This window comes from Sphingobacterium sp. JUb56, from assembly GCF_014191365.1.
In the GTDB taxonomy this organism is placed as follows: Bacteria; Bacteroidota; Bacteroidia; order Sphingobacteriales; family Sphingobacteriaceae; genus Sphingobacterium; species Sphingobacterium anhuiense.
Genome location: NZ_JACHWL010000003.1, coordinates 115,343 through 173,013, shown reverse-complemented (window position 1 = coordinate 173,013; position 57,671 = coordinate 115,343). Strand labels below are relative to the sequence as shown.

Below are 57,671 nucleotides of genomic sequence, written 5' to 3'. Positions count from 1 at the left end.
ACATATCTTCTATACTATCACACAAAAAACCGATTGCGCCACACGCTTCAAATATGGATTCAAAATAATCATTACGTAGCGCAATAAGCAATTTACCGTGCTCAATTGCATCAAATATCGCACCACTTGCTGTATATTTATACTGTGCGTTATTATAAAAAAATAAAATATAATCTAACTGGCTTACAGCTTGATTAAATAGTGACCGCTCTAAAAAAATATGTGCTGGAGAAGCAAATTGGATACTTGGATATGCATCCTTCGGAAAAGGATGCCACCCCACCAGATGAGCCGTAAACATATGATTATAGCGTTCACAAAAATCGCGTACCATTGTAGCGAAAATAGAAAACCCTTTTGCTTCTGAGGCTACCCCAACCCATCCAAAATGTACCACCTGACCTTCTTGTGAACGTCGAATCTCAACTTCATCGAATATATACGGATGAGGGATGCTCACAATATTGGGAAGCAATTTCGGATAATGAACAGTGAAATTCCGAACTATGGATGGTCCTAATAGGATTAATTTTAATGTGCTCGGTAATAAACCCGAAAAAAACGGCCGTAAAAAAGACGCATACCAAAACAAAGGACTTATCTTACGATAACTCGTAAATAGATAGCTCAATTCGCCATGACAAACCACATAAGTTTCTGTTTTTTGTATTTTTAAGATCATTTTCAAAAAAATACTAAAAACGGGATTCAAAGCTGGAAACATAATCCGATCGCGTCGGTATCTAAATAAATAAAAAATGTTTAGCAATGCTCCAAAACAGTATCTAAAAAATATGGCATAGAATGAAAGTCCTTTAAGTAAACACTTCTCCTTAAAGGTTACGCGTTCCAGCATTTCATGAAATTGACTATTATTTTTCAGCAGTTGCTTAATAGACTGTATAGCAGTCTTATCTGCAATGTAAGTTATAGGCCCCTCTGTGCTATTAAAAATAACATATAAAAAGGATGCATTAAACATTTCATGAAACCCGCCTATTGAAAATGTATCAATAACAACTGTTTTTCTCATCTGCTATTTTTTAATAGATTAATAAACTGTCGCCTTTTAATAATCCTAATATAGGTAAACCATAATTTAAAATTACCGATGTTTAATGTTGATTTTCTAATTAAATTCTGATATTCTGCATAGCTAATTTTAGCTCTTAAACTCACAATCTGCATAGAAATCCAGTGTAAAAATAAGGTATCAGAAATAACAATGTTATAATCTCTCGCTGTTGCTTGGATCCATTTAACATACTGAATAGCCGCTGCTATTTTCTTCTCTACAACAAGTATAGACTTACTGTCAGACGAAATATTGATACCACTATAACGCCAGTAAACATTAGTGTCTAAAATGCCAATCTGTCTATGATTCACTAAAGAATATAATAACCAGGTAGCATCATCAGATCCCCATGCCAGTGGAAAATCTATAAATCCAAATTTTTTATAAAAGGATCTGTGAAATATATACTCGACCGCAAAACTTCGAAAACCATTGCATGCTAATCTATTACGAATAAAATCAGCTGAACTTATAACATCTTTAAAATTATTGCGATAATCAAATTTTTCATAAAAAGGATTTAAATCTCCATTTTCATCAATGACTTGAGTATGAAACTTATATAGCATACAATTCTCATTAACTGAATCATAAAAGACCTGAACGGCATTTTTATCCATAATGTCATCATCGGAGAAAAGCCAGATCCATTCTTCATTTGACAAATCAACACAACGTTCCCACTGTTTTGTTAATGAGACAGCTCCCAAATTTGTTTCAAACCTACAATAAATTATAGATAGCTTATCTTCGAAACGAGCTACAATATCCCTAAGATCATAGGGGCTCGCGTCGTCACCAATATATACGGTAAACCGCAAATCACTTTGCTTACATAGAGAAGAAAGCGTTTCTTCTAAAAATTCAGCTTTATATGCAGGAATAATAATTGCTAATTTATGACCATTCATAATTAAAATATCTAAATAAGAAAATAAACTATAATGTGGCTAAATTAACTTTATTATTTTCAGACATTAACATTTGAATGATATCATTATTTTTAACACTCTTCTTGGGTTTAAGACCTTCAATATTAAAGCATTGAACACTTTCATATCCATATTTTTTGAAATCTCCTATATTATCACTCAATATAATAGGAGTAATACCATAATAAAGATATTCAATTAATTTTGTTGGGCACGCAACATTATTTACTAATATATCATCCCTAAGAACGAATCCATAATGACTTTTTAAATAGATAGGGAATAGTTCTTCAGGCTCTACAGACCTAACCATTATATGATGACCAGATGGGATATATGCATCTACTAAGGATTGCATTTTTGCTTGTTCTCCGGTTAGAATTAAAAAATTATAGTTACAAGAGCCAAGATTTTCAGCTATTATTTTAAGCATTAATTCAATATTCTGCCATTTTTGCGTATTACCAGAATAGACAATATTTACTAGATCATCCGCTTTCTCTGTATCAGAAAAATATTGATCTTTCTGTTGATTGTAAATATTCTCTGGAAAAATAGAATACCGCACAAATTTTGCATTCGTATTTATATATTTCGATTTAAAATGATTAATCATAGCGTCTGTAACGCACACAACTGTCAATTTTTTACGACTAAAGATAAATGACTCACATTTATTATAAATTATTGAACTAAATTTCCGGCCTTCCATTTCCAGCTCTTCAGGCACGACACCATGCGCATCAAAAATATATTTCTTATGGAAAAATAATAAGTAAAAAAGTGAATAAATCACATTATACAAAGAGTGGATATAAATTTTGGTTGATTTTGATATTAAACTCATTATAAAGAAAAAATCTAAAATGATATGACATCTGTAAATATCAACTAAATCTCCTTCCTTTTTGTGAAATCGTTTAAAAGCACGAATAGTAGAAAAGGACAAGTAAACGCGAGGGACATCACTAAAACAACGATCAACACTTGCAATTCTCTGAATCATACCGTCCTTCAAATTTTCTTTCTTGGGGTATGCCGCCAAAAATAATACCATTATAAAATATGTTTAATTTCTATATTTATTTTTTTATATCAATTACAATTTTAGAAGAATCTCCATTACCGTAGTTTTTTTTTAAACTCCTCATCATTTCGCGATGCTGAGCCCTAACACAGACCTTCGTTTCATAGCCTTCCTTTTTTAAAAAGCTTTTATAAGGGGAGCCATCTTTATAGCTTCTGATCGAGTACCAAAAATTATTAAATTCTGAACCATTTTTTTATTTTAAAATAAATTGATTTAATGATAAATAGCTGTCTATATTTACCAAAATTTGAATTATTTACATCTAATACACGAACATCTACAGCGGTTAAAAGTGAGCAAAATTTATTTACTATACTTTCCTCTGAATGCTGGGATAGAAAGTAATCATAACACTTCTTAGCATGAGTCGTAATTTCACCACTCTTTAAGTTATCCAAAATCGAACGTAAATCATGATTATATTTATTATTATCGTGAAATTCATCACCTACCGAATAACCTTCCGATTCATACAAATATCTAAAACGATTGTTGCTGGGAATTTCAGTAAAAGAAAAATCAACTAGAATTGTTGCAATACTTAATGAGGCGGCTTCTAATGCTGAAGTTCCCATGGCAAACATAAGATCAACATTCATAAGCATAAAATTGCGTAATTGTTCACCATTTAAGATACCTAAAAATTGAAGTTCAAGATTTTCATGAATTTTATAATTTTGAACCATTGTTTTTTTATCGCCATCACCAATGATATAAAATATAATTTTTTCATCCGGTCTTGTCTCCAAATAATGATTACAGTGCTCTAAGACATTAATTACTGCATTAACTTTTTCGATACAAAGCCTACCTAACCATCCAAGATGTAAAATCCTCGATTTAGTTTCTTGATATACCTTCATATCTATGGTATCTGAAGAAAATATTGGTAAGTAATCTACGTGAGATTGTTCAATAGAAAATAGTGCTCGTTGAATATCAAAATTTGGTTTATCCATAAAAAATAAACCTTTTTTGGCAATTAACGCTGTCAGATCTTGACCATATTTTTTATATGATATGGAAGGAATATGAGAAGGTAAAAAATCAACCGCTTCCTTTAATCCCAACGGGTGAATAGACCAGAACATAACATACACATCTTTATAAAAAAATCGTGCAGCTTGAAATATTGAGGAAAGAGGCGTCACTAAGAGGCTTCCACTCTCTAATTTTATGCGACGATTATTATCAAAAGGAATAATTTTTATATTATACAAATTCTTCTCTATTTCAGAGGCAACAAATCCATCTACATAATCAACATATTGTATCAAAATTTGGTTTGATTGGCTTAAATTAACTGCCAATCTCAGGAAAAGCATTTCAGCCCCCCCGATTATCTTACTTGGATAACAAAACGTCACGGTTTTGAACCTATCACTTATCACTTCTTATTCTCCTTTCCTTGAAATACTAATTTTCTGAAGTATATAATCATTAAGCAGAGATAGCCAAAATAATTAATACAAAAGGCTAAGGAAGAACCCTCTAACCCCATCAATCTGGTGAAGAATATACTTAGCAGTATATATGACCCAGAAAATAAAATTTCCGTAATAATATAAAATTTTGTTTTTGCTTGAGCGACCATTAGAAATGCCAGAACGTATGAACATATCTTAAAAAAATCACCTAATATTTGCCATTTGAACAAATGTTCCATCGGCAAGAAATCTTTAGTAAATAAAATTTCGATAATATATGTACGCATTAGAAATACAGATAAGCACAAGACTACTGTTACAGGCACTAATAATTTATACCCTCTAAATATCTCTTTTCTCAGTAAGGAAGTGTCTGAAATTGAAGATAATTTGGGAAGATAATAAGTAACTAAGGCCATATTAACAAATGTCAGGTAAGCATCTGATAGACGTGTCATACCTTGCCAAATACCCGCATCAGAAATTCCAAATTCTTTAATGATATAATTTCTGACCAAAATCTGGGAAACTGGAACAGTAAGTGCAGTTACTATTGCCATACTTGAATATTTAAATAAGCTCTTACTGATTTCTTTATCTACGGTACTAAATAAATAATCCTTATTTAACCAATACTCTTTTAATAATAGTAAGATGGATGTAAAGAAAACTAGTGTCTGAGATAAAATTAAAGCATATAGTGCTCCCTTTACTCCCCAATAATGTACTAAAATCAATGTTAAAATTAATCCAAAAACAGCCCCGACAGTATTAACAATTGTATAGCGACCTATCTTACCCAAACCATTTAGAATGGATACTAAAACAGAATTAAGAGAATAAAAAAATAGCGACAACCCTAAACAAATAATGACATCATAATAACCATCACTTCCAAACAAGAGCTGGGAAATGTAAGATGATAGTATAATAATTATAATCCCACATATTAAGGAACAGATGAGTGTAATTCGCGTTGCTGTAGAAAATAGAAGTTTCTGTTTTTTCTCATCATCTGCATATTCAGCTGTATACTTTATTATACCCGAATTAATGGCACCATTAGAAAATGTTAATATAATACTTAAAAAATTTGAAAAAGCCCCTACTGCAGCGATGCCGGAAGGACCAATAATTGATGCGACAATTTTTACAGAAATAAAACCTGATATGATCCTAACAAAAGATATAAAACCCGAATAAAGGGTGGTCTTTATTAACTTCATTAAAACTTATTGATCATATTAATTATCTGGTCAACCTCCTCATTACTTAATATCGGACTTATGGGTAAGCTTAACACTTGATCGTGAATCATCTCACTTAATGGAAAACTATGATTGTTCCAAAATTTATAAGCTTCTTGCTTATGTGGTGGAATAGGATAGTGAATTAATGATTGAACACCAAGTTCCATCAAAAACTGTTGTAGTAAATCTCGCTTCTGACATCGAATCACGTAAACATGCCAAACATGTTCACCGCCATCCTGAGGTGCAATAGGGAGTATAATTTTACTGTTCGTTATTTCATTATTATATCTTTCAGCAATTCTTCTTCTAATATTATTTTCATCATCTAAATATTTCATTTTAACATCTAATACAGCTGCCTGAATCTCATCAAGTCTTGAATTTAAACCTTGATATGTATTGACATATTTCTGATTCGATCCATAATTAGCTAAGGCCCGGATTGTATTAGCTAATTCGACATCATTACAAGTTACAGCACCACCATCACCTAAAGCACCTAAATTTTTGCCCGGATAGAAACTAAATCCAGCTGCATCTCCCAGGTTTCCTGTCTTTATACCATGCCACTCCGCACCTATCGCTTGTGCATTATCTTCTACAATTTTCAACTCGTATCTTTTAGCAAGCTGTACTAGCTTCTCTGAAAAAACAGCTCTTCCATAAAGATGAACAATAAGGATAGCTTTAGTTTTTGACGTAATTAAATTCTCGATATTATTAACATCAATATTATAGGTATCTAAATCTGGTTCGCACAATACAGGAACTAGACCATTATCGGAAATAGCCAATATAGAAGCTATATAAGTATTTGAAGGTACGATCACCTCATCTCCTTCACTCATGACGCCAAGCTCAATATATGCTCTAAAAATTAAACGTAACGCATCTAATCCATTGGCCACACCAATTGCATTAGGTGTCCCAATATAACTAGACAAATTTTTCTCAAAAGTCTTTACTTCATTTCCTAAAAGATACCAACCACTACGAAAAACTCTCAACAAAGAAGCTTCAATTTCAGCTTGATATTGCAAATTGACTGCCTGTAAATCTAGAAATTTAATCATTACCTAATTCTATAATTTTATGTGTAATTCCATTCTTATCTTTAAACCCTAAATCCAAAAGAACACCTTCTTTTGTGACATATCCCTTATGTTCGGCTGGGTTTCCATAATAAACATGAAAAGGGAGAATTGATTTTGTAACAACACTTCCTGCTCCAACAAAAGCGTACGCGCCAATAATATTTCCTGCTACAATTGTTGAATTTGCTCCAATCGAACACCCTTTACTAATAATTGTTTCCTTGAATGATTCGGGATATTGCTTTGATCTTGGCACTATATCGTTTGTAAATGTTACGTTTGGTCCAACAAAAACATCATCTTCGATACGCACTCCATCCCAAACTTGAACACCTGACTTTATGGTAACATTATCGCCAATAATAACATCATTTTCAATAAACACATTAAAATTGATATTACAATTTTTACCAATTTTAGCTCCTGCAAGAATAATTGAATACTGCCAAACCATAGTATCTTCTCCGATACAATTAGTGTGTACTTCAGCAGTAGGATGTACTTTTATCATTTATTACAATACTTTAAATAATCCTCGTAATTTCTTATATAATCAACTTCTGAGTAAGTATGAGATGCCAACACTAAACAAATAGCTCCCGAAGAAAAATTCATTTCACTAGCCCATATACCAGGAGGAATATGAAGTCCCATATTAGGTCGGTTCAAAAAAACTTGACGTTTATATTTACCATCATCCAATTGAACTTCAAAACTACCACTAGCAGCTATTAGAAATTGATGACATTCTTTATGGGCATGTGCTCCTCTACTCTCACCTCCAACAATATCAAAAAGGTAAAAAACACGTTTCACCGGAAAGATAAAATCACTGCTCTCCAAAACAGTAATATTTCCTTGGTCAGAATTGATCTTTCCTAAATCAATAACAGCACAATCATATATACTAGACATCTTCATCAACTTTAATCAATTGCATAAATTCTTCAAAATCCCTGATATAATCTGACTCTTCGAAATTTCTATCAGAAACTATTAATGCTAATGAATTAGTAGAAAAGTTATCTATTTTCCTCCACATCATGCGCGGAATATATAATCCAGAATAAGATCTATTCATTGAATAAGTCCGTTCTTCGTTTCCGTCGTGCAATACAACATCAAAACTTCCTGATAATGCTACAATAAATTCCTGTTGCTCTTTAAAAGCATGGCTTCCTCTTGTTTCTCCTCCAGGAACATCATATATCCAATAGGTTCTCTTTATCTCAAATGGGATTTGATGGTTATTTTCAAAAAAAGATAAATTGCCTCTTTTATCTAATATTTTCGGCAAATCAATAAGTTTAACTGTATTCATATCATCTATCTTAAAATCTGGAAATACAGTTTTCTGACGCATAAAAAAGCTATTGTTAAAAATGCTAAAAGTACACATCCAATAATAATTCCCTTGATTTTGGCAAATTTTGAAACGGGTAAAGGATAGATAGGTTCATCAATTTTCTCAATTAGCGGTGCCTCTTTCATCAATTTCATTTTCGAAATTTCCAGATTTTGTACCAATTGGCTTAAAATGGCTTTATTGGTTTCTGTCGTAAATTGTGACCGTTGCATCGGTACTGTTCGCTGTGCTTGTCGAGTTGGATTTAAGTTGGGCGTGACATCAATAGCTACAGCACCTGCACTTATGCTTCCAAACATGACCGACTTCACAGAATCGGTTTTATGCTGTAAGATTGCTATGTTATCTAAAGACTTTTTTGTTTTTGTTTTAATATAAAAATCATTTACTGTATTGACAAGAACTTCGTTAAAGGACTTTGAAAAATCTTCATTTTTAGAATTGATTTCTACCTTTATAATCGAGGATTTTTTATCTACTTTGTCAACGACTAAATTATTTTTAACAATATTCTGAATTACTTGCGTTAAAAGACTGTCGCGCCGACGTAAAGTAGGACGATCTAATGTTTTGGGATCCAGTTTAAAATCAATCATACCCTCACTTTGTCCTTCCTTGTCTTTAATATCCAGCTTATTGAACCGAATATACTGATTGATCAGTAATTCTGTTGTGTCTAAAGGATTAAGGCTAAGAAATGCCTGTTTCAGCATTGTTCTGGATTTATATAAAGCAAAAAGATTGTCGCCCTGAAATAAATTATTAGTACCACCTGGTATATCTAACCCCGCTAAAGCAGCCAAACCTGCCATCTGACCCAAATTACTCCCCGATTCACCCGCCTCCAAAACAAAAGTTGTAGTTGCAGTAAAAATCGGTTCTTTTCTCTTGGCATAAAAATCCCCCAATAATCCCCCAACGATAAGAGAAATCATTAAAATGTACCATTTTGATAACAAATATTTTATCCAATCTTGTACAATTAATAAGAGCTCCTTAAAAGTAAGCTCTTTCGTCTGCTTCAATTCATTCATACCCTATCTTAAAAGACTGACAATAATCGCTGCTAAAGAAGCAATACCTGTACCTAAACCAACCCAAGCCTGTACATTCATTTTCTCACGTGGTGCGCGTTTAGGAACTACGATCTCTGCTCCTGGTTTTACTTCGGGATAACCACCTGACTTACCTTTTACCGAACCATTCGCATACTGAACAAAAACACGTTTCTTCAAAGCATTGTCAGTAAAACCTCCTGCTTGATTTACATAATACTTAAGGCTCTTCCCTTTTACATAAACCACATTATTTGGATTTAAAACTTCTCCCATAACTTTTACTGTTTCCAACTCTTTAGGAACCATGATAATATCACCATCAAGTACTAATAGATCACCACGCTGATATGGATTGGCAAGAATTTTATTTAACTCAATCCCAACTAGATCGCTTGGTTCGATATCCGGAGCTGAAACTCCTTGCTGTGAAACTTTTGCTAGCGCTTTATTCTTTACTTTTAAATCAGAGTTATATTGTTTTTCCTCTTTGTCTGAATCATCTGCAGTATCTACGTCCGTATTCCTATCTTCTTGAACACTATCCTTATTCATTTCTTTTTCAAGTCGTTCCTTCTTCTTTTTCTCTTCAGCTTTTAATTTGGACTCTCCAGTACGTTTCAGAGAAGCACCTTCTGTATAAGCATAAGAAGTCAATCCGCCAGCTCGTTTAATGATATCTGAAATACGCTCATCTTCTCTAGAAATGGTGTAAATTCCTGGAAATAACACCTCGCCTTCAATCTTAACCTGTCTTTGTGTTCGGAAACCTGCATCGCCTAAAACGGTAATCACATCATAGGGTTGCAATGCTATACTTAAATCCGATACAGTACCATCATTGATATCAACAAGAATTGTTTGTGATGAAGTGGGATCAGTGACATCGCGATTATTTAAACGTCTGGCAATTTCAATACGTGCATTTTTAGCAGATTCATTCAGACCGCCGGCCTTTTGGATCAGATCTCCTAATGTCGCATTGCTCGCGAAAGGAAAATCTCCCGGTAAACGAACTTCTCCCTGAACCGTGAATTTATATTCGTCCCGTAGGTCAAAAATTGAGGCAATCTCAATCTTGTCCTCTCTTTTTAATGGAATATCAGCTCCTGTTCCTGCTAATACTTCCCGAACATTGAAATTAATCAATTCTGCGGTATTATCAGCTCTTAATCTATTGATAATTCCTCTTTCCAAAAAAGCATCTTCACGTACACCATCCGCCTGCTCTAATAATTGCTTAAGAGTCATTCCTGGTTCCATTCCGTACAGACCCGGACGAAAGACTGCTCCTAAAATACTGACACGATTTGCAAAGCGTTCTAATATAGGCTCTACAATAAACTGATCTCCTGCTTTGGGGCTATAATCAGCAAATTGATCGGCGTAAATATCTTTTACACTACGTTCTTTGTCTGTCTTTTGCAATACCTTAACCTTTGCGGTATAAGCATTTTCACTAAAACCACCAGCATATTTGACTAAATCCAAAAGTGACTCCCCTGCTACGGTTTCAAAAATAGCTGGACGTTTAACTTCGCCTTCAAATTGCACGCGACTACCATAGACAGGAATATGAATGATATCCTGATCTTGGAGACGGATATTACCGCGTTGGATGCCATTAGCCAAGAAATCATATAAATCAATAGTCGTAACAACCTGATTGTTGCGGACTACCTGTATCTGACGGTAAGTTCCCTTTTCACTAGGACCACCTGATGCATATAGCGCATTGAATACAGTCGCTAAAGAAGGTAAAGTATATGTACCTGGTTTTGTCACAGCACCGGTTAGTGTAATCCGGATACTACGGATATTACCAATATTAACATCAACCTGTGTATTACCCGAACGGATAGCTGGGTAAGTACCGCTCAAACGTTGTTGTATCTTACTTTTTGCAGCCGAAACTGATAACCCAGAAACAGCCACTTTGCCAACATATTCGACCGTGATGGTACCATCAGGACTTACGTGAAGTTGGTAAGATGCTTCATTATCCCCAGTAATATCCAATAAGATCTCATCATCAGGTCCTATAATATACGAACTTGGTGTAGCCATCCGTAAATTGGGTTCGAAAGTGATCTCGCTGTTCTTAAATAAGTCGGAACCAAAAATTTTCAACTTATCTTCATCAATTTTTAAAGAATCTTGATCCTTCTTTTTATTTTTTAAAGAATCTACCTGTAAATTGCCATTGACCTGACGACCTGAAGATGAACTTGTATTGTTTTGTTTATCTTTCAGTTGCTTAGGCTGTTGTTTATTTCTCTTAATCTTTTGCAAACGATCTTTTAACTTTTGAGTTTCAACTGCAGATACGCCTTGCGCACGTGCAAATCCATCCAACTGTGATTCACCATAACCCATAAGTTCAGCTCGCTTAACATATTGCTCAATTTGAGCATCCGTTAAATCATCAACTTTTATATTTGCTGGATTGATCTGCGCATGTAAAGACCCAAAAAGACTCATCACACACAACAACAATATTACTCTTTTCATTCTAATTTGAAATTTTCACAAAAATAGGTAAATTTATTTAATTGAGAGGCACAGGTATTCGCCGTAACCCGATTTACGCAAAGGTTCCGCGATCTTTAATAACTGTTCCTTACTAATGTAACCCATGCGATAAGCTACTTCTTCAATCGCTCCGATCTTCATACCCTGTCTTTCCTCGATGACCTGAACAAACTGGGCGGCCTGCATAAGGGATTGAATTGTACCCGTATCCAACCAAGCTGTACCCCGATCAAAAACAGCCACATTCAACTTTTCACGCTCCAAATAGACTTTATTAATATCGGTAATCTCTAATTCTCCCCGTGGCGATGGTTTTATTTGTTTTGCAATAGCAACAACATCGTTATCGTAGAAATATAATCCCGGAATAGCATAATTAGATTTTGGGGATTTAGGTTTTTCTTCAATCGAAATCGCCTTTTTATCTTCATCAAATTCCACAACGCCATATCGTTGAGGATCTGTAACTTGATAAGCAAACACCATTCCTCCTTCAATATCGACACAGGACTGTAATAACTTGGACATCCCTGAGCCATAAAAAATATTATCGCCTAAGATCAACGCTACTTTATCATCACCTATAAATTCTTCGCCCAAGATGAAGGCCTGCGCCAAACCGTCTGGACTTGGTTGCTCAATATATTCAAATCGGCATCCAAGTTGCGATCCATCACCCAAAAGTCTTTGGAATTGTGGTAAATCCTGTGGTGTCGAAATAATTAAGATCTCATTGATTCCCGCCAACATTAAAGTGGATAAGGGATAATAAATCATCGGTTTATCATATACCGGCATCAACTGCTTGCTTACAGCCAATGTCATTGGATGTAAACGTGTTCCTGATCCGCCTGCTAGTATAATTCCTTTCATTTTTTTGTTTTTTTATATGGTGAGAAGGTGAGATGATAGTGAGAAGGTTAGAATATTGTTAAAAGGTTAAATGATGGTTAGTAGATTAGAAACTTTCTAACGTTCTAACTTCTTAACCCTCTAACTTCTTAACCCTCTAACTTCCTAACTCTCTAACTTCCTAACTTCCTAACTCTCTAACTGTTTCTTTAAACTATCTTTCCAAAATGGTACTTCCACTCCGAATGTTGCTTTGATTTTCGTTTTATCTAATAACGAATATTGAGGCCTTTTTGCCGGTGTAGGATATGTTGTTGTCGGTATCGCCTGTATCTCACAGTTCAAACCTTTAATATCCCTGATCGCTACAGCAAAATCATACCAGCTGATTTCGCCTTCGTTGCTATAGTGATAGACACCGCCTTTCCATTTGCCTGAATTCACAATATCCACAATTGCCTGTGCTAAATCTTGTGCTGAGGTCGGAGAACCGATCTGATCGTTAATAACAGAAATAGAATCACGCTCGGACAGTAGACGTAGCATGGTTTTTACAAAGTTTTTTCCAAAAGTGGAATATACCCATGATGTACGGATAATAACCGCCTCGGGACACCACTTCTGTATGGCTTGCTCACCTTTTAATTTTGTTGCACCATAAACATTAATTGGCCTGACTGGAGCATCTTCGGTCAAGGCAACACTGCTACTTCCATCAAAGACATAATCAGTTGATATAGCGATCAGCTTTGCGCCATGCAATCGACAATATAGCGCAATCTCCTCACTCGCCAAATGATTAACCTGATCAACAAGCTCGGCATCTGATTCGGCTTGATCGACGGCAGTATATGCTCCCGAATGAATAATCAAATCGGGCTGATACATACTCAGTATATCCTGAATAATCGAAATCTGATCCAAAGGAAGCTGTTTCCGATCCAAGAAAAAACATTCTTTAGACACATCTTTGTCCAGTAGCACTTTCAATTCTTGACCTAGCTGTCCGGATGCTCCCGTAATAACAATACGCTTTTTTTGACTAACCGATTCCATTTTTTTCTTTAAATGCTCTAAAGGATTGCGCTTCTTCATCTTTCACAGAAAGAATCATCTCTTCCCGAGGTATCTGCCAATCAATACCTAGTTCTTTATCTAACGGATGAACTCCGTCTTCTGCTACTTTGTGATAATGATTATCGCACTTGTAAAAGAAAACAGCATTTTCTGATAATACCGAAAACCCATGTAAAAATCCACGTGGAACATAAAATTGGAGTTTATTTTCAGCAGATAATTCCACTGATACAGATTCCCCATAAGTAGCTGAGCCTGGACGAACATCAACCACTACATCCAACACTCTACCCTCCAAAACACGTACTAATTTTGCTTGCCCATGATCGCCGGATTGCATATGCAATCCGCGAACAACACCATACTGCGATTGGGATTGGTTATCTTGAACAAATGCTGGTTTCGACCCTACAATCTGTTCAAACTTTTGATTATTAAAGGCTTCAAAAAAGTATCCTCTTTCGTCTTCAAAGACTGTCGGTTCTAAAATAAAACAGCCTTTTAATTTTGTTTCGGTAAAATTCATTTTTTTATATGGTTAGATGGTTAAGAAGTTAGTAGGCTAGATGATTGTGAGAAGGTTAGAAGGTTAGATGATAGTGAGCAGGTTAGAATTTTTCTAACTTACTAACTATTTAACCTATTAACTTTCTAACAGTCTAACTTTCTATTTATCTATCTAAACTCTTAATCAACTTCGCTAACATAGTTTTTATATAATATACTCTTTTAAATATTTCTTCGTCGCGTTTCCAAAAAGAAAGTCTTTCTGCTAGTTCAAGTTGTGTATCCAATTCACTTAAAGAACCCATCGCAATATATAGAAATCGCATAAATTCAGTTTTACCCCTACGTCCAGCTCCTTCAGCAATATTAGAAGGTACTGATACTGAAGATCGTTTTAATTGACTAGTCAGACCAAATAGCTCTTCTTTCGGAAATGTAGCTGTTATTTTATACACATCTTCCACAAGAATCATCGACTCCTGCCAGACCTTTAAGTCTTTGTGAGACTCTATCATAATTAACTTTTTAAAGTGAGAAGGTTAGATGATGGTGAGAAGGTTAGAGGGTTAGAAGGTTAGTAAGTGAGAATGGACTAACTAACTAACTAACTAACTAACTAACTAACTAACTAACTAACTAACTAACTAACTAACTAACTAACTAACTAACTAACTAACTAACTAACTAACTAACTAACCTTCATACTGTTTATCGTAATATTTTTGGTAATCTCCGGAAGTGACACTTTCTAACCACTCCTTGTTGTTCAAGAACCAATCGATTGTTTTGGAAAGACCTTCTTCAAACGTTACAGAAGGATACCAGCCGAGTTCCTTATTGATCTTGGAGGCGTCAATAGCATAACGTAGATCATGCCCCGGGCGGTCTTTAACGAAAGTAATCAGTTTTTCTGCTGTACCTGCTGGACGGCCTAATTTCTCATCTACCTGTTTGCATAACTCTTTGACCAAATCAATATTTTGCCATTCGTTGAATCCACCAACATTATACGATTCACCATTCTTACCTTCATGAAAAACAAGATCTATTGCTGTAGCATGATCGATCACAAATAACCAGTCACGGGTATATTTACCATCACCATAGATCGGTAATGGTTGATTGTTCAGTATATTATGAATACATAAAGGAATCAACTTCTCCGGAAAATGGTTGGGACCATAGTTATTGGAACAATTGGTCAATACGATAGGCAAACCATAAGTATCATGATAAGCGCGAACAAAATGATCGGAACTAGCCTTCGATGCGGAATAAGGTGAATGTGGATCGTAAGATGTTTCTTCTGTAAACAGACCTTCTGCTCCCAATGCCCCAAATACCTCATCGGTAGAAACATGATGAAAACGTTTACCTGTAAAATCATCTTTCCAGATCTCGCGTGCGGCATTCAATAAATTAACAGTACCGATCACATTGGTCATCACAAATGCGGTAGGATCTGCAATGGAACGATCAACATGAGATTCTGCGGCTAAATGAATGACACCGTCGGGTTTATATTGTTCGAAAACACGAAACATATCCAAGGCATCGGTAATATCGGCCTTTACAAAGGTATAATTCGGCTTTTCTTCGATATCCCGTAAATTTTCGAGATTACCGGCATAAGTCAAAGCATCTAAATTGACAATATGATAATCCGGATATTTAGTGACAAAATTTCGTACAACATGCGAACCTATAAAACCCGCTCCACCTGTAATTAGGATTGTTTTAGTCATAATATGAGCAAAATATTTCTTAACAGCTTAAAGCCCCTTAACGATAATTAAGGGATTAGCATCAAAAGTAATAAGATTTTATGAACAATCAACCACAGGCCCAAGCAAAACAAGCTAAAATGCGGTTTTCAGCTTATTTTTTGTCAAAAATCTATTTTTCCATCTGATCCTGGTATAGTCCGGATATCGGTATGGCAACGCGAAAAGGTTTCGTCTTTCCGCCTTCAAAATGCAATTTCCCAGAAATAACAGTAAGTATTCCGGTCAGATCTAGGTTGCTAATATCCTTATCCAATACTTTATAACGGATGGATACCTCAGGTTGCGTTAAACTATTGTATTGAAAAGGAAGTGATAAAGACTGATCAAGCTGTATATTGACATCAGGGTGTTTTAAATTGACACTTTTTAGCGTTGCATGCTTCAATTTTTGATCATTGCTGCTGGTATGGATCACAATCACGCCGCTCTTCACACTACGATCACCACTGTACTGTCCCGGCCGCTCCTGAAAAAGATAACTGACCGATAAAGCTCCGTGCTCCGCTAATCGTTGCTTGGTCTGATGTGTTGTCCAAAAGTAATAACTGCCAAATAAAAATAATACAATTAAAATAATTACAATAATCATTGTGGGTAAAGGTTAAGGGTTGTAAAATAAAAGAGCATTTATAGTGATGAGTAACGTAGTGACCAGTAACAGAGACATATTGACAATATTAACCTACTAACTGTCTAACCAGCTCACCTGATAAACAGTAACACTGTAATGCTCAAAATGGTTTTGCATATAGTAAACATGATTTGCATATAATAACGTAATCAAAAGCCACATCGTATGAATTTAAACAGATTAATTACATCAATTTTGGATACCCTTTTAAAATCACGTAAGCGACATTTCGAATAGCACAAATGTAGGCCTCAAACATGAACTGTACTTTCCTTTAAAATTAAGTTTCGATGAAACTAGCAAGACGAAAATGCTTATAAACAAAAAAAGACGCGATAAACGCGTCTTTAATACTGTGATATATTTGATACTGCAACGATTACTCGCCAATAGCATAATATTGAAAACCTAGTTCCTCCAACTCTTTTCTATTCAAAATCTTACGTCCATCAAATACAAAGGATGGTTTTTTCATTTTATCTTTTACTTTACTCCAATCATAATGCTTAAATTCATCCCACTCGGTCAATATCGCGACAGCATGTGCCTCCGCTAATGCTTCATAAGGATCGCTGACAACCGTCAGCAACCGACGGTTGTCCGATGGAGAACGTGTGCCCAAGTAATCCAGATCACGGTAGATCTGCTCAGCAGACACCTTAGGGTCGTAAACAACAATCTCCGCTTCTTCTTCTAATAAATGATCGGCCACATAAATGGCTGCAGATTCGCGGGTATCATTGGTATCTTTTTTAAAGGCCCAGCCTAAAAACACGATTTTCTTACCATTGACCGTATTGTACATGGTCTTAATGATATGCTGTGCAAACCGTTCTTTCTGATGATCATTTAACAAAATGACCTGCTCCCAATAATCGGCCACAGCAGTTAAGTTGTAGGAACGGGCGATATAAACGAGATTTAAAATATCCTTCTGAAAACATGAACCACCAAACCCGACAGATGCCTTCAGGAACTTAGATCCAATCCGGGAGTCATAACCAATGGCACGAGACACTTCATCGACATTGGCGCCTGTCACTTCACATAATTCGGAAATGGCATTGATTGAAGAGACACGCTGTGCTAAAAAGGCATTTGCCACTAATTTGGATAGTTCGGAAGACCACAGATTAGTGGTCAATATACGCTCCCGTGGTACCCAAGCTTCATAGATCTTTACCAAAGCTTCAATAGCCCCGGCATCTTCACCGCCGATCAGTACACGGTCCGGATGATGCAGATCGGGTATAGCAGTACCTTCTGCCAAAAATTCAGGATTGGAGAGAATATGAAAATTGACACCGTTTCCGGTATTATCCAATATACTCTTCAATGTTGCGGCCGTGCGGACGGGTAAAGTAGATTTTTCAACAACAATTTTATCGTCTTTTGCAACTCGTGCAATCTGACGGGCACATAATTCAATGTATTTTAAATCGGCAGCCTGCCCTTTTCCTTTACCATATGTTTTGGTGGGCGTATTGACCGAAATAAAGATCATATCTGCCTCTGCAATCGCTTTGTCAACATCAGTAGAGAAAAAAAGATTGCGCCCTCTGGCTTCACCAACAACCGCATCTAAGCCGGGTTCGTAGATCGGTAAATTGTTTAAATCTGGATCATTCCACGCATCGATACGAGATTGATTTAAATCAACAACTGTAATCGTGATATTTGGATTTTTCTGCGCAATAACCGACATCGTCGGCCCACCGACATAACCCGCCCCGACACAGGCTATTCTCTTAATTTCTCTCATTTATTTATATGTAATATAGCATACAACGACCTAAAAGTCTTAACCAACAAAATATAAGGACATTAAAGTAGCTATATGGATGTCGAAATTACTCATTTATTTACTAAATTTCAATACGGAGAGGAATAAATTTGTCAGACAACGGTGAGATCTATATCTTCGTAATGTTCAACTTTTTAGAAGAAAAGAGATCCATGAAAAAGAGAATATTGATAACAGGCGGAGCAGGTTTTATCGGCTCGCACTTATGCAGAAGATTGCTGGATGCCGGCAACGAGGTGATTTCTTTGGATAATTATTTTACAGGATCTAAAGAAAATATAGCTCCACTATTATCAAACCCATACTTTGAAGCGATCAGGCACGATGTGACTATGCCTTATTTTATCGAAGTGGACGAAATTTATAATCTAGCCTGCCCAGCCTCGCCGATACATTATCAATTTAATGCGATCAAAACGGTCAAGACTTCGGTGATGGGCGCGATCAATATGCTGGGATTGGCAAAACGGTTAAACATTAAAATCTTGCAGGCTTCTACAAGCGAAGTCTACGGTGACCCGATCATCCATCCGCAAACGGAATCATACTGGGGAAATGTCAACCCCATCGGTATCCGCTCCTGCTATGACGAAGGCAAAAGATGCGCAGAAACATTGTTTATGGACTATCACCGCATGAACGATGTTAAAATAAAGATCATTAGAATATTTAATACCTATGGCCCGAACATGCATCCGAATGATGGCAGGGTCGTATCGAACTTTATCATTCAGGCGCTAAACAATAAAGATATTACCCTCTATGGAGATGGTTCGCAGACCCGGAGCTTTCAGTATGTAGATGATCTTATCGATGGTATGATCAAAATGATGGAAAGCCCTGTTGAAACGATAGGTCCCATTAACATGGGAAATCCTAATGAGTTCAGCATACGTGAACTGGCAGAAAGGGTAATCGCGCTGACAGGCTCCAAATCTAAAATTATCTTTCAGCCTCTACCCTCTGACGATCCTAGACAAAGGAAACCGGATATTGATCTGGCAAAAGCAAAATTAAACTGGGAACCAAAAATCCAACTGGAAGAAGGACTTATAAAGACCATTGCTTATTTTAAAAATCTGTCTTAACTATAATTGCACGGTTCTTCTTACAGATAAACCGTGCATCTTTTATGTAAAAATTAGTTTAGACAGATAAATCGCCGGTACTGAGTTTGACTTTAAAACCAAAACGTGAACCGACATTTTCCTCCGATTCAAAAAAGAATTCACCCTGGTGTGCATGAATAAAATGAGAGACTACCCATAGTCCCATACCCGTACCTTTTTCTCCCATCGCGGTGACCGCATCATGTCTAAAAATCTGTTGCTGTAATTGCTCTTGAGCTGATGCACTCATACCGATACCGTTATCGATAACCTCTACAACGGCCCAATCCTCATCTTGATGTAAAGTCAGTCTAACAACAGAATCTTCGTGACTGAATTTAACCGCGTTGATCAACAGATTTCGGAGTATACTTTTCATAATATCCACGTCAAAAAAGATTTCCAGTCCCTGTTGCAGTTCCAGATCGAGATTGATATTTTTTAAATTTGCAGAAGGCTGAAGTGTTTCTACAACTCCCAATATCATATCTTTTAAGTCAATTTGCTGCGGTATAAAACTGAGTATGCCAAGACTTGATTTGGTCCACTTGAGTAAATTGTCCAGCACACTAAAAAGTTGCTCGGCAATATCATTTCCGGTGTTGACCATAGCTGAATAGCCATTATTTTCTTCCTCCGCTTTGACCGCTAATATATTAAAGATCATCTTAAGTGAAGAAATGGGACTGCGCAGATCATGTGCTAAAATGGCATACATACTATCGCGGTTTTTAATGGCAGCTTTAAGTTCTTCGGTCTGCTTGGCGATTGTTTCATTGGAAGCTAGTATCCTGATCTGATGCTTGACACGCTGTAGTAGCTCTTTCCTATTAAAGGGTTTTGGGATATAATCCACGCCGCCACTGTCAAAGCCCCGTACGATATCTTCGGGCGACCGTAAATTTGTAATAAAAATTACGGGAATATGCTTATACAGATCCATTGATTTTAACTGCTGGGTAAGTTCATAACCATTGGTCACACCCATCATCACATCCATAAGAATGAGGTCTATTCTTTCCTTTTGAAGTACTTCAAATGCTACAGAAGCACCGGGCGCAGGAAATACATTGAAAGACTCCCGTTCTAGAATCTCCCTCAATACGTAACGGTTTAGTTCTGAATCCTCAACAACAAGGATATTATAATGTGAAAAATCAATTTCCATAGACTATCTGCAAATACGAAAATACGAACATAAGTAATTTCGTTCTTAAATATAATTATTAATTACCAACGATATAATCCTTTAATAACATTATCTAACAAAAAAATGAACAGGAATGTTTTTATTTGATATTAAGATCCACTAAAACAGGCAAGTGGTCACTAAAATCAACATCCCCTGTACGATATTTTAATGCCTGAAAGTTGTCTCCATTAAAAAAAACAAAATCAATACGGAACAATTTCATAAAATAACGGTAGGTGTATCCGTACCCATTGCCAGCCTCGCGGAACGCATCTTGCAAATCTCCTTTTATCGTATTGTAACTATAAGAAAAAGGTGTATTGTTAAAATCTCCGCTCATGATCATCGGATAGGGCGATCGGTCCATGATATTTCTTAAGCTATCTACCTGACGTCCCCTGTATCTAAAATTCTGTGAAATCGTGCCTAATGCATCCATCCAATTGCCTTTACTTTCCTGCTGTGGGATCAATGCCCCCTTTACCTGATTCCAGTTTGTGGTCTGCAGGTGATAATTCCCAAGACGGATTTTTTGATTTTTCACAATAATATCTGCAAATAACGCACAATTAACACGTTCTTCGAAAGACACTGTTCTAACCGAGTCAAGCGGATACTTGCTTAAAATTGCAAGCTGAAGTTGTCCACTTTTCCCGCCGGTAGTGACGACATGTGGCATCGTGGTAAAAATACGTTGAAGAGTAGCAACGGAGTAATCTCCGGGAACTTCCTGCAGACAAACGGTATTGACACCGTTCTGTGCTAAATAATCGGCAATCTGTTCCATTGATGATAAATTGTAGATCATTTTAAATTCTTGAACATTGAACGTCGCAAATTTAATATCGACAGATGGTGCTTCTACCGGCGTATTGAACTGGATCTTCTGAGGAAAGTAATGAAAATTTGCCAAGATCGCTACAAGTGGACATATACTGTACCAACTTCGTTTATAAAGTGCAATGATTAGAAAAATAACGTTACAAAATAATAGAAAAGGTAAGCAGACACCTAACCATTGAAAAAAAACCAGCGTCTGCGGCGGCACGTACAGCGCTAAAAAGGATAGCGAAGTTAGAAGCATTAAGACTAGATAAGCCGTTTTAGCAAAAAGTTTATGCAAACGTATAGGTTTAGGTTCCGGGAAGCTGTGCATAGATCAATATGATTATAAACTTTGACTATTTAAGGGAAGCTTTATTCTAAAAGTCGACCCCTTACCTTCTTCAGACTCTACCCAGATCTGGCCGTCCATCTGTTCCACAATACTTTTACAGATCGATAAGCCTAGTCCGGTACCTTTATCTAACTCATTGATCTTGAAAAAACGGTTGAATATAGCTTCTTGCTTATCTTTTGCAATGCCAATTCCAGTATCTTTCACATAAAACTCAATATGATCTTGATGTAATAAATAGCCGACGTGAATCGTTCCACTGGAAGGTGTAAACTTCATGCTATTATTAATGAGATTGACCAGAACCTGCATGACCCGCCCGCGATCTAAGTAGGCAACAACTTCTTTTTGAGGTATATCAAAAAAAAGATCAGGTAAGTCGTCGGAAGGACCAAAGCTTAGGGAAAGCTCATTAAAAATTCCGGTGAGCGAAACAGGAGCTGATTCAAATCGTACTCTGCCGGCATCCATCTGCGACATTTCCAGCACATCTGAGACCAAGCGCAGCAACTGGCTACTATTGGCCATCAAAATCTGACCATATTCTTTTCGCAATTCGGGATCAGGAGTTTCAGCGATAATATTCCCAAAACCAATAATAGCGCTCAATGGTGTGCGAATTTCATGATTCATATTGGAAATAAAGGCTGATTTTAATTTTTCAGATTCCTCTGCTGTTTCTTTAGAACGGAGCAACTGTTCCTCATACCTGATCTGATCAGAAATATCGCGCTGGATGGTCCAGACAATATCGTCGCCATTTCCGTTCTTGATAATCAAGGAACTGCATTCGGAACCGATGATATCCATTTCAGGATAGGGAATATCGCACCGGTACTGTAAATAGCCTGAAGATTCTTTTATTTTTTGGAAAAACAATTGCCATTCTTCTTTACTGGTGAAATTTTTTAAGCGCTCATAAACCTTCATATGATCAATTGCCTCTTCTTCGGAGAGACAATTCTGTTGGCGGCAAGCTTTGTTTGCAAAAGCCAGCTGACCATCGGTATGACAGGCAAATATACTGTAAGGTGCATTGTTGACAACTGCTAAAACCATTTCCAGCTCATTGCGGTTCTTCATGAAATCACTCACATTCTGAGAAAAGCCTTCAATGATACAATTGTCATTCTCGCTATATTTGGCATATTTAGTGGTCCGAATATAAGTGATGGGCAGATCGGAAAGTACCATCCGGTATTCCATCGTACTGTATTCGGCTTTGTCGTTATTCACAAAATCGCGCATCTTCTTCCGGTCATCGGGATGAACGGATGCCAGCAGATCATTCATGGTTGTGATTTTCGGTTCCATCAGATTCACTCGCAAAAGATTGGAATAACCGGTGTGCAAAAATTCTTGTTGCCTGACATCAAAACGCCAATGACCGATCATAGCAACTTTACCAACCTCAAGCTGTGCTTTCAATGCTGATTTGAGACGGTGTTTCATATTGCTCCGTTGCGTGATATCACGATATTGACAGAGCAGATGCTCTTCATCAAATTTATGGATAATAAATTTGAAGTAGTAAGTCTGATCTTCTGTTGGTAAATCGTAATTCAGGTTGGAAGTTTCTCCCGTTTCACGGCATTTCGTAAATTCCAGCGCTAGAAGCTCCGAGGTGGAAGTCGGCAAAAGAGTAAGAAAATTAGTGCCGACCAACTGAATCCGCGAATTAATGATCGGATTGTCGGTCTTAACAATAGCATCGGCACATACATTGTCCTGATCGATCAGGAATAAGGTATCGCTGGTAAGATCTAAGATCTTTTCCAAATATTTTAATTGATGTAATGCTCTTGGCTCCATGCTGTCGCTAAATTATTTCCGCTGTGATTTCTCCCATCCGCCACGGTGTTGCTTACTCCATAAGTAGTAAATTCCGAATAGGACATTTATATTCATAAATATAAAATAGTAGGGAACATAAAAAAGTTTGGATACATACGGATTTTCTCGCTTCAGATATCCTAAACCTGCGCAAAGGTAAAAGATGACCTGAAGAACAAAAATGATATTAAACACATTTAAATATGAGCTGTATCCTATTCCAATAATAAAGGATAGCGGAAAAAGTGCAAAAAGTGCAAATGGTGTCACGGACCAGCGTAACACCCGATGAGAGATATACTGGAAGCTTAATTTACCATAAGTAAAGACATTCAGTAATGGTAAGAGTCTCTTGATCGATTGCCAACCTCCTGCTGCAATACGTTTTTTTCTTTTTGCCTCTTCCTCCATATTAAGTGATCCTGATTCTACGGCATACGCATTGGGTGTATAGGCAATGCGATAACCTCGTTTCGCAATCCCCATAGACAGCATAAAATCGTCCAACAGGGTATCTTCCGGCATAACGGTAAATAGTGAGCTACGAATAGCAAAAAGTTCACCCGCAGCACCTACGGTAGAATAATACTGATAATCAAGTTTCTTTAACAGTGATTCATATTTCCAGTAGGTGCCCTCTCCTTTAGAGGATATGGTATCATCATCTGTAAAAGCCACCCTTTTCTCTCCGGATACACAACCAATGCTGGGATCGCTAAATTGATGTGCAATGATTTTTAAAGCATCGGTATTGAGCAAACAGTTTGCGTCGGTAAAAACCACAATCGGTGTATGGACGGATTGCATTCCATGATTGATAGCGGCGGTTTTTCCTTTTCTGAGCGGAGAATCAACAACCTCTACATCCATGTATTCTCGCAATAACAATGCGCTATTGTCCGTACTTCCATCAATTACCCAGCGGATCTTTAATTTTTCTGCAGGGTAAAGCAAAGCGCGACAATTAGCCATCTTTGCAGCTATGATCGAGGCTTCATTGTAAGCGGTTATAAATAAGGTCAGTTCAGGTAATTCTGTTTCTTGATAGGTGTTATAACCTTTATCTCTTTGGTAAGGTTTGTATTTGGCTAAAGCAAAAATAAGCATTCCATAACCCACATAGGTATAGAGTACTAAAAAAATACAGCACCAAAAAACAACCTCAAGCATAAGACAGATGTATTTAAGACAAAAATATACTAATTATTTGTTATTATTTATAATATTGGTTTCATCGTCCAGGTATTTTTCTTTCTTTGAAAACAGACCACCTAACGAACGGAATGCTTTGCGTAGCCGAATGAAAAAGCTATTCATCAGAGATCCATCTGCCCCTAATGTATGTTGCCCGGTGACTGCTCGTGCCTTGCGGCTTCGGATAAAGGCAATCTTTCCAAATGATTTAAGTCCTAGCGCCATCGAGCCATCCTCCCCGCGTTTAATATCGGTACGAAAGCCGACATTTCGTCCCTGCTCCGTACGAAATGAGAAAACCATACCCCGTACACACAGCTCCGGTCGTTTGATCGCCTGTAAGTTGAGATACACATCTCTTAATGCTTCATAGCAGGTTAAAAAAAACTGCGATTGGCCGGGCTTGGGTAAAAAACTCCATAAACTGAAAGTAGCGCTTATACCTTTTTTGCATAACGCCTTTAAATGTGTTTCTGCATAATAAGGCGGATATAGGGTGTCGCCGTCCACACAGAGCAGATACTGCCCCTTGGCATGATCCAGTCCGCACTGTCGCGCAAAGCCAGGCCCTTGCTTGGATTCATTATAATAATGAGCTCCCACCCGCTTTAGAATTTCTTCGGTCCGATCTGTTGAGTTATTATTGACGACAATAATCTCGATCGGCTGACTGCAAAGCTGATCGGTCAGCGACCACAGACATCCCAGCAGATGCTGCTCTTCGTTGTAAGCAATAACAACAATACTCAACAAAGGTTGTTGATGCGAAAACTTTTGCAGCTGCCATCTAACCTTCTCAAAAATATTTTCTTTGATTTGACCTACTTCTATATTAAAGGCCCCTAAATAGGGCTTATACCATTTCCCCATGATCGTCTATTCTATAAAGTTATTTTGTAACGGCACAACTGATTTTAACAGCTTGCTCATCTGCGCTTGCCACGAAAGTTCTAGTATGCTGTTCCGAATGGCATCTGGAGACAGCTCATTTATTTCCAAAAAATTTAAAATCTGCTTGATATCAATTGGAGATTCGTCCGGTGTTGCTTTGATGACATATGCCCGGTGATCAAAATCCGGATCAGATTCGGAATACATAAAAGGAATACCGCGGGCAGCATATTCACGATTTTTCAACGTTCGGATGACATCTATTCCTGTTCGGTGCCTTCCTAAACTGCCGATAGCAAAGTCGGCCAGATCAAAAAGATGATCCAGTGATTCGCCCCAAAGAGCACCGTGCAAGATCACCTCCTGCTCAAGACCATACTGCTGCAAAGGGACGAGGATTTCCTGACGTTCACGATCACCGCTCAATTCACCAACAAGATGAAAAAACACTCGACTGGACGGATGCTCCCGCTTATAAATCGAAAGCCCATGAACCAAACGATCAAAGCCATGCCAATAATGGATCTCGGCTACCGCTAGTAAATGAATCTCTTTGTTACTTTTTGAAACCGGACGACGAATAGGAATAGCAGCAAAATCAATCCCGTTAGAGATCTGTAACGTAGGCCGACCGAAAATAATCTTAAAATCGGAAAAAGTAACCAATGCATTCAAATGCTCGGCTAACTGCCGGCGAAATAATCGATCTACGAACAAGTCAATCTTCATCTTAAAAGTATCATATTCCTGATCGTAAGGATAAGTTGGAATCTCCATAACAACGGGTGCTCCGGATTGACGCATACTTTTGATCAAATTGATCGTGAAAGGATTGGCATTATGATCCGAACGGATATAAATAAGGGAAAAATTGTTTTCGTAAACATACCTGCTGATGGCGCGATAGTCGATCCGTTTCCTAATTTTGGCACATGTTCCTGTCCCGAGATCCACAAGAATATCATCATTGACCTTCCATACGCGGTGCCCATTTGCCTTTACGGTATAAGAGCATAGGATAACCTCGGCACCATTTTGTTTTAAACCATTGACCTGACCCCAAATCTTTTTGCTGATCCCGTTATATGCACTAAAACCATGAAAAACAAAAAAAAGCACCTTCAACCCCATGATATCTTAGAATAATTAAATTACACCTAAATGGCTCGAAGAAATTACAAAAAAATAGATAAAAATTGCTATTAAATAGTCAATAATTTAGTTCTTATTTTTTTTTCTGTTGACAAACTGCATGATATCGGCCTTATAACCTCCAAACCAGACCAATAGCGCAAAAGAAGGAATAAATACCAAGCTTTTGAACATGAAATTATAAAGTTGATGCTCTGAAGTGCAAACTGAATTTGTACCATATAACAGGACAGCTAATATCCCGGAAAACAAAAGAGGTTTCCACAGACATGCTGCAAACACAAGTATACTTTCTTTAAAGATGACGCTATACATGAGCCAATAGGTCTGGATAAAATTGATCGTAAAGGTAATAAGAAGACATTGTGCTACCGCTTCAATACTTCCGAAATGAAATACTCCTAAAAGGATACCGGTCACATTCACAACTGCAGAAAACAGGCCGCAGATAAATAAACTCCGGGTATCGCCGGCAGTTTGAAAGATAGAACCCGACGAAGATAATATCAATTGAATACCGACACTCAAGCTTAATATTTTAAATGCAGGGATCGCAAGTTCCCATTGCGCACCGAAAAATAATAGGATAAGCTCTGCGGAAGAAAAATACAGGAAAACGGACAGTGGAAATCCGATTAAAGCGAGGAAACTAACCAGTTTCAAGTTTACGCGATTTAAATATTGCCGATCTTGACCATGCAAACTCAAAATCGGATGGATAACCGGTGTGATGACCTGGGTAATATTTTGCAAGGGGAGTGACATCAGCCGGTATGATTTATCATAATAACCTAAGGGTACCATGCCCAGGTATTTACCAATTAACAGCGTATCCGCATTACGGCTGAAGTAATTAATGATATTGAATAAAAATTGATAGAGCGAATAGGAAAAAATATGCCGCAGTGGCTGCAGCGAGAACCTGAACGTGAATTTTAAGGGAAATCGCGCATAGGAGATCACAAAGATAAGTAAAGATGAAAATATCGGATTGACCAGCAACGCATATACGCCCATACCATTGAAAGCGGCAACTATAGAAACAGCCCCGCCTACCAACTGTATAATAAGACTGCGCAGGGCAATAGCCTTAAACATACGTTCTCTAAAAAATAAGGCATTAGGTACGACTGTGATGCCGGAAAGAAATAAGCTAATCGCGAGCAACTGGCAGATGGGCCGAAGGATAGGTTGATCATACCAGTCGGCAAATACTCCGGCACAGAAAAAGAAGATCAGAGCAAGGATCAAGGCAATATAGACCGAAAGCGAAAATAAAGCACTGAGCGCATTGCGGTCCAGATCTTTGTGCTGTATGACTGTTGCCGACAATCCAATATCGGCGATAAGATTGAGAAAAGCGATGGCGACGGTTGCGATAGCGACCACCCCAAATTGATCGGGCGCAAGCAAGCGCGCCAATACCGCTGTCACCAATAAAGAAATGACCAGATTGGCATATTTGGCCACTGCCGTAAAAAACACTCCCGATAACAGCTGTTTCCTTAGATCATTCATTTTTCGGAAAAATAATTCTTAAACATGAGCACCTGCAGTGACCGAATCTGCACGTAGCTCCTCCAATTTTTAAGTACTGTATATAAAATTTTACAGCGATCGGCAAAGGGCAATACATGTGCTTTCCAGACAGCAGCATTTAACATATTTTTTAAATAATGGTCTACTGTATTTTTGTGCTGATGCTGCCTATGCGCAAAATCGGAGAGGTATTCGGCAATCTTAAAATAACATTGTATATTAAACAGTCTTAGACTGCTGGTCATGATGGAATCGGGACGTACACGTCTTAAAAAGTACTTTTCAGGCAAATATGCGACGCGTGCAGCCTGAAGATATAGTAACATGGTAAACAGTTCATCTTCGTGAAGAAGACCGACTTCAAATTTCAAACCATGCTGATCGAGCAGTTCTTTCTTGATCAATACCATACAGGCAGATGAAAAAAACTCTCGCCTCTCCAATTGGCCTGCGACAGCAACAGGTCCGGTACTCACATCATAGGGAATTGTGTACGTTCTTGCATAATTGAATCCCGCTAAAAGTTTAGCATCAGCTTCTTCTCCAAAAACCGTTGCATCGAAATACACAAAATCCAGATTGCTGCTTTCGCAATAGTCGATACAAGAAGACAACGTATCTGGACGCAACTTATCGTCACTATCCATAAAATAGACATACTTTCCTTTGGCATAGGAAAGCCCTTTATTTCTTGTTGCAGAAAGCCCCTGATTTTCTTGAAAAAAAAGATGCACCCGCTCGTCCTGAACAGCCCACTGTTCCAATATAACCCCACTGCCATCACTTGATCCATCATTGATGAGCAATAACTCGAAATTATGAAAGTCTTGCTGCATAATACTATGAATAGCCTCGTCGACGTACTTTTCTGTATTATAAACAGGCATAATGATGCTGATCAAGGGTTGGTTTTTCATACTTTAATCCAACTGTTTAATTGAAAATCATACACTTTAACCACTCTAGCGGGATTGCCTACAGCTACGCTATAGGCAGGAATATCTTTGGTGACAACAGAGCCTGCGCCGATTATGGCATGCTGACCGATACTGATTCCAGATAGAATAACCACATTTCCACCGATCCATACATCATCGCCAATAGATACCGGTGCAACAGTAACTCCCTGCGATGCAATAGTAGTCTGGATATCTTCATAATTATGATTCAGCCCCGAAATGAGTACATGCTGTCCAATATTAACCTCGTTTCCAATTGTAACAGGACCTATGATCGTATTACCGATACCTATTCGCGTATGGTCGCCAATAAAAAGATCGCCAACGGCATTGTTGAGTACAGAAAAGGACTCAACCACCGAACGTACTCCTAAGGAACATTGACGAAATGGAACAAGATCGCGGCGGACACTGCTGTAAATCACAGAGCCACGGCCTCTTTTGACATACAGGAACTGCAGCATACGTACGTACCAGCGTGGCCGTGTCCGTACTGGACTCATAATGAGCCAATGAACCAATCGTTTTAATGATTTATTTTGATAGATGTACTGCTTCATAAATATCCAATGTCTTTGCCGCTGTTTGATTCCAGTCAAACTGTGCACTTCTCACGAATCCTTTGCCAATTAAAGTATCGTATAATATAGCATCTTTTTCCAGCTTTAACATGCCGTCGCCAATGGACCTGATATCATTGGGATCAATATAAACAACCGCATCTTGAGCGACTTCCGGTATCGCGGAAGTATTGGAAGTAATGACAGGTGTGCCACAGGCCATCGCTTCCAAAAGCGGTAAACCAAAACTTTCCCGAATGGAGGGATATAAAAATGCGAAAGCCTTATTATATAATTCGACCAGAAGATCATGGGCAATATACTCTTCTACAATGAGGTAATCTTTTATGGCATGTAAATCCAGCTCGGTAAGCAGCTGATCCAGATGCTCCTCATCCAGATCTGCCAGTAGCATTTTCTTCTTAAAGGCACTCTCCTGCAGATAATAGGCATAGGCGCGCAATGTGTTTTTAAGATTCTTTTTAGGATCTGTATTTCCCAAAAGAAGCCAATAACTTCGATTTTCCAACGCTGAAAACCGGGAATCGGAAAAACTGATGAGTTGCCGAAACCGCGGGCTAACACCATTATAAACGGTTATGATATGCTGACTTAACTGCGGAAAAGCAGCCTTAATATTGTGCTGTTCATAATCCGATACCGTAATCACCTTGTGCACCTTTTTTAGCACTTTAGGAACGATCCAACGTCTGTAGATACGACCCAGATTCTGGTACATCGAAGTATTGCTCCCGATCTTCTTTTCCATAAAGATGATATCATGAAGGGTCAGTACAAGTGGGATATGCATGCACAAAGGCGCTGTATTTGACGTACAGTGTAAAAGATGGGCCTGCTCTTTTTTAAGTAGACGGGGCAATAACACCTGTTCCCATACCAGATAATTAGAGCTTTCCAATACAACAATGCGGAAGTTTTCTGTTGCTGATAGACAATGGTCTTCTCCGGGACCGACTGCAATAATATACTGATTAAACCGATCTAACTGCTGTAAGCTCCGAATCATTTCCAAAGCGACAAAGTCCATCCCATGCTTATTTCTTCGGAATATCCGTTGTGCCTCAATTACTATAATCTTCTTTTTTTTCGCCATGTGGTGTATGAACAAAAGTGGTACGCCCTGATTTAATACCCATAAAACTACGCAAGATAGCCATAAAAATAAACGGTAGTTTTAAAAAGGATATTAATGTTCGCTTATTGTAATATCGATCTGGAACAGCTAAACAAAGTGCTATAAGAAATAAGATATAAAGCACAAACCATTTATACATCAATATTGGCGCCAATATATAGAGAATGAAAATCCAGAGGGGAATAAAGCCCAGTAAAATAATACGCGGAGGAATGGACCACTGTACTAGTTTATCCAGCATGGGCCAATTGCGCGTGCGAAAAATAGTACCTATATTCTTAAAAGTAAGCAAAAATGTATCGATTTGTGCGGCTATCCACCTTTTCCTTTGATTGGAAAGATCTTTTCGGTTCTGTACTTTCTCATCCAGCACATATACCTCTTCCAAATAAGTGGTGAAAATTCCATCTAAAAGGAGGTGATATTCCAATTCTTTATCTTCTCCCATCGAACTAATTTTGGGCATAACCTGCTTAAACCAATTGATTTCAAACAGCATTCCCGAACCGGTCAATGCCGCCGGGAGTCCCAGATTGACATGGCCTTTCCGAAAGATCGAATTGTTGATCTCTTCACTGATACCGTCCAAATAGGCCGTATCCGTATTAGCATTTTTAGCGATACGGTGTGCCTGTATTGCTTTGCAACCTGAGGCAAAGCTTCGATTAACCTGCTGTAGAAAATCGGGGTAAACCAAATTATCGGCATCCAAAATAACAACGGCATCGAACTGCTTATCCTGCGTGGCGCTAATAGCAAGATTAAGTGCGGCGGCTTTGGATCGATGCTCATATTTTGGAATAAGTACCGTAGCTCCCAGATGTCGCAAAGCAGCATTGGTATCATCCTGCATGCTATCGGCAACAACCACTATCTCATACAGAGATGACGGATAATCTTGTTTAAGGAAAGAACGAATGCTTTCCACAATAACAGCATCTTCTTTGTAAGCCGGAAAAATAACTAAAAATCGATGCTGTATGGAAACGGGTTTAAAAACCTGTTTTCTAGGAATACGATAGCCTATGGAAAACACAAAAAAATAGATGATCCAGATGATAAATGGAACAAAAAATATTCCCTCAACAATATGCAGTAAGAATTCCATAGTCCCAGTTAATTTGATTTAAACAGCTTAAAGGCAGCGCGGGTCGCGGACCACATTGAATGGATATGCTTCCATTTCCCATTAAGCATAAAGCTACACATTTTTGATGTATTTGCGATCAGCAGCAGATAGACAAGGGACAAAATCCTAGTCACGCCACTGGAATTGCGGTAGGCAAACAGCAATCTATTCCGTGTCAGATAGAAAGTCTTAAAAGGGGAATCAATACCTGTGGATGCACTTTCTTTATGATAGATACAGGCTTCGGCGAAGTAATACAGCTGATAACGTTTTGTAATCTGGCAACACCAGTCAAGCTCTTCGTAATATAAAAAATATGCTTCGGGCATCAGACCGATCTGATCGACCACATCACGAGGCAACAACATTGCCGCACCATGCAGGTAAGGAATTTGGAGATTGCGGTTATATTGCCCTTTGTCAAACTCCCGATAACCGATCTGCTCATTGCGCAATGTAATTTTGGACAATGGTGTACAACCTGCAAATTGGATCATATCGGCAGGATCCACATATTTAATTTTGGGGGTAATACCTCCGACTTCGGGATTTTGCTCAAAGAAAGCAAGCATAGCCAAAATTTGCGCATCGGCTTCCATAGGAAGGAGAGTATCGTTATTTATAAAATACAAAAAATCGCCCTGGGCCATGCGTATACCGACATTATTACCCCCTGCAAAACCAAGATTAACCGAGCTGTAACAGCCTGTGATAAAAGGAAACTCTGCCTTCAATAAAGCAAATTCATCTTGAGCTGAACCGTTATCAATAACAATGACTTCAAAAAGGAAAGAAAAAGAAATGCTATTAATGCGCTGTAAAAGCGCACGGCTATCTGCCAAGCCGTTGTAATTGACGGTAATAAAAGAAAGTCTAAACAGTTGAGATGCCATAAGATAACTTTTTATCAATAACGGGAGATAGCATGATGATACCCATCAAAATATAGACGGTCTGTCCGGTAGGCATCTGATGGAGCACTTCATTGGCATATCCGGCGACCATAATGCCGGCAAGTCCGGCGGTAGAAGCTGCCGCTATTGATTTTATACGATTGTCTTTAAGCACAAACAGGACGTAGTATGTACCGAAACTTAATATGGTAAGACACATCAGGATATAAAGGATCAAACCTATAATGCCGGTTTCTACCCAGATAAACACAAAAGAAGAATCTGTTGCAATGCCGTGCATAACGTCTCCCTGATTAGCATGTTTGGAGCCCCCTAGACCAATACCAAAAGGATGATCGCTCATAAAGCTTCGCATTTTTTTCTGGTTTTCCAACCTGACATTAAATGACGCATCATCAGAAAAGGAGAATGCAGTCCGCATACGGCGGATATCGGCATTGCTATTACCAATGGTGGTAAGATTAAAAAATGAAAACGCAAGCACCAACAAGGAAACACCCAGAATGATCCATTTCCACTCTTTCACCAAGATTATAAAAAATGCAAAACCGACAAATGGCACTGCCATTGCCGCCCGGGTACCGGAAATCATAAGGCCATAAACAGCTAAAAGCGCAACGGTAATACAGAAAATACGTCGATTAGCATTCTTTTCGTAAAAGGCTAAAATTGTAAAAACAACAATACCTAACCCCATATGACAGCCAAAATTGGCTGCATCGGTAAAGAATGAAAAATAGCGGATGCCGCTATAGATGACATGGGTATGGGCGCCAAATGTATACAACCAGGTAGACTCAAAACGATCTAAACCAATGTATTTTTGACCGATCGCTTTTAATGCCCCTAATAGAATCAAAATACCCCATAAACCAAAAAATATCCTTAATTTCTCCAGATTGTCCAGACATAGGAAGACCAATAATTGAAAGAAAACGATGTGCATACCGATACTTCTCACTGTAGTAATCCAGTTGGCAAACGTGGACATGGGATTGATAATCTCCAAGAGACAAAAAATCATCCATAACATGGAGATGAACAGAAATGGGTTGTAATAAAGTTTTCCCAGCGGGTTACCACGAATATAATGAAGACTTAGGCAGAGAAAATTGAATAAGATCAGCAGGTCCAATATAACCCCCGCAGGCAACGGTAAAATAACATACCGCCCTACTCCCATGACCAGGAAAGAGGCAATATATAAGAGGAAAAAACAGCTAATCGGTGAAGAAAGACAATAAATGACTAACAAAAAAAGTAGGGGTAATAAGAAAAACAATATACCCATTGCTACTCCAGCAAATACGAACAGGTATACACCGATTATGCCTCCCAATATAAGTAACAGCAGGAGCAAATGATGCTTGGTAAAAATTGATGACGTTTTGTTGTAATCTGATGGCATCATATTGCTCCAATTTTATTTACCCATGGATGTCAAACCAAAATTAGCCAATTGATATTCTAAGCGGCGTAAAAATGTAAAAGGAGGTAACATGCCTGTAAATTCTTCTACAACATATTTTTCTGCATTCATTAAACAGATGACAGTAGGTGTACCTGCGGATCGTTCGAGGAGATCTGAAAATAATAATTCATCTTCCGTTTTCCAGATATTATCTGCAGGTAAAACAAGTAAATTGACCATGGCTTTTTCTAAAAATAAAGAAGGAACTGCCATCAATGCCATTGAGCCATGTTTTACTAGTGAAATATCATAGGGAGCTAATTGATTTATCCAACCTTGATCAACCAAATATGCTCTGGAATCCGCAGTAAAATCGCGCCCCTCTTTATAAGCATATATGTTTAGCCCAAGACTCTCCCAATATTGCATTAAAAGATCAGTAAGCTTTCCTGTATCCAAAGTTGATGAAAATTTAATTACATTAATAAAATTAACGTCAGCATCGCCTTGATAAAAACCATAAAGTCTATTCGCTAAAACATGGGTTGACCTTTCTTCAATATATTTATTATTTTTACCTTTTCTAGCTTTTGGAAATGCAGCGACAACCTTTCCTTTAGTAATCCGCTCGGTTCGCGTTTTATCGCGTAAAGTCCGATCAAACAGTTCAAGAATAAGCAGTATCCCTAAAATAAACGCTATAGTGCCTAAAAAGACAGCAATAACGATCATCTTACGCCCGTAAGGAAGTGCATTTAATGGAAAACTTGCCGGATTAATGACCTTAAGAGTTGCAGAGTTCATTTCTAAACTTTTTAACCTTAGACGCGCAGCATTTAAACTCGATAAAATTGATAAATAAGATTGCTCTGTGAAAGAGATCCCTCTTTCCTTACGTTTGAGAACCGAGCCGATCGGTGAGTATTGGGTATATTTGTGATCTAATTCTTGTTTAAAATCGCGTGCTACATTTAATTCCGCTTCAGATCTTTTAAATTTAAGCAGTTCTTCAACCCACTGCTCCACATATTTGGAATTAGGATAGCCATTCTTGGTATACTTCTGCTCGGTATATTGATCCATAAATGTTCTAAATCCTTTTTCTTTTTCGTCCAATTCTTTAGAAAGCACTTTAAGATCCGCCCCCTGCTTTTGTTGAAGGGAATCAGCATGAAGTGTCTGAATTTTTGAAATATTGTAATTGATATCCGCGATCTGATTCATACGGGACAAAAATTCCGTATTATTACGAATCGCTCTCATATTGGCATCCATACCCGATTCAAGTTGCTTCAGTGCAGCCTGTGAGCTATTGAAAACAAATAATACATCTTGATGGCGCAATTCATATTCCTTGTCGAGTAATGCTATCGCCTCAGTTTGCTTATCATAATTGATAACACGGTTAGCAACATTATAATTGGTAAGCGAATCTTCCTGCCCTCTCAATTCACTTCCGATACGCGCAAGCTCGGCCTCAAAATAACGAATAACATTATTTGTACTTCCAAACTGGAGATTGGTATATTCTATGGCAAATACTTTGCTCAAGATTTCTAATGTCTGGTAAGCAACTCCAGGATCATTCGCCTGATAGTTGATCTGTAAAATATCACTATTGTCAATTCTACTGATCTTGATATTTTCGCGAAGGGAACCATAACTGAAATAAGGGTGGTTCCAATTAAACAAGCCATAAACAAAGTTATCACGATCTGCCTTTTCATATTTCTCCAGATTTCTCACCGTATTTTCTTCTGAACTTTTATCAATTAAAACACGTACATCTTTCGGCGTAATGGCAAGCAGTTCTTTATAATGTTTGGAAGAAATATAAACATTGTCACGATCAGGATCTCCATGGATCATGAGACGGGCATACAGCTGTAAAGAAAGACGCTTGATCGTTTCTTTAGAATTGATGGTATTAATGATATTCTGGATCGAATTATTCAGAACATTCCAGTCCTGTGAAGCATTAGACTCTCCCGGATCACTCCCGTAGCTCGATATGACTCCTGTATAAATAGTAATATCGGTCTTATACTGTCTATCCAGATTCTGGGTCATGTATATTGCCAGAAAAGCAAATGCCAACGGTAAAATCAATAGCCACCATTTAATTCTAAATATGGCCCGGAAAATATAATGGAAAATATTCATATTGTTATTGGCTGATTATTTTGGTCTTGCTTAAAATCTCTAATGTAAGAATTTCATTGGTTATAATGGACTCGTTGGTTTTCAAAATCTCATAAGCCTCGGTCTCCAATTTTTTGGCCGTATTGAGATCACTGATATTTGCATTTCCGGATTTAAATTCATTCTCTGTGATTTTATAATTTGCCAAAGCAATATTATAGTCTTCGATTTTCTTCCTCAGCGTGGAAAGCGCTGTTCTCACCTTAGTATAAGAATTGACAATACGGATGCGTTGCTCATCGAACCATTTATCCAGTTCTAATTGCGTAAAACGCTTCTCCATTTTCTGCCTTTTAATTTTATTGCCTCGGTCAAATAGGTCATCCATAGGAATACTCAATCCCACAGTACCATAGTAAGAACTCTGTGTTACGCCGGACGACTGATAGAATAATGGGGTATATTCGTTTGTAAAAGCAGAATTGATGGCAATATTACCATATTGCCAAGAGCCACCGACTCGAAAATATTTCAACCAGCTCCGCTTTTCGGTGATCAATTGGTTCTCCTGCGATTCCATTTTTGCTTCATACATTTCAACGCCAGGGCTTTTTCTCGCATTTTCATAAAGCGTTTCTAATCGAGGAAGCGTTAACTTTGTAAAATCAACCATATCCAATTGATCCATTGTGGATTGGGCTTTAGATAATATACCCATGCATGTCAACAGAAACAACAAAAAAAACCTGCTATATATTCTATTCATTGAAATAATTATTTATCAGTGTAACTATTATACATCCGCTTTTTGGATAAAAGCAGAGAATGTTTTAAACAGTATTTTAACATCCATCCATACGGAATAGTTTTTAGCATAATCAATATCAAGTTGAATACGCTCCTGATCTGACATACTACCGTTATCACCTCTTTTCTCTACCTGCCACAATCCTGTAATGCCGGCAGGGGCCATAAAGCGCTCAACACTATCATCTGTTGTCAACATTTCAGCTTCGTAAAGTGGAAGTGGCCTATTGCCCACAATGGACATATCACCAAAAAGCGTATTGAACAATTGTGGCAATTCGTCGATACTATATTTTCGCAGGATACGCCCTACTTTTGTAACACGCGGATCTTTCTCCAGTTTAAAGAAAGCTGCTTTCTTCTGTTTTCCACCAATATCGGCCCCTTTAACCACAGTATGATCATCGATCAATACATGTCTTAGTTCATCGATTGTAAATTGTGGAACTTCCGCATTGGCATAGGATTGGGAGTTGCTTGCAATAGCAACCTCTTGTTTTGCATATTGATTATGCATCATATATTCTTTGAGGCGCTTATCAGCATCGGCATACATGGATCTGAATTTATAAAAATCAAACATGTAATATCCTGCTCCGATACGTTTGGAGCGATATACAGCGGGTCCCTTACTTTCAATAATAATCGCCAAATAGGCTGTAATGAGTATTGGAGATAACATTAAAATCAATAAAGAAGAAACGGCAATATCGAAAAGCCGCTTACCTATTGGAATGCGAAGTTTAGGAAAGGAAGATGCTGATGCGTTAAACCTTTCGGATTGTGCAGCGGCTTCAAAATAGAGATGGATATATTTTTTGATCGATTGAAATACATCTTTGCTTGCATTGGGACTGATGGTATTGGTCACTCCAGCTTCCAGATACGATTTCTTTTCCAGCAAAGTAAAACCATTACCCACCAAAAATAGAAGCGTTTCTTTCCCATAAGAGTTTAGTTTGGTCAATTGACGTAAATCGGCCATCAAACTTGAACTCTGCTCGTAAAAGATAACAGAAAGAAATTGCCCACGATGGTCTTGAAAATACTGATCCATACTTTCGAAAGAGCTGAAATACTTTAACTCTACTCCCAGTGTATCAAGCACCTGAAGTTTGAAATAGTCAAAATTTTGCAAACTATTACCAAAGTAAATATAATCGCTGTATAATGGCATTATTTTAATGCTTTTTTAATTCTGAGTTTTAATTCTAGCGGATTAAAGGGTTTTAATATGAAATCCTCAGCCCCTGCTTCTAGCAAATTGATACGGGTATTGGTATTGTCCTCACCAGAAAGGATAATAACAGGAATATCTTTTAAAAATTCATTTTGCTTAACCATGACCAAAAATTCATAACCATTCATTTCGGGCATCGTGTAGTCAGATAGTATCAAATCTACGTTATTGCCTTCTTTAAGCCAATTATAAGCATCAATCGCATTTGGAAAAAAACGAAAATCATAATCAGCATTTAAATATAATGTTATTAATTGACCTATAGCCGGTTTATCATCAATTATTACGATCTTCTTTTTCATGAATCATTTAGCATATAAAAGTATTAATGCGAAAATATATATCAAACGTTATTGCTTAAAAATATTTTAGCTCAAAAAAATTAAGTACTCCAGATGACCGGGAGTACTTAATGAATAATATACGGAATTTTATCTTAATTATGTTATTTATTTAAATACCAATCTTTATTCTGAATTCCGCCGTTACGTGCCCAATTTTCAAATAATGGGAATACTGTTTTTATACTTTTTCCTTCTGCAGGATATTTAAATGATACCGGCACAGATAGTGCAAAAGGCTCATTATATAGATTTTTAAATGGATCTGTTGCGGATAAAAATTTACCCGTTTCACGCGAGATCAAACTTTTATTTATTTTATCTGTCGGTGCATATCCCACGAGATGCACTTCATTTCTGCCGCCTAAATTTTGGCTGAAATTAATAATAAAAGTATTCAAAGTTGCATATGTAAAGTTATCCAGAGGAGTATTAAACTCGATCGTAACGACCACTTCAATAGGACTGTACTGACCATCCTGCGTCGATATAAAACGTGTATCTGAGACGCCAAAAGCTTTATGCGCATCATCCCAAAGAGGAAGAACAGCATACGTCTGACCAGATTCCGTACCATTTGAACCTAGCGGTAATGCTGTACCTATAAGATCTTTACGGGAATAAGTGACTGATTTTACATTTGAAGTCTGAACACCATCCAGCTGTACTGCTGAAGAAAAACGTATTGAAGCTCCAATGGAACGCAATTTAGCTTTTAAAGTTACTTTTGTTACTTTATTTGCCGTATTTTGAAATTTCGTCACATTCATATCCAGCACACAATCATTCATATCGTAATCTCCCTGTGAAGGCCACTTATCTTCGAAGATATAAGAGTATGGCCCTAAATTAACTTCTGTAATAGTCTGATCTGACGGATTACCACCTGTTGCATTATTTCCACCAGCATTACAGGATGTACCTGCGATAACGACTGTTGATTTGTCATAAGCAACCAATTTTGCAGGACTATTGATCACGTAATAAGTGTTCCATTGTCCATTTGCAGTATGATCTGAACTAGCAACCTCTAAATTACCAGAATAAGTAATCGCCATATGTTGATTGTTTACATCAACCTTCTTAAGACGAGCGACAGCCTGGCCAGATGAAGGGCCTGTCATGGTACTTGCCTGACTGTTAAATTTAGCTAAACTTTTTACATCTAAAATCGCAGCACCCGCTAAAGTAAATGCTGTACCACCTGCATCCAATTTATCAAGACTCAAGAGTGAACCTGATGATACCGATATCTTAGCACCATTTGTAGTCAGTGATTCAATCGTTGTATGGCAAACCGCTTCCAGTATCGCATTGGTTAACGTTGCATTTTTTACTGTAAGCGTACCTTCATTTCTAATTACTGTACCATTAGTCGTACTACTTAAGTTTTGAATAGTTGCTACACCATAGTTAGTAAAACTGCCATTGGTAATATCTGCTTGGTCCGCGTTTAAAATACCGTAATTGACATATAAGGCGTTATTTCTTGTTTCCATCTTAGACAAAGAAGCCGTCCCGTAATTGACAAAGCCACCTGTGGTATTCTGTGTCACATTGATGAGGTTAAGGGATCCTGTCTGTGTAATGGTCAAATTATTATTGTCACCAAGATTTAACTCATAGCTCGGATTTTTCCATGTGCCCTGAACATAAATCTTTACATTACTTGTTCCGTTATTCGCATCGATCTTACCTGTAAAAGTTACTCCAGATTTGATGACATATGATTTATTGGCAACTACAGATACGTTACTGTTTCCACTGATCTCAATTGCATCATTAGGAACCACCACTGCAGGAGCTGCCGCTGCATTTGCTGAAGCAGCTTTCGCATTTGGAATATTTGAATTTCCAGACGCACGTACGACGCTTGCCTTATTTGCGTTTGATGTAGTAGCAGGTGTTAAATTGATGGTGTTCTTTGCCGCATCAACAGCTAACATCGTTACAGAGGCAATACCTAGAGGTGAAGTTTCTCTCAGATAAAGATACTGTGACATGGTAGGCATCATTAATTTGCCGGTAAAATCTTGCCCCTGTTTTGCTTGTCCCGCAGCCAATAAATTTGCTCCACTTCCTAAAAGAGGATCGTTATCAAAAATTTCAATCCGATAAAAATACTGACCTGAAAACTTATCTTCGACAGCTACACGAAAGTCCATGGCTTTAGAAGAATTCCAGTTAAAATCCGCTGGGATCTTAGCCCCATCAGGAAATAATGTTGAAGAGCCCGCTTCTGGTTCTTCATACAAGTCTTTCACTTTAGAACAACTTGCTGCAAAGACAGAAAGAGCAACAAGGTTAATTAAAAAGAAATTAAATCTTTTTCCTTTATACATAATAGAGTAGATTAATATAAACAGGCTAACAGCTAATAATAAATGTGATCCAGATAACTGATCCTCTAATGAGAAACACTTAACTTCAACCTATTTAGGACAAAAATAGAACTAATTTTAGATACATACATTTAAAAAAAAAGATATTGAACAATTATTTGGGAGGTGTAGCTATACAACTACAAATTTGTAGCTGTATAGCTACAAACTGGAGGTGATATTGACATCAATCGCACTCCATTTTTTTTTCAGTCAGTCTTTTACTGGAAAATAAGTTATATAATGAAACCTCAACATCTTAAAAAGAGAAACTTTTACCGCTATTATAAATTTTATACTAATAATGCGATTACTCCAACAACTTAAGTAAATCTCTTTTTTGCACACTTTCCTTTAATGCTCCAGTATGATAACGTGCATCTTCCAGATTGGTTTTTGTTCTTTTGGAGAGATAGCGTTTGACATAATAGTCTGCATGATCGTATAAAAATTTTCGACAATCTAAATTTATACTCAAACCATCCGCAAAATCGCCATAAGTTAATCCTGTTACCTGCTCATTGGAGGAGATTGATGCGATCATGCTCTTTTTTAATCCCGGTATATTTAAGGTCAAAGCTGGAAAATAGAAATTCTTTCGATTTGGAAATTTCACCTTTATTTTTATCAAAGTTCCAACTCTGTTAATCTGCACATCGGCATGCTGTCTATAATAATTATATTCATAATACTCTTCCTGTGAAGGAAACCAAAGGACATCAGCACCTTCTTGTCCATAGCTATCATTTAGCCACACTAGAAATTGTGCCCATTCGTGATCTGTTTCATGTACGCCAATATGAATGGCGGCACGTTGCTGCGGATCAACGGCAAGTTCGTTAATTACTAAATTCTTCACCTCAGAACTATGATTAACAAATACACGTGAAAATGTCATTTTATTGAGGTCGGAATGGACCTGATAAGGAATAAGCTTTGTTGCTCCGGTCTGTGCGACCATGGTCTCCATATCAGGATCGCGCATTGCAGCAGTGAGATAGCGCTTATCTCCATTAGGTTCGGCAAAAAATTTAACACCTCTACCATCCAAGGATTGCTGTGTAATCTTTTGGGCATTCGCAAAATGTTTAACCAGTGAATCAACATGATCAAGGGCCAAGGTATTTAAGTCATGGAATGCAATTCCATTGCCCGTATTTAAGATTTCCCGCACATTATTCCAGCGCAGTCCAGCCTTCATGTAGAAACGAAAAAAGTTTTGTTTATATCCAGGATTTACAGTGGCTGGTGCTCGCATAAAATCCCATTGTGGTGCAAGTGTAGTTGTAAAATGAAACCTAACCTCATTACCAAATCCATCCGTGCTACCTAATGTCTTACCTAACGTATAAGCCGATGGCGGTAAATCCCCTGCCTCTAAATTTTCTACATCATAATAGTATTTTTTATTCGGGTCGGAAACATCAATCGGCTTTCCATTGATAGCAGCCCAAGTCATACTGAACGCAGATTGTTTACAATCGTCCTGGGTTAACATAAATAATAAGCTCTTGTTATATTTCAAAGGAGGTAAGCTAATGTCTAGATCTTTCATGCCTTGTGGAACCGATGCCAGATTTATGGTAATTTCAGCCTCGGCCCCACTTATCTCTTTTGAAAAGGGATAAAGATAGCCTGGTTTGCTAGATTCATTATTTGGCGGAAGATTTTCATCATTCGGAGGATTCTTTTCACCCGTATATAAATTCTTCTTCATACATGATGAAAAAGAAAAACAGATAAACGAAATTAGAAGAGTTACTTTATAAAATTTATAGCACATGCTCAAATATAATTGTAATATCTGAAATTTTTTTAATTGACCTTAATTTAAAATAACGCTTTCATAATTTAAACGCATCTTAATATAAAGAATTGTGGGAGTTACACTTTTATCTAATGATAGCTGACCACAAATTCAACCTCTTTTTATTTCTTATGACAACAACATGCTGATCAAATACTAGTTCGAATATTAAAACAGAAAAAAATGGGAATCCACATACTAGTAGATTCCCATTCATGCAGCCATATAAAAAGCCGTATGTTTTTAATAAAACGCAATCTTACAAAAAACACATCACGCTCTTCAGTTTGTCGTATATTTTTAATCGATCAGTTTGGACTGGTGTCTTTCCAGCGTATTGTAGATTTTCTTCACGTCCTGAGAGCTTTCTTTTTGCAGCACCAAAATTGCATCTTTGGTATACACCAAGATTGTGTTTCTCAAACCAACAAAGGCGCTGTAAATATCTGTTCCGATGACCATATTACCATTTTCATCCGTAGGATGTCCCGTATGTTTCAGATAATCATACATCGATTCAAATGAACCCAGATCAGACCAGTTAAAGTGTGTTGCCACAACGCGAATTTTTTTGGAACGCTCCATCACAGCATAATCAATACTGATCGATGGAATCTCCTTGGATAATGTTTCATCTAAAATACCATCTTTCTTATGTTGCCATGCGGCTAATGCTGTTGCATAAACCCGGGGCTCAAACTGTTGCAGTTCGTGCAATAACGTGTCCGCACGAAAACAGAACATACCTGAGTTCCATAAGAAATTACCCCTTTCAATAAAATCTTCTGCCGTTTCTTTATTAGGTTTCTCACGAAAAGACAGTACCTGATCACCTTTATATTCAATATAACCATAACCCGTCTCCGGCTTAGTTGCCTGAATTCCAAAAGTAACAATATATCCTTGGTTTGCCTTTTCAATTCCTTCTTGAATAGCCTTATTGTAGCTTTCGTCGCCCACAATAACATGATCTGAAGGAGTAACAACCAAAATATCATCGGCATTAGCCGCAAATGCAGCAAATGCAATCGCTGCAGCTGTATTACGAGGAGTAGACTCCACGATATCAATATACTCCACCCCGCCATTCTCCATAACTTCTCGGCTTAATTGATTATTATCTTTATTCCCCACAACAATAACCTGGTTACATAAATCCCGATTACGGTTGACAGTCATCTCAAACAAAGATCCTTCTTTAAACAAGGAAAGGTATTGTTTAGGAAAACTTTTACGCGACAGTGGCCATAAGCGGCTACCCACTCCACCCGATAAAATCACATGTACGATATTGCTCATTCTATTTTTATAAATTATTTTCTTTTTTAGTGACGTAGTTTTTTTAAGTAACACAGTGACTAGTTACGAAGTAACACAGTGACTAGTTACGAAGTAACAAAAACATCTAACGATCTAACCCTCTAACTACCTTAACATTTAACTTCTTAACTATCTAACCTTCTAACTATCTAGCTACTTAACTTTCTCCGCTTCCTTCGCGGCAACTTCTTTCCGTAAACCAGTACTTGAAAAACGGTGGCTACGTTTATTATAATAGATGTCGATACCTTCTTCCACACAATATTTCTTTCCGGTGAAATCCATATCGCGGTATTCTTCTCCAATAATACGCACCTGAATAGGCAAAGCTTTGATCATATCGATCAAGTCCTGCTCGGTCTCGTAAGGAATAATCTCGTCCACATAACGACAACCTTCTAATTGGATATAACGCTCCACAACAGTTTGTGTCGGTGCAGATTTTTCTGGTGAAACTTCTGAAGGATCGGTATTGAGTCCAACGATCAGATAATCGCAATTGCGGCGTGCTTCCTCCAACATCATAATATGTCCGGCATGCAACAAATCAAATACACCAAATGTAATTCCTATTTTCATGTAATGTGTTCTTTCTTTTTTTAGTGACGCAGTCCTTTTTAGTAACGCAGTAACTAGTGACCAATAACTTCTTTACTCTGATACTTTCTAACCTTTTTCCACCTCATGTTCGGCAACGATACGACGTAGACCTGAACTTGAAAAACGATGATCGCGGCTGTTGAAATACAGCTCGATACCAGAGTCTTCACAATATTGGCGTCCCGTAAAATCCCGTTCCCGGTATTCATCACCAACAATACGAACATCGATCTTAAACGAACGCAATACATCCTGCAGATCCTGTTCTGTCGCATAAGGCACAATCTGATCCACATATTTACAGCCTTTGAGTTGAATATAACGCTCCACAACAGTCTGTGTCGGTTTGTTTTTCTCAGGACGGTCCAACGTAGGATCTGTCTGCAGGCCGCAGATCAGGTAATCACACTGACGTTTAGCATCTTCCAGCATTTTGATATGACCTGCATGTAACAGATCAAACGCACTGAAAGTAATGCCGATACGCATTTCTTTAGCAGGTATGGTAATCATATTTAAAATAATAATAACATGAATTAAGCACAGTTTTTTTACTATCTCAAAGATAGAGATTATTTATAAAACAAAAGCTGTCGTGAAAAGTTCTCGAAGAAAGCGTATTGAATTACAATAACCAGCTTGAAAACCATTTCTTATTTTACAACAGACAAAATAACGAGCTCTTTATTAATTCATTAAAAAAACATCAGCCATTAAATCCTTGTGGTCTAACCCTAAACCAGCATTAAAATTAAATTCTAAAGATGAAAAAAATCAAGCAATTGTTTTTAACTTCACCTCAATAATATTGTATATCAATCACAATATCGCTAAGTTTGTTATCATTAAGCTAATTATAATGAAATGTGTACCCTTTAAAGTGCTGTGTATAGGTGGAGCAATCACTTTGCTGTCCATAGCATGCAATCCGAAACCGAAGTCTGATCAACAGGATCATGTAGATAAAGACAAGAAAGCCATCGTCTACACCGGTGCGGACAGTGCAGTATTGAGCTACTGGGACAAAATTGATATGCTGGATACCGCAAAAATTAAAGATCCCAATATTGGCGAGCAGAAATTAGCTGACTTTATCTCGGCACTCAACTCGGTATCTGATACTGTAGCGGATCATGCTGTAGCACGCATGTTGGATAAAGCAAAAGGAAACAAAGTAACTTTCGATCATTTTATTAAATTATACGAACACTATCTTTACGAAGGCAATTCGCCTATGCGTAATGATAACCGATACGAATCTGTACTGCGTTACCTTATAAAAACCGATCAGCTGACAGACCTTGAAAAAGAGGCCTACCGCCCGGTTTATAAATTGGTACAGCGGAATAAAGTAGGTCAAGTAGCCGAAGATTTTAGTTTCGAAACCAGCGATGGCAAAACCCAAAAGCTGTCGGATGTGAAGTCAAAATATACACTACTGTTTTTCTACGACACTGAATGTCCACACTGTAAGCAAATGATTGCGGCGCTTAAAGATACACCACAAGTTGTCGATCTTTTTGAAAAAAAACAGATCCAGATGGTAACCATTGAACCTTGGGGTGACCGTACTAAATGGAAAAACTTTCAAACGCATCTGGCAGAAAATTGGATCAATGGTTTTGATACCGAATCCGTTATTCAGAAAAAAAGACTTTACGATACCAAAGCTTCTCCGACAATCTATCTATTAGATGCGGACAAAAAGGTGATCTTAAAAGATACCGAACTGCAACAGGCACTCCAATATGTGGTCCAGCTCACCTAGGTTAGGAAAGATGGATAAAACAGAACCACGTATCATAACGAATGAGCTGTATTTTGAAGAAGTACAACGTTTACTCCGCGAAGGAAAAGAAGTTTGCATCCGCATAAAGGGCAATAGCATGTTACCTTTTATCAAGAATGGAGACCGAGTATTGCTTGAAGCTTATCGTGGAACTCCTTTACCTTCAGGAGCAAACATCCTGGCTAAACATGAAGGCAAGTTTGTTTTTCATCGCTATGTGGGTAAAAAGAATGGAAACATTGTTCTTGCTGGCGATGGAAATATCGCATTGCACGAGTACGTAACATCATCCGATATTATAGCAATTGCCACAAAACTTTATTCAGGAGACAGTGATTTAGCAAAAGATATCAGCAGCACCTGGCCACGGTTTAGGGGCATGAGCTGGTACCGACTAAGAATCGTTAGAAGGGTAATCAGTGCCTTAAAAAGAAGGTTTCTGACCTAATTTCTTAGAATGCGAAGGATTGATTAACTTTGATTTTACTAATTTTTTAACTTTAACATAAATGAAATTAAGAACGGATTTAGTTTTAAGAACAATAGGTTCGGATCATATGATTGTGGATCCTAGTCAAGATATGGTCGATCTTTCTACAGTATATACGCTGAATGATTCTGCGGCATGGCTATGGGAGCAGTTGCAGGGTATTGAGTTCTCAAGCGCAACTGTAGTTGATCTGCTATGCGAACACTATGAAGTAACAGAAACACAGGCACAAGCTGACGCAGAAATTTTAATTCAGGATTTCGAAAAACAAGGTTTACTGCAAAAATAAATGTCAAAAAGTACCACCAGCTGTGACCAATAATAATAACTTGAAACAGCATATCCGCTGGGCCTGGTCGATAAGTCAGGGATACCGATCGAAACTGCTCCTGTATTTTATATTGGAGCTTATAGCGATTGTACTTTCCCTACTTTTTGTGTACCTCTCCAAAAAAGCGGTAGACATGGCCATCTCTCCGAAAGATCTTCCGCTGAAGTGGACACTGATCGGAATTGTGACGAGTGTTGCTGTTGGGATCGGTATCCGTGCATATACCAGCTGGCTAAATGAGCGGATCAAAATGATGATGACCTTCCAGCTGCAACGGAATATGCTCGACGCACAGATGCTATCCGTCTGGAAACTTATCAAAAACTGGCATACAGGTGATATCCAGATCCGGATCCAAACAGACTGCGAAGAAGTAGCCACTATGATTGCAAAATCGGCACTTTCATTTCTGCTTACCGTTATACAGTTACTGGCATCTCTTGCATTTCTGTGGTATATGGATCCGATGCTGGCGCTCATGATACTGGCCATATCGCCGCTATTTTTATTTTCGAAAATCTACTTCCAAAAAATGCGCAAGCTGAGTCGGGAAGTAAAAAGTGAAGAGAGTAATTTCTCTAATATCCTGCAAGAAAATCTTCGCTTTCGACTCTTGATCCGGGCAATGGGTATCTTTCCAAAAAGAAGGCAAAAACTTACCGCTAGCCAGCAAGAGCTTTTCATGTTGAAAATGAAACAGCTCAATTTTTCGACCTATACCCAGAGTGCCATGAAAATCTGTATCAATGCGGGCTATCTGCTCACCTTTATCTGGGGGATCTATAGACTGCATAGTGGACAGATCTCATTTGGTACCATGACAGCGTTTTTGCAATTGGTGGCACGGATACAAACACCGATTCTCGCACTGATCACCTATATACCGGGTTTTGTGCGATTCAGAGTTTCTGCGGACCGCCTCTTGGAACTTAAGGAAGGTGAAATAGAACCGCAGATCGAACAGCAACGGTTATTGGGGACAACAGCCTTAAAGATCCAGGATCTATCTTTTAGATATGAAGACAAATGGGTTTTAAATAATTTGAATTTAAACCTAGCCGCAGGTCAGCCCACCGCTATAGTGGGGCCAAGCGGTAAAGGAAAAACAACCCTGATACGCTTACTGCTGTCGCTAATCAAAGCAGAAAAAGGCCAAATATTACTCACGGACCGCGAGGGTACAAGACCTTTAACTGCTGCACACCGCATCAATTTCGCTTATATTCCACAGGGAAATTCACTCTTCAGTGGTACCATTAGGGAAAACCTGATGCTCCATGTTAAAGAAGGCGAGCATATTGCTTTGGAAAAAGCACTATGGATTGCCTGTGCAGAATTTGTACTGGAACTCCCTGATGGTGTAGACACCGTAGTCGGTGAATCGGGAATGGGTCTATCCGAAGGACAGGCGCAACGCATTGCGATTGCCCGAGCGCTGATGCATAATGGTGATATCTGGTTATTTGATGAAGTGACTTCGGCACTGGACAGAAATACGGCCGACACACTGATCAAAAGACTTTTAGATTTTGGGCATGATAAATTATGCCTTTTTGTAACACACGACTTAAACTTGGCCGATACATGCGTACAGCGTATCTATCTCGACTAATGAACGCGCTATGATTTTAACAAACCCTACTGAATTATCGAAAAAATGGTATAAAATAGCCGATCTAATATTGGAGATCAACTATCCGGCTAACCTAGATCTGGAAAAATTATTACCCTCTTTCCGTGATTTTCAATACAATACAACGAAAGAAAACAGGACCATCCAAGTGAACCTGAGTATGGAGCAAGCTCCTCAAGGTGAAGACCTCGGACAACTCTTAAGTGATCAGTCCATATCATGGGGCGACCGTTTCTGTTTCTACGAAAAAGGAAATACATTTATCACGACAATAGCCAATGATCGGGGTACCGATTTTTGGTATCTGTACAGTGAAAGAGATTTTGCTCAGTCGACCATTTATATTCCAGAAAGTACCGAAACAGAACAGAGTGCAGTTATCTGTTGGATGTTGATGATGCTTTTTGGTCAAGCCGCTCTCTTGCACGATGTCATTATGATCCACGGATCGGTCATCAACCGAAATGGTCAGGGCATAGCTTTTTTGGGTAAAAGCGGCACAGGGAAAAGTACGCATAGCCGTCTGTGGTTAAAACATATCCCAGATACATCATTGCTCAATGATGATAATCCGGCGATCCGGATTACAGAAAATGGCGTGATTATATATGGTACTCCATGGAGCGGTAAAACGCCTTGTTATAAAAATGAAGCGATACCATTAAGAGCATTTGTACGTCTGCAACAGGGGCCTGAAAATATATTTGAACCATTAGCAGGCGTAAAAGGTTTCATTGCAGTATTGCCAAGTTGTACAGCTATTCGATGGAATAAAGATCTTTTTGCAATGATGAACAGTACATTGGAAAAAGTAGTAAGCCAAGTTCCTGTTGGTTTTCTAAAATGCTTACCGGATGAAGCGGCTGCAGAGCTCTGTCATAAAAATATTTTTGCCACAACATCTTAAGTCAGAATGACACAGATTAAGACCATAATTACCGCATCATAATTCAAATTAAATGAGGTGCGATAACTGATTTGTTACTATAAAAAAGAGCATTATCGAAATCGATAATGCTCTTTTCATTTATAAAATTTTAGGGATCAATTTAATCACTCTTTCTAACGACGACACGACTAGTTCTTCAAAAGACCTCTTTCAGGTAACGTATTCACAGCACCACCGAGTGACATACGGGCATGTTGGCTAGCGCGCAGACGGGCGGAGGTTTTCTTTGTACTTCCCGGGACAGCATCTTCCAAAGCCGTCTCTAACATCGTCTCTTGGGTATCACCTGTTGGTAAAAAGATATAATCATTTATATTGGGCTTATCGGCCACTAATCCATCCCAATAATCTGCGAAACCTGCAGAATTTTTTAACTGAAAAGATGCTGGCCAGAAGGAAACACGGTTTTCAATAATCTGTTCAAAAAAACCAACAGGTTTCCCATAAGTATGTGTTCCTGTCGCGATAATCTGAACGTTCATATAAGGTTTAAGGACATTAATGAGCATCTCTGCTGCTGAAGCCGTTTTTTCACTTACCAAAAAATATACTTTACGCAGATTCAACGTACTTGTCTGACTGAAGTATGTATCTCTGAACATACCATTGGTACCTTTCTGAGTTCGCTCCATATAAGCGTTACAGATATAGGTCACCATCAGCTTCTTATCTGGAACTTTTGTTCCTGCAATTTTGTTGGCAATATATACCGCAGCATCAACATAGCCTCCCGTGTTATAGCGTAAATCTACGATAAGATCTTCAATATGCTTGTCCTCAAAAGTTTTAAAAGAAGCATCTACGCGTTGCTGATTATAATTATTACGTTCTATTTCTTCAAATGAAGAAAGTGCAAAATAGCCGACATTTTTACTTGGATATTCGTAAACCTCTTCGTGATAAATTGGATCGATGGTATATGATCCATAAGATAGGCTTACATTATATGTAGTTCCATCCTGACGCAAAAGCACTAGCTGAAGACCACCACCTTCCAGCGCATTGGCAACACGGTTTCTCATGTTTGTCAGCGCATTGGGATCAACAGGTTTACATCCTGAAGCATCACAGTTGATCGCAACAGTAAAGTCGGTCTCGCCATTGATAGCTGTTACCATATCAGATCGTTTTAACCCAGCTTTATCAGCAGGTGAACCACCTTCGACAAAATAGATAACAGGTCTTGCGACTTTCGAATCGACAGTACCCATGGAAATGTATAAACCGTAGCCATCATTTCGATCCATTTTTAACTTTGCCGTAGCATTGATATTATAACCGTTAAGTCCATCGATAAAAGAAAAACGATCGTATACACCACCATACTGGGCATAGTTCGCATAGGCAGGAGTCATACCTTTCAGAGCATTGAGAACACTACTAGCAGAATTGTACTTATCTGTGAATTCGGATGGAAGCTCATATTTTGGGATGGATTTCTCTTCCCATATGGAGTACAGTTTATAATAATAATAGATACTATCCCGAATTTTTTGATCCGTGGTTCGTACAATTGGTTCAGGCTCCGGCTCTGGATCTGGTGTATTTTTTTTACAGCTAACGAAAAAAAATGCAACCAGAATAAAAACAACCCACTTTCCGAAAGGTTGCTGTAGCGCTATCTTCATATTTTTTAATATAATATTAAACAAACTTAGATAAATAGTATCTCAAAAACAATAACATGATGCTGATTATAATACAATTATTTAATCGGCTAATGAAGTGATGGAATAACGGAGTGAAGAAGTGACGGAGTAACCAGTAACGAAGTGACGAGGATGGAGTATAACTTACCAATCCATAAATAATAAGAGTGGGGAGCACGTGCATTACCGTGTGTCTCCCCTTCTTAAGTATGAATGTAACAAAAAAAACGAACCTATAAAGTAGTGACGGGGTAAAGTAGTGATGGTAGTAACGGATGCGATACGAACAGGGTAACACACTAACTTTCTAACCCACAGACAAACTAACTTTCTAAAATCTTACTACTAACTCCTAAAATCATACTTGACTAACCTGCTCCGCCTCAAGCATCCCAACTTTAATGCGGAAAGGCACACGTCCTGATTTTTCGGAAGTAACATAACCGATAACAGTTGCATGGTGATGGCTTAGGAAATCAGGTTTACGCACCGCACCCCGTATTCTGAAACGTACGGAAGCCTCATAGGCCTGGTTTGAATCGGCAGGAAACGTGATCATAATGATCTGATCCAAGCTTACATTGAGACAAGCATGATCCATGATCACATCTTTCACGACAATATTACGTGTGTCCTGATCTGTTCTTTCAACTTTAAGTAATAATGCCCCATTTTTTGATTTACCGTATTCTCGCTCATCATTTTCTAAGTGGTGAAAGCGATAGTGCACCTGTAAAACAACGCGTTTTAAAAACTCAGCAGACAAGCGCGATCTGCGCCAGTAATAAAAACCAGAAACTAAAATTAAAGCAGTAAGTAAAAGATAGACGTAAAACATATTATTAAAAAATAAGAACCATTTGCGACAAATCTTTTCAAAAGGCAATTTTTAAGCGTTTTTGAATTGACAAAGGCAAAGATAATTCTTAGCTACTGCAAGAGCGAGTTTTAAGGGGGGACAAAAGGGGGACAAAAAGGTGGACATCGTTCACTACTCGCAATAAAACCTTATTTATCAAGAAGTAACTAAGGAACTAATAACGAAGTAACCAGTAACGGAGTGACACAGTGATCGAGTAACGGAGTAAAGTAGTAACGTAGTAATTTCTCAAATCTAATTACTAACTTCTAAGTACTAATTACCCTCCTCCACCAATGTTGCTACAAAAGGATGGCGCAGATATAATTCAGCACAGGCCTTCGCGTCGGATAATGCTTCGTGGTGATTGAGATTGATTCCCAACACTTCACAGCAGGCATTTAAGCGAGCAGGTTTAAAACCTTTGTTACGATAGATCTTATAAGTACATTCCCACATCTCGGCAAGCTGCAGTTCCTCGTAAGACAAACCATAATGTACCATTGTTTTCCGTAAAACGTTGCGGTCGAACAATTCGTTGTGCGCAATCATCAATTTATTGGTAAGCAAGGACTGAATAGAGGGAAATAACTCTTTAAAAGTAGGAGAATGTTGCGTATCCCTAGGCTTGATGCCATGAACACGGGTCGTCTGCCACATATACTCATTGCGAGGTGGCTGGATCAAGGAATAGAACTCATTTGTAATGATACCCGATTCCACTGTCACGATACCAACTGCACAGGCACTATTTTGATGCCCTGTTGCTGTTTCAAAATCGATCGCTGTAAATGTTAAATCTGATGTCATGCTATACTCCTATCCGAGCAAAGGTAAACAATATCCGCTGAGATTTAAAATATCGTAATAAAAACAGGCCTTCCCCGATGGTTTTAGGGAAAGGCCTGTTGTATAAAAGATGAAAATTTACTTCGCTAAATACTGATTGATCAATTCTTTCAGCTTTGGATCGCTCGGACGTGGACTATCTGCATTGATCAAATTACCCGCCTTATCAATTAAAATATAGCGTGGAATACTATTAATTTTATATGCTGTAGAAAGGTCATTTCCAGAACCCGCGTGCAATTGGATCCCTTTCAAGTTTTTAGTTTTAAGGTACTCCTCCCATTTTGGTTTATCCTGATCAACAGAAACACCAACAAATGCAACAGCCTTATCCTTATACAGCTCATTCAACTGTTCCCAATGCGGTTCTTCAGCACGACATGGGCCACACCATGTCGCCCACATGTCCACTAAAACAACTTTACCTTTCAAATCGCTCAAACTGGTATTTTTACCTTTTAAATCCGGAAAGCTAAACTGAAATGCAGGGACACCAGTTTTGGTCTCTACTAATTTTGTTTCTACCGTTTTGGCGCGTTCCAGTTGTTCTGGCAATATAAAATACTTCTTATACGTCGTATTCATTTCCTGAAAATCCTGATAAGAACGAGCGCCTTCCAAACGTTGCAATACATACTGACCCTTCAGCTCATCTGGACCTATTGCTTCCACCATTTTATCGAATGTAGGCTTACTGCTTAAATCCACTTTGCGAAACACCAGATTACCTAAAAAACGATCCCCATAAGGAAATTTTAAAAGTTCTAACGTCAAATATTTATCCGATTTGAATTCGGTATAATAGTCGCTCATTTCCTCTTTGCTTGGGTGCGCACTACGGGGCATCTGTAGAAATGAAGTGGCATAATACGCAAAATCATAATCCACTAATTCAGGGAAGAATTGGTCAAATTTCGCATTCCCAGTTTTGACACCCTTCTTGATGCCATCAAGTTTTACTTTGAATGCTTCTACCTCAGGAAAGAAATCCACATAAGTACTCATCCCTCCAGGAGTAAGACCTTTGTCACGGAAAGTTTTGCTCTGCTTATCCCAAGCATAAAGCGCTTCATTTTCAGGGGTATTTTTTTCAACCAAAGTATAACTATCTTTTTCCAATTGTACATTCAACACTTCATCGCCTTTAAAATAAAAACGGTAAAGCCCTTGCTGGCTCAAAGGATTGCCAGCACCAACAGCATATAAGCCCTCATACTCGGGAGTGAAACGAAAGGCAAAACGCCCCTTGGAGTCTGTCATTGACGTAGCGATTTCAACAAGCCGTCCATTCAAAACTTTGAACAAACCCACTTTTTTGGTTACAGGAGTGACTAAAGTACCATTGATATTACTCGGTTTTTGCGCTAGAGCAAATAAGGATGTCATTATTGCTGCAACGATTAAAATTGTTTTTTTCATTAAAATGTATTTTCGATTTATGATTAGTTTTTTATTCCCTTAGCCTAAATGAACTGGAATGTTTTTTTTAATATCTTTTACTTGGATGTTTTGTGTATTCTTACCCGCAATCGCCTGTTTCAATTGTTCAATATCGGCCTTCTTTGTTGCGAGATAAGGATCTGAGAAGTCCGATTTTAATAAGACATCCATCGCTTTTTGTGCTTGATCAAAATCCTGCAGATACAGATACAAGGCCACCAGTTTATATTGATCAGGAATATCTAATGCTCCTTTCTTCTGCTGTTCCAAAAATTCTTTTAGAATAGATTTTAAGATCACAGGCTGTTGTTTCTGACTAAAAATAACCTGCCCCAAGGCATTGCTTCTAAGATCCCAATTCGGGTAAAGATCATATTCATCCATTAATTGTAGATAGCTTGCCGCATCTCTGGATTGCTCATAATAGCTGGTGACCATAATGGGAAGAAAGACAGACCACATGCGCTCATTATATACCGGGCGAATGTAGCTGAGCAATTGACGCAAGCTATCGGCCTGTTGCAAACTGCCAAATTGCTTACTTTTGACTTTAGCAATCGCATTCACTTTATTTAACAACAGCGAACCGCCATAGAGATCAATCATTTGCGGTAAATGATCATAGATCCAGTTGGTATATATCGGAAAATTGGTCACGGTGTTGGCTAAAAATGCGGTTTCCGATGTCAGATCTTTTTGTTGTGCTAAATAAGACTCCAATTCCGCAAAATCATGTTGTTCACCTGTTTTGATAAAGCGTTCGCTATACGCAGCAGGATAAGCATGATCCAGATTGGTATCAAAAGCCAAATACTTCCGTTGTTTTTCCAATGCTTTCCCTTTTTGCAATAAGGAAACAAAACGGTCAGCTCCAAAATATCCAGCTTCGGTCAATAAAGCTTTTCCTTGCGCATTTAGCAGGACAAAAGTTGGGAAACCGGACGCACCATATTTACGGGCCAGTTTTTTACCATCCATTTCCTTCATGACATCGGTTTTAAAGACAATGTAATTGGAAGTGATCTCTTTCACCACTGCAGGATCTGGGAAAACCTTTTCGTCCATCTCTGCGCAGGGCATACAGCCGACAAAAAAGAGGTCGATCAAAATTAATTTATTTTCTTTCTGAGCCTGCGCCTTACAGGCCTCAAAACTTCCCTTAAAAGAAGCTACTTCCTGTGCATATATACATGGTGCACAAAGGACCAGTAGCAAAGTAATCATTAAAAATCTATAATTGGGTTTCATACGAGTTGAGATTTAGATGGAAATAATACTTTTATCTTCCAATTGTACATTGATCGGGTTTTCTTTTTCCTGTATTTCCGCAATCAAAGCTGGCTTTTTTTGAATTTGATCAACAGAATAGCTCCCGATAGCGACTATATGAGCACCGGGTTTCAATTCGGAGGACGCACCCACTCCAAGTGTTCCGAGCATCTTTAGTTTACCTTGATTATCCCAACCGAACTGATACGTTTTAAGGATAAAATCCTGCGGAAACCCATGCAGTTTATTGGGACTGAAATGAATTTCATTTGCCGCCAGATTGATCGTCATATTATAACGACTGATGAGACGTACACCAATGGAACCATCAGCACCAGGATTCCAGTTTTCATTTTGGGAACTGCCCCCCATCAAGGTAATTGGTAAACCAGACATGGCAGGTAAGGGAGAAATTGCAAACTGATAGCTTCGCCCAATAAAAGTAGGGGATGAAATCCCCATGCTTACGGTAGAAGCCTGTGCCTCGGGTTTAAATCCACTCACAAGCAGTTTATTTTTTCGTACAAATGGTCGAAAACAAATCAGATCATAAGATGCACCCGTATCAAAAACAAATTGACCTGGGTGACTTTTCCCTGCTACAATATCGAGTTGCCCCGGAACGATCATCACACCCGAAGGCATGCTGACAGGAACCGTTGTTCCTTTCTCTTTGTAATCGAAATCGCCGAAATCATAAAGCGAAATCACATTCTTATCGTAGTCAATGTGCGTGATGTACTGACGGATCAAACTATTGCCGATCAGTCCATCGCCTTCCCTCCCCATTTCCGGAAAAATTGCGATCCCCTGTCCTAACAAATGAAGCGTGTCCAGTTGAATCGTATTTTGATCCGAAACTTTGATTTTCGCATTTCCACCTACCATCGACGCATTGTTTTCACGCGTTACTTTTAATCCCAGCTCGTCCGCCAGTTGCTGGCTAACAGCCATTCCATCTGCTCCGGTATCAAATAGGAGACTTAATGGACGTGGAAAATCATTGATTTTGACCTGCAGATAGATCGATCCATTTTTATTTTCAAAAGGAATGACCGCCCTCAATTTGGGATT

General features: G+C 38.1%; 52 protein-coding genes (2 of these 52 running past the window's edge). 6 read left to right on the top strand and 46 right to left on the bottom strand.

What is annotated here, in order from left to right:
* The 18 genes from FHR29_RS25020 to FHR29_RS24935 form a co-directional block, all read right to left on the bottom strand.
* Window positions 1–1,033 carry the 5' portion of a hypothetical protein gene (locus FHR29_RS25020; RefSeq protein WP_183918043.1) on the bottom strand. It extends 113 nt beyond the left edge of the window, so the window shows 1,033 of its 1,146 coding nt (coding positions 1–1,033); its start codon is at window positions 1,031–1,033; the stop codon falls past the left edge of the window.
* The gene (locus FHR29_RS25015; RefSeq protein ID WP_183918041.1) at window positions 1,030–1,989 is read right to left on the bottom strand and encodes a glycosyltransferase family 2 protein; all 960 of its coding nucleotides are present in this window, start codon (window positions 1,987–1,989) and stop codon (window positions 1,030–1,032) included. The genes FHR29_RS25020 and FHR29_RS25015 overlap by 4 nt, the downstream gene beginning before the upstream one ends.
* Window positions 1,990–2,017: 28 nt before the next feature.
* Entirely contained in the window at window positions 2,018–3,067 is a 1,050-nt protein-coding gene (locus FHR29_RS25010) for a glycosyl transferase family 1 (protein WP_183918039.1), read from the bottom strand.
* Between the two features lie 206 nt (window positions 3,068–3,273).
* Window positions 3,274–4,410, bottom strand: a complete 1,137-nt coding sequence (locus FHR29_RS25005) for a hypothetical protein (protein ID WP_183918037.1) — start codon at window positions 4,408–4,410, stop codon at window positions 3,274–3,276.
* Between the two features lie 77 nt (window positions 4,411–4,487).
* Window positions 4,488–5,753, bottom strand: a complete 1,266-nt coding sequence (locus FHR29_RS25000; protein ID WP_183918035.1) for an O-antigen translocase — start codon at window positions 5,751–5,753, stop codon at window positions 4,488–4,490.
* The gene (locus FHR29_RS24995; RefSeq protein WP_183918033.1) at window positions 5,753–6,853 is read right to left on the bottom strand and encodes a DegT/DnrJ/EryC1/StrS aminotransferase family protein; all 1,101 of its coding nucleotides are present in this window, start codon (window positions 6,851–6,853) and stop codon (window positions 5,753–5,755) included. Before FHR29_RS24995 ends, FHR29_RS25000 begins: the two co-directional genes overlap by 1 nt.
* On the bottom strand, window positions 6,846–7,385 hold the full coding sequence (locus FHR29_RS24990; RefSeq protein ID WP_183918031.1) for an acyltransferase: 540 nt from the start codon (window positions 7,383–7,385) through the stop codon (window positions 6,846–6,848). Before FHR29_RS24990 ends, FHR29_RS24995 begins: the two co-directional genes overlap by 8 nt.
* Complete coding sequence (locus FHR29_RS24985) at window positions 7,382–7,789, bottom strand: FdtA/QdtA family cupin domain-containing protein (protein WP_221197949.1); 408 nt, start codon at window positions 7,787–7,789, stop codon at window positions 7,382–7,384. The genes FHR29_RS24990 and FHR29_RS24985 overlap by 4 nt, the downstream gene beginning before the upstream one ends.
* Entirely contained in the window at window positions 7,782–8,195 is a 414-nt protein-coding gene (locus FHR29_RS24980) for an FdtA/QdtA family cupin domain-containing protein (RefSeq protein WP_183918027.1), read from the bottom strand. Before FHR29_RS24980 ends, FHR29_RS24985 begins: the two co-directional genes overlap by 8 nt.
* Window positions 8,196–8,200: 5 nt before the next feature.
* Window positions 8,201–9,274 carry a lipopolysaccharide biosynthesis protein gene (locus tag FHR29_RS24975; RefSeq protein WP_183918025.1) on the bottom strand — a complete coding sequence of 358 codons (1,074 nt, stop codon included), beginning with the start codon at window positions 9,272–9,274 and terminating at the stop codon, window positions 8,201–8,203.
* A 3-nt stretch (window positions 9,275–9,277) separates the two neighbouring features.
* Window positions 9,278–11,806: an SLBB domain-containing protein gene (locus FHR29_RS24970; RefSeq protein WP_183918023.1), complete on the bottom strand. Its 2,529-nt coding sequence runs from the start codon at window positions 11,804–11,806 to the stop codon at window positions 9,278–9,280.
* A 33-nt stretch (window positions 11,807–11,839) separates the two neighbouring features.
* Complete coding sequence (rfbA, locus tag FHR29_RS24965) at window positions 11,840–12,700, bottom strand: glucose-1-phosphate thymidylyltransferase RfbA (RefSeq protein ID WP_183918020.1); 861 nt, start codon at window positions 12,698–12,700, stop codon at window positions 11,840–11,842.
* Window positions 12,701–12,868: 168 nt separating this feature from the next.
* Window positions 12,869–13,774, bottom strand: a complete 906-nt coding sequence (gene rfbD / locus FHR29_RS24960; protein ID WP_260292982.1) for a dTDP-4-dehydrorhamnose reductase — start codon at window positions 13,772–13,774, stop codon at window positions 12,869–12,871.
* Window positions 13,722–14,282, bottom strand: coding sequence for a dTDP-4-dehydrorhamnose 3,5-epimerase (rfbC, locus tag FHR29_RS24955; protein WP_183918018.1), 561 nt, complete (start codon window positions 14,280–14,282; stop codon window positions 13,722–13,724). Before rfbC ends, rfbD begins: the two co-directional genes overlap by 53 nt.
* 145 nt (window positions 14,283–14,427) lie before the next feature.
* Complete coding sequence (locus FHR29_RS24950; protein ID WP_183918016.1) at window positions 14,428–14,778, bottom strand: four helix bundle protein; 351 nt, start codon at window positions 14,776–14,778, stop codon at window positions 14,428–14,430.
* 177 nt (window positions 14,779–14,955) lie between these two features.
* A complete protein-coding gene (rfbB, locus tag FHR29_RS24945) occupies window positions 14,956–16,008 on the bottom strand; it encodes a dTDP-glucose 4,6-dehydratase (RefSeq protein ID WP_183918014.1) in 1,053 nt (350 codons plus the stop codon).
* A gap of 151 nt (window positions 16,009–16,159) precedes the next feature.
* Window positions 16,160–16,639, bottom strand: coding sequence for a hypothetical protein (locus FHR29_RS24940; protein WP_183918012.1), 480 nt, complete (start codon window positions 16,637–16,639; stop codon window positions 16,160–16,162).
* A gap of 421 nt (window positions 16,640–17,060) precedes the next feature.
* A complete protein-coding gene (locus FHR29_RS24935; RefSeq protein ID WP_183918010.1) occupies window positions 17,061–18,443 on the bottom strand; it encodes a nucleotide sugar dehydrogenase in 1,383 nt (460 codons plus the stop codon).
* Window positions 18,444–18,637: 194 nt separating this feature from the next.
* On the opposite strand from FHR29_RS24935, the gene FHR29_RS24930 reads away from it, so the two are divergent.
* Window positions 18,638–19,573 (top strand): UDP-glucuronic acid decarboxylase family protein, encoded by a 936-nt coding sequence (locus FHR29_RS24930; RefSeq protein ID WP_183918008.1) that lies wholly within the window; start codon window positions 18,638–18,640, stop codon window positions 19,571–19,573.
* Between the two features lie 58 nt (window positions 19,574–19,631).
* Here FHR29_RS24930 and FHR29_RS24925 read toward each other — a convergent pair whose 3' ends face one another.
* From FHR29_RS24925 to FHR29_RS24820, 22 genes are all read right to left on the bottom strand, one after another.
* Window positions 19,632–20,762, bottom strand: coding sequence for a hybrid sensor histidine kinase/response regulator (locus tag FHR29_RS24925; RefSeq protein WP_183918006.1), 1,131 nt, complete (start codon window positions 20,760–20,762; stop codon window positions 19,632–19,634).
* Window positions 20,763–20,883: 121 nt separating this feature from the next.
* Window positions 20,884–21,909, bottom strand: a complete 1,026-nt coding sequence (locus FHR29_RS24920) for an endonuclease/exonuclease/phosphatase family protein (RefSeq protein ID WP_183918004.1) — start codon at window positions 21,907–21,909, stop codon at window positions 20,884–20,886.
* A gap of 45 nt (window positions 21,910–21,954) precedes the next feature.
* A complete protein-coding gene (locus FHR29_RS24915) occupies window positions 21,955–23,775 on the bottom strand; it encodes a PAS domain-containing sensor histidine kinase (protein ID WP_183918002.1) in 1,821 nt (606 codons plus the stop codon).
* 12 nt (window positions 23,776–23,787) lie between these two features.
* Window positions 23,788–24,966, bottom strand: a complete 1,179-nt coding sequence (locus FHR29_RS24910; protein ID WP_183918000.1) for a glycosyltransferase family 2 protein — start codon at window positions 24,964–24,966, stop codon at window positions 23,788–23,790.
* Between the two features lie 33 nt (window positions 24,967–24,999).
* Window positions 25,000–25,860 (bottom strand): glycosyltransferase family A protein, encoded by an 861-nt coding sequence (locus FHR29_RS24905; RefSeq protein ID WP_183917998.1) that lies wholly within the window; start codon window positions 25,858–25,860, stop codon window positions 25,000–25,002.
* A gap of 6 nt (window positions 25,861–25,866) precedes the next feature.
* Complete coding sequence (locus FHR29_RS24900) at window positions 25,867–27,012, bottom strand: hypothetical protein (RefSeq protein ID WP_221197948.1); 1,146 nt, start codon at window positions 27,010–27,012, stop codon at window positions 25,867–25,869.
* A gap of 87 nt (window positions 27,013–27,099) precedes the next feature.
* Window positions 27,100–28,551, bottom strand: a complete 1,452-nt coding sequence (locus FHR29_RS24895) for a lipopolysaccharide biosynthesis protein (RefSeq protein ID WP_183917996.1) — start codon at window positions 28,549–28,551, stop codon at window positions 27,100–27,102.
* Window positions 28,548–29,489, bottom strand: a complete 942-nt coding sequence (locus FHR29_RS24890) for a glycosyltransferase (RefSeq protein ID WP_183917994.1) — start codon at window positions 29,487–29,489, stop codon at window positions 28,548–28,550. Before FHR29_RS24890 ends, FHR29_RS24895 begins: the two co-directional genes overlap by 4 nt.
* Window positions 29,486–30,091, bottom strand: coding sequence for a DapH/DapD/GlmU-related protein (locus FHR29_RS24885; RefSeq protein WP_183917992.1), 606 nt, complete (start codon window positions 30,089–30,091; stop codon window positions 29,486–29,488). The genes FHR29_RS24890 and FHR29_RS24885 overlap by 4 nt, the downstream gene beginning before the upstream one ends.
* Window positions 30,066–31,205 (bottom strand): glycosyltransferase family 1 protein, encoded by a 1,140-nt coding sequence (locus FHR29_RS24880; protein WP_183917990.1) that lies wholly within the window; start codon window positions 31,203–31,205, stop codon window positions 30,066–30,068. Before FHR29_RS24880 ends, FHR29_RS24885 begins: the two co-directional genes overlap by 26 nt.
* The gene (locus FHR29_RS24875; protein WP_183917988.1) at window positions 31,174–32,355 is read right to left on the bottom strand and encodes a glycosyltransferase family 2 protein; all 1,182 of its coding nucleotides are present in this window, start codon (window positions 32,353–32,355) and stop codon (window positions 31,174–31,176) included. Before FHR29_RS24875 ends, FHR29_RS24880 begins: the two co-directional genes overlap by 32 nt.
* Before the next feature lie 8 nt (window positions 32,356–32,363).
* Complete coding sequence (locus FHR29_RS24870) at window positions 32,364–33,269, bottom strand: glycosyltransferase family 2 protein (protein WP_183917986.1); 906 nt, start codon at window positions 33,267–33,269, stop codon at window positions 32,364–32,366.
* On the bottom strand, window positions 33,250–34,701 hold the full coding sequence (locus FHR29_RS24865) for an O-antigen ligase (protein WP_183917984.1): 1,452 nt from the start codon (window positions 34,699–34,701) through the stop codon (window positions 33,250–33,252). Before FHR29_RS24865 ends, FHR29_RS24870 begins: the two co-directional genes overlap by 20 nt.
* 12 nt (window positions 34,702–34,713) lie before the next feature.
* On the bottom strand, window positions 34,714–36,864 hold the full coding sequence (locus FHR29_RS24860; protein WP_183917982.1) for a hypothetical protein: 2,151 nt from the start codon (window positions 36,862–36,864) through the stop codon (window positions 34,714–34,716).
* Between the two features lie 4 nt (window positions 36,865–36,868).
* Window positions 36,869–37,609 (bottom strand): TolC family protein, encoded by a 741-nt coding sequence (locus FHR29_RS24855; protein WP_132844231.1) that lies wholly within the window; start codon window positions 37,607–37,609, stop codon window positions 36,869–36,871.
* 27 nt (window positions 37,610–37,636) lie between these two features.
* On the bottom strand, window positions 37,637–38,827 hold the full coding sequence (locus FHR29_RS24850) for a sugar transferase (protein ID WP_183917980.1): 1,191 nt from the start codon (window positions 38,825–38,827) through the stop codon (window positions 37,637–37,639).
* Window positions 38,827–39,192 carry a PleD family two-component system response regulator gene (locus FHR29_RS24845; RefSeq protein WP_132844235.1) on the bottom strand — a complete coding sequence of 122 codons (366 nt, stop codon included), beginning with the start codon at window positions 39,190–39,192 and terminating at the stop codon, window positions 38,827–38,829. Before FHR29_RS24845 ends, FHR29_RS24850 begins: the two co-directional genes overlap by 1 nt.
* A 143-nt stretch (window positions 39,193–39,335) precedes the next feature.
* On the bottom strand, window positions 39,336–41,573 hold the full coding sequence (locus FHR29_RS24840) for an LruC domain-containing protein (RefSeq protein WP_183917978.1): 2,238 nt from the start codon (window positions 41,571–41,573) through the stop codon (window positions 39,336–39,338).
* A gap of 349 nt (window positions 41,574–41,922) precedes the next feature.
* Window positions 41,923–43,329 carry a hypothetical protein gene (locus FHR29_RS24835; RefSeq protein ID WP_221197947.1) on the bottom strand — a complete coding sequence of 469 codons (1,407 nt, stop codon included), beginning with the start codon at window positions 43,327–43,329 and terminating at the stop codon, window positions 41,923–41,925.
* A gap of 390 nt (window positions 43,330–43,719) precedes the next feature.
* The gene (locus FHR29_RS24830; RefSeq protein ID WP_183917974.1) at window positions 43,720–44,718 is read right to left on the bottom strand and encodes a mannose-1-phosphate guanylyltransferase; all 999 of its coding nucleotides are present in this window, start codon (window positions 44,716–44,718) and stop codon (window positions 43,720–43,722) included.
* A gap of 174 nt (window positions 44,719–44,892) precedes the next feature.
* Complete coding sequence (locus FHR29_RS24825) at window positions 44,893–45,318, bottom strand: adenylyltransferase/cytidyltransferase family protein (RefSeq protein WP_132844242.1); 426 nt, start codon at window positions 45,316–45,318, stop codon at window positions 44,893–44,895.
* Between the two features lie 87 nt (window positions 45,319–45,405).
* Entirely contained in the window at window positions 45,406–45,852 is a 447-nt protein-coding gene (locus FHR29_RS24820; RefSeq protein WP_260292961.1) for an adenylyltransferase/cytidyltransferase family protein, read from the bottom strand.
* Window positions 45,853–46,198: 346 nt separating this feature from the next.
* Here FHR29_RS24820 and FHR29_RS24815 point away from each other — a divergent pair, with 346 nt between their 5' ends.
* From FHR29_RS24815 to FHR29_RS24795, 5 genes are all read left to right on the top strand, one after another.
* On the top strand, window positions 46,199–47,107 hold the full coding sequence (locus tag FHR29_RS24815) for a DUF5106 domain-containing protein (protein ID WP_183917972.1): 909 nt from the start codon (window positions 46,199–46,201) through the stop codon (window positions 47,105–47,107).
* 10 nt (window positions 47,108–47,117) lie between these two features.
* Entirely contained in the window at window positions 47,118–47,576 is a 459-nt protein-coding gene (locus tag FHR29_RS24810; RefSeq protein ID WP_183917970.1) for a S24 family peptidase, read from the top strand.
* Between the two features lie 61 nt (window positions 47,577–47,637).
* On the top strand, window positions 47,638–47,907 hold the full coding sequence (locus FHR29_RS24805) for a PqqD family protein (protein ID WP_183917968.1): 270 nt from the start codon (window positions 47,638–47,640) through the stop codon (window positions 47,905–47,907).
* Between the two features lie 22 nt (window positions 47,908–47,929).
* On the top strand, window positions 47,930–49,561 hold the full coding sequence (locus tag FHR29_RS24800; protein ID WP_311732315.1) for an ABC transporter ATP-binding protein: 1,632 nt from the start codon (window positions 47,930–47,932) through the stop codon (window positions 49,559–49,561).
* 10 nt (window positions 49,562–49,571) lie between these two features.
* Complete coding sequence (locus FHR29_RS24795) at window positions 49,572–50,489, top strand: hypothetical protein (protein WP_183917966.1); 918 nt, start codon at window positions 49,572–49,574, stop codon at window positions 50,487–50,489.
* Between the two features lie 170 nt (window positions 50,490–50,659).
* Here FHR29_RS24795 and FHR29_RS24790 read toward each other — a convergent pair whose 3' ends face one another.
* The 6 genes from FHR29_RS24790 to FHR29_RS24765 all read right to left on the bottom strand — a co-directional run.
* Window positions 50,660–52,159: a S41 family peptidase gene (locus tag FHR29_RS24790; RefSeq protein WP_183917964.1), complete on the bottom strand. Its 1,500-nt coding sequence runs from the start codon at window positions 52,157–52,159 to the stop codon at window positions 50,660–50,662.
* Between the two features lie 379 nt (window positions 52,160–52,538).
* Window positions 52,539–53,018: a hypothetical protein gene (locus FHR29_RS24785; protein WP_183917962.1), complete on the bottom strand. Its 480-nt coding sequence runs from the start codon at window positions 53,016–53,018 to the stop codon at window positions 52,539–52,541.
* Between the two features lie 297 nt (window positions 53,019–53,315).
* On the bottom strand, window positions 53,316–53,849 hold the full coding sequence (locus tag FHR29_RS24780) for a 3'-5' exonuclease (RefSeq protein WP_021188625.1): 534 nt from the start codon (window positions 53,847–53,849) through the stop codon (window positions 53,316–53,318).
* Window positions 53,850–53,966: 117 nt separating this feature from the next.
* Window positions 53,967–55,307 (bottom strand): TlpA disulfide reductase family protein, encoded by a 1,341-nt coding sequence (locus FHR29_RS24775; protein ID WP_260292955.1) that lies wholly within the window; start codon window positions 55,305–55,307, stop codon window positions 53,967–53,969.
* Between the two features lie 39 nt (window positions 55,308–55,346).
* Window positions 55,347–56,576 (bottom strand): thioredoxin fold domain-containing protein, encoded by a 1,230-nt coding sequence (locus tag FHR29_RS24770; RefSeq protein WP_183917960.1) that lies wholly within the window; start codon window positions 56,574–56,576, stop codon window positions 55,347–55,349.
* 12 nt (window positions 56,577–56,588) lie between these two features.
* Window positions 56,589–57,671, bottom strand: partial view of an aspartyl protease family protein gene (locus FHR29_RS24765; protein ID WP_183917958.1) — the 3' portion only. 387 nt of this gene lie beyond the right edge of the window; 1,083 of the gene's 1,470 nt are visible here — the last part of the coding sequence; the start codon falls outside the window, past its right edge; its stop codon occupies window positions 56,589–56,591.

Excerpts from the sequence above, each read along its gene's own strand:
- FHR29_RS25015 (WP_183918041.1), bottom strand. The coding sequence starts at position 1,989 with ATGAATGGTCATAAATTAGCAATTATTATTCCTGCATATAAAGCTGAA.
- FHR29_RS25010 (WP_183918039.1), bottom strand. The coding sequence starts at position 3,067 with ATGGTATTATTTTTGGCGGCATACCCCAAGAAAGAAAATTTGAAGGAC.
- FHR29_RS25000 (WP_183918035.1), bottom strand. The coding sequence starts at position 5,753 with ATGAAGTTAATAAAGACCACCCTTTATTCGGGTTTTATATCTTTTGTT.
- FHR29_RS24995 (WP_183918033.1), bottom strand. The coding sequence starts at position 6,853 with ATGATTAAATTTCTAGATTTACAGGCAGTCAATTTGCAATATCAAGCT.
- FHR29_RS24990 (WP_183918031.1), bottom strand. The coding sequence starts at position 7,385 with ATGATAAAAGTACATCCTACTGCTGAAGTACACACTAATTGTATCGGA.
- FHR29_RS24985 (WP_221197949.1), bottom strand. The coding sequence starts at position 7,789 with ATGTCTAGTATATATGATTGTGCTGTTATTGATTTAGGAAAGATCAAT.
- FHR29_RS24980 (WP_183918027.1), bottom strand. The coding sequence starts at position 8,195 with ATGAATACAGTTAAACTTATTGATTTGCCGAAAATATTAGATAAAAGA.
- FHR29_RS24975 (WP_183918025.1), bottom strand. The coding sequence starts at position 9,274 with ATGAATGAATTGAAGCAGACGAAAGAGCTTACTTTTAAGGAGCTCTTA.
- FHR29_RS24970 (WP_183918023.1), bottom strand. The coding sequence starts at position 11,806 with ATGAAAAGAGTAATATTGTTGTTGTGTGTGATGAGTCTTTTTGGGTCT.
- rfbA (WP_183918020.1), bottom strand. The coding sequence starts at position 12,700 with ATGAAAGGAATTATACTAGCAGGCGGATCAGGAACACGTTTACATCCA.
- rfbD (WP_260292982.1), bottom strand. The coding sequence starts at position 13,774 with ATGAAGAAGCGCAATCCTTTAGAGCATTTAAAGAAAAAAATGGAATCG.
- rfbC (WP_183918018.1), bottom strand. The coding sequence starts at position 14,282 with ATGAATTTTACCGAAACAAAATTAAAAGGCTGTTTTATTTTAGAACCG.
- FHR29_RS24950 (WP_183918016.1), bottom strand. The coding sequence starts at position 14,778 with ATGATAGAGTCTCACAAAGACTTAAAGGTCTGGCAGGAGTCGATGATT.
- rfbB (WP_183918014.1), bottom strand. The coding sequence starts at position 16,008 with ATGACTAAAACAATCCTAATTACAGGTGGAGCGGGTTTTATAGGTTCG.
- FHR29_RS24940 (WP_183918012.1), bottom strand. The coding sequence starts at position 16,639 with ATGATTATTGTAATTATTTTAATTGTATTATTTTTATTTGGCAGTTAT.
- FHR29_RS24935 (WP_183918010.1), bottom strand. The coding sequence starts at position 18,443 with ATGAGAGAAATTAAGAGAATAGCCTGTGTCGGGGCGGGTTATGTCGGT.
- FHR29_RS24930 (WP_183918008.1), top strand. The coding sequence starts at position 18,638 with ATGAAAAAGAGAATATTGATAACAGGCGGAGCAGGTTTTATCGGCTCG.
- FHR29_RS24925 (WP_183918006.1), bottom strand. The coding sequence starts at position 20,762 with ATGGAAATTGATTTTTCACATTATAATATCCTTGTTGTTGAGGATTCA.
- FHR29_RS24915 (WP_183918002.1), bottom strand. The coding sequence starts at position 23,775 with ATGGAGCCAAGAGCATTACATCAATTAAAATATTTGGAAAAGATCTTA.
- FHR29_RS24910 (WP_183918000.1), bottom strand. The coding sequence starts at position 24,966 with ATGCTTGAGGTTGTTTTTTGGTGCTGTATTTTTTTAGTACTCTATACC.
- FHR29_RS24905 (WP_183917998.1), bottom strand. The coding sequence starts at position 25,860 with ATGGGGAAATGGTATAAGCCCTATTTAGGGGCCTTTAATATAGAAGTA.
- FHR29_RS24900 (WP_221197948.1), bottom strand. The coding sequence starts at position 27,012 with ATGGGGTTGAAGGTGCTTTTTTTTGTTTTTCATGGTTTTAGTGCATAT.
- FHR29_RS24895 (WP_183917996.1), bottom strand. The coding sequence starts at position 28,551 with ATGAATGATCTAAGGAAACAGCTGTTATCGGGAGTGTTTTTTACGGCA.
- FHR29_RS24890 (WP_183917994.1), bottom strand. The coding sequence starts at position 29,489 with ATGAAAAACCAACCCTTGATCAGCATCATTATGCCTGTTTATAATACA.
- FHR29_RS24885 (WP_183917992.1), bottom strand. The coding sequence starts at position 30,091 with ATGAAGCAGTACATCTATCAAAATAAATCATTAAAACGATTGGTTCAT.
- FHR29_RS24880 (WP_183917990.1), bottom strand. The coding sequence starts at position 31,205 with ATGGCGAAAAAAAAGAAGATTATAGTAATTGAGGCACAACGGATATTC.
- FHR29_RS24875 (WP_183917988.1), bottom strand. The coding sequence starts at position 32,355 with ATGGAATTCTTACTGCATATTGTTGAGGGAATATTTTTTGTTCCATTT.
- FHR29_RS24870 (WP_183917986.1), bottom strand. The coding sequence starts at position 33,269 with ATGGCATCTCAACTGTTTAGACTTTCTTTTATTACCGTCAATTACAAC.
- FHR29_RS24865 (WP_183917984.1), bottom strand. The coding sequence starts at position 34,701 with ATGATGCCATCAGATTACAACAAAACGTCATCAATTTTTACCAAGCAT.
- FHR29_RS24860 (WP_183917982.1), bottom strand. The coding sequence starts at position 36,864 with ATGAATATTTTCCATTATATTTTCCGGGCCATATTTAGAATTAAATGG.
- FHR29_RS24855 (WP_132844231.1), bottom strand. The coding sequence starts at position 37,609 with ATGAATAGAATATATAGCAGGTTTTTTTTGTTGTTTCTGTTGACATGC.
- FHR29_RS24850 (WP_183917980.1), bottom strand. The coding sequence starts at position 38,827 with ATGCCATTATACAGCGATTATATTTACTTTGGTAATAGTTTGCAAAAT.
- FHR29_RS24845 (WP_132844235.1), bottom strand. The coding sequence starts at position 39,192 with ATGAAAAAGAAGATCGTAATAATTGATGATAAACCGGCTATAGGTCAA.
- FHR29_RS24840 (WP_183917978.1), bottom strand. The coding sequence starts at position 41,573 with ATGTATAAAGGAAAAAGATTTAATTTCTTTTTAATTAACCTTGTTGCT.
- FHR29_RS24835 (WP_221197947.1), bottom strand. The coding sequence starts at position 43,329 with ATGAAGAAGAATTTATATACGGGTGAAAAGAATCCTCCGAATGATGAA.
- FHR29_RS24830 (WP_183917974.1), bottom strand. The coding sequence starts at position 44,718 with ATGAGCAATATCGTACATGTGATTTTATCGGGTGGAGTGGGTAGCCGC.
- FHR29_RS24825 (WP_132844242.1), bottom strand. The coding sequence starts at position 45,318 with ATGAAAATAGGAATTACATTTGGTGTATTTGATTTGTTGCATGCCGGA.
- FHR29_RS24820 (WP_260292961.1), bottom strand. The coding sequence starts at position 45,852 with ATGATTACCATACCTGCTAAAGAAATGCGTATCGGCATTACTTTCAGT.
- FHR29_RS24815 (WP_183917972.1), top strand. The coding sequence starts at position 46,199 with ATGAAATGTGTACCCTTTAAAGTGCTGTGTATAGGTGGAGCAATCACT.
- FHR29_RS24810 (WP_183917970.1), top strand. The coding sequence starts at position 47,118 with ATGGATAAAACAGAACCACGTATCATAACGAATGAGCTGTATTTTGAA.
- FHR29_RS24805 (WP_183917968.1), top strand. The coding sequence starts at position 47,638 with ATGAAATTAAGAACGGATTTAGTTTTAAGAACAATAGGTTCGGATCAT.
- FHR29_RS24795 (WP_183917966.1), top strand. The coding sequence starts at position 49,572 with ATGATTTTAACAAACCCTACTGAATTATCGAAAAAATGGTATAAAATA.
- FHR29_RS24790 (WP_183917964.1), bottom strand. The coding sequence starts at position 52,159 with ATGAAGATAGCGCTACAGCAACCTTTCGGAAAGTGGGTTGTTTTTATT.
- FHR29_RS24785 (WP_183917962.1), bottom strand. The coding sequence starts at position 53,018 with ATGTTTTACGTCTATCTTTTACTTACTGCTTTAATTTTAGTTTCTGGT.
- FHR29_RS24780 (WP_021188625.1), bottom strand. The coding sequence starts at position 53,849 with ATGACATCAGATTTAACATTTACAGCGATCGATTTTGAAACAGCAACA.
- FHR29_RS24775 (WP_260292955.1), bottom strand. The coding sequence starts at position 55,307 with ATGAAAAAAACAATTTTAATCGTTGCAGCAATAATGACATCCTTATTT.
- FHR29_RS24770 (WP_183917960.1), bottom strand. The coding sequence starts at position 56,576 with ATGAAACCCAATTATAGATTTTTAATGATTACTTTGCTACTGGTCCTT.